This window comes from Pseudomonas sp. NFIX10 (genome assembly GCF_900111955.1).
GTDB lineage: Bacteria > Pseudomonadota > Gammaproteobacteria > Pseudomonadales > Pseudomonadaceae > Aquipseudomonas > Aquipseudomonas fluorescens_AA.
Window position 1 is genome coordinate 1 of sequence record NZ_FOKH01000018.1, and the last position, 57,111, is coordinate 57,111.

The 57,111-nt window shown below is 58.9% G+C and carries 52 protein-coding genes, 1 pseudogene and 1 riboswitch (1 of these 54 only partly in view); of the genes and pseudogenes, 28 read left to right on the forward strand and 25 right to left on the reverse strand.

Features of this window, described 5'->3' with window-relative positions; translation table 11 throughout:
• The coding region (locus BM321_RS17160; protein ID WP_139236204.1) for a transposase at positions 1-244 on the forward strand (244 nt) is incomplete at its 5' end.
• A 185-nt stretch (positions 245-429) separates the two neighbouring features.
• Here the strand turns inward: BM321_RS17160 and BM321_RS17165 are convergent.
• Positions 430-3,321, reverse strand: coding sequence for a ribonucleoside-diphosphate reductase subunit alpha (locus tag BM321_RS17165; protein ID WP_092443568.1), 2,892 nt, complete (start codon positions 3,319-3,321; stop codon positions 430-432).
• 854 nt (positions 3,322-4,175) lie between these two features.
• Between BM321_RS17165 and BM321_RS17170 the strand changes: the two genes are divergently transcribed.
• A complete protein-coding gene (locus BM321_RS17170; protein ID WP_092330507.1) occupies positions 4,176-4,898 on the forward strand; it encodes a response regulator in 723 nt (240 codons plus the stop codon).
• Positions 4,895-6,505: an ATP-binding protein gene (locus BM321_RS17175; protein ID WP_092443570.1), complete on the forward strand. Its 1,611-nt coding sequence runs from the start codon at positions 4,895-4,897 to the stop codon at positions 6,503-6,505. The genes BM321_RS17170 and BM321_RS17175 overlap by 4 nt, the downstream gene beginning before the upstream one ends.
• 115 nt (positions 6,506-6,620) lie before the next feature.
• On the opposite strand, the gene BM321_RS17180 is transcribed toward BM321_RS17175, so the two are convergent.
• Positions 6,621-7,346 carry a 4'-phosphopantetheinyl transferase family protein gene (locus tag BM321_RS17180; RefSeq protein ID WP_218190455.1) on the reverse strand — a complete coding sequence of 242 codons (726 nt, stop codon included), beginning with the start codon at positions 7,344-7,346 and terminating at the stop codon, positions 6,621-6,623.
• Between the two features lie 202 nt (positions 7,347-7,548).
• Positions 7,549-8,340, reverse strand: coding sequence for a dienelactone hydrolase family protein (locus BM321_RS17185; protein WP_092443574.1), 792 nt, complete (start codon positions 8,338-8,340; stop codon positions 7,549-7,551).
• A 144-nt stretch (positions 8,341-8,484) separates the two neighbouring features.
• On the opposite strand from BM321_RS17185, the gene BM321_RS17190 reads away from it, so the two are divergent.
• The 3 genes from BM321_RS17190 to BM321_RS17200 all read left to right on the forward strand — a co-directional run bounded on the left by BM321_RS17190 (position 8,485) and on the right by BM321_RS17200 (position 11,210).
• The gene (locus tag BM321_RS17190) at positions 8,485-9,084 is read left to right on the forward strand and encodes a hypothetical protein (protein ID WP_092330496.1); all 600 of its coding nucleotides are present in this window, start codon (positions 8,485-8,487) and stop codon (positions 9,082-9,084) included.
• A gap of 105 nt (positions 9,085-9,189) precedes the next feature.
• Positions 9,190-9,867, forward strand: coding sequence for a response regulator (locus tag BM321_RS17195; protein ID WP_092203994.1), 678 nt, complete (start codon positions 9,190-9,192; stop codon positions 9,865-9,867).
• Positions 9,864-11,210, forward strand: a complete 1,347-nt coding sequence (locus BM321_RS17200) for an ATP-binding protein (protein ID WP_092330494.1) — start codon at positions 9,864-9,866, stop codon at positions 11,208-11,210. Before BM321_RS17195 ends, BM321_RS17200 begins: the two co-directional genes overlap by 4 nt.
• 142 nt (positions 11,211-11,352) lie before the next feature.
• On the opposite strand, the gene BM321_RS17205 is transcribed toward BM321_RS17200, so the two are convergent.
• Positions 11,353-12,351: an AraC family transcriptional regulator gene (locus tag BM321_RS17205; protein ID WP_092443576.1), complete on the reverse strand. Its 999-nt coding sequence runs from the start codon at positions 12,349-12,351 to the stop codon at positions 11,353-11,355.
• A gap of 332 nt (positions 12,352-12,683) precedes the next feature.
• On the opposite strand from BM321_RS17205, the gene BM321_RS17210 reads away from it, so the two are divergent.
• Together BM321_RS17210 and BM321_RS17215 are read left to right on the forward strand one after the other, a co-directional pair.
• Positions 12,684-14,036 carry a dicarboxylate/amino acid:cation symporter gene (locus BM321_RS17210; protein ID WP_092330489.1) on the forward strand — a complete coding sequence of 451 codons (1,353 nt, stop codon included), beginning with the start codon at positions 12,684-12,686 and terminating at the stop codon, positions 14,034-14,036.
• 187 nt (positions 14,037-14,223) lie between these two features.
• Complete coding sequence (locus tag BM321_RS17215) at positions 14,224-15,405, forward strand: CaiB/BaiF CoA transferase family protein (RefSeq protein ID WP_092443578.1); 1,182 nt, start codon at positions 14,224-14,226, stop codon at positions 15,403-15,405.
• A 113-nt stretch (positions 15,406-15,518) separates the two neighbouring features.
• On the opposite strand, the gene BM321_RS17220 is transcribed toward BM321_RS17215, so the two are convergent.
• Positions 15,519-16,013: a SprT family zinc-dependent metalloprotease gene (locus tag BM321_RS17220; RefSeq protein WP_092204003.1), complete on the reverse strand. Its 495-nt coding sequence runs from the start codon at positions 16,011-16,013 to the stop codon at positions 15,519-15,521.
• A 148-nt stretch (positions 16,014-16,161) separates the two neighbouring features.
• A complete protein-coding gene (locus BM321_RS17225) occupies positions 16,162-16,764 on the reverse strand; it encodes a Yip1 family protein (protein ID WP_092204005.1) in 603 nt (200 codons plus the stop codon).
• Between the two features lie 295 nt (positions 16,765-17,059).
• Between BM321_RS17225 and ttcA the strand changes: the two genes are divergently transcribed.
• Positions 17,060-17,884: a tRNA 2-thiocytidine(32) synthetase TtcA gene (ttcA, locus tag BM321_RS17230; protein WP_003204698.1), complete on the forward strand. Its 825-nt coding sequence runs from the start codon at positions 17,060-17,062 to the stop codon at positions 17,882-17,884.
• An 81-nt stretch (positions 17,885-17,965) separates the two neighbouring features.
• Entirely contained in the window at positions 17,966-18,640 is a 675-nt protein-coding gene (locus tag BM321_RS17235) for a DNA-3-methyladenine glycosylase I (RefSeq protein ID WP_092330484.1), read from the forward strand.
• An 88-nt stretch (positions 18,641-18,728) separates the two neighbouring features.
• On the opposite strand, the gene BM321_RS17240 is transcribed toward BM321_RS17235, so the two are convergent.
• Genes BM321_RS17240 through arsC form a run of 3 tightly spaced genes read right to left on the reverse strand, consistent with a single transcriptional unit; the run spans position 18,729 to position 20,102 of the window.
• Positions 18,729-19,154: a DUF2069 domain-containing protein gene (locus BM321_RS17240; RefSeq protein WP_092443579.1), complete on the reverse strand. Its 426-nt coding sequence runs from the start codon at positions 19,152-19,154 to the stop codon at positions 18,729-18,731.
• Complete coding sequence (wrbA, locus tag BM321_RS17245; protein WP_092443580.1) at positions 19,147-19,752, reverse strand: NAD(P)H:quinone oxidoreductase; 606 nt, start codon at positions 19,750-19,752, stop codon at positions 19,147-19,149. Before wrbA ends, BM321_RS17240 begins: the two co-directional genes overlap by 8 nt.
• On the reverse strand, positions 19,749-20,102 hold the full coding sequence (gene arsC, locus BM321_RS17250; RefSeq protein ID WP_092330479.1) for an arsenate reductase (glutaredoxin): 354 nt from the start codon (positions 20,100-20,102) through the stop codon (positions 19,749-19,751). Before arsC ends, wrbA begins: the two co-directional genes overlap by 4 nt.
• Before the next feature lie 114 nt (positions 20,103-20,216).
• Here arsC and BM321_RS17255 point away from each other — a divergent pair, with 114 nt between their 5' ends.
• The gene (locus tag BM321_RS17255; RefSeq protein ID WP_060741056.1) at positions 20,217-20,684 is read left to right on the forward strand and encodes a TlpA disulfide reductase family protein; all 468 of its coding nucleotides are present in this window, start codon (positions 20,217-20,219) and stop codon (positions 20,682-20,684) included.
• A 135-nt stretch (positions 20,685-20,819) separates the two neighbouring features.
• On the opposite strand, the gene BM321_RS17260 is transcribed toward BM321_RS17255, so the two are convergent.
• From BM321_RS17260 to BM321_RS17300, 9 genes and pseudogenes are all read right to left on the reverse strand, one after another.
• Positions 20,820-21,224, reverse strand: coding sequence for an META domain-containing protein (locus BM321_RS17260; RefSeq protein ID WP_092204015.1), 405 nt, complete (start codon positions 21,222-21,224; stop codon positions 20,820-20,822).
• Positions 21,224-21,658, reverse strand: coding sequence for a hypothetical protein (locus BM321_RS17265; RefSeq protein WP_092257718.1), 435 nt, complete (start codon positions 21,656-21,658; stop codon positions 21,224-21,226). Before BM321_RS17265 ends, BM321_RS17260 begins: the two co-directional genes overlap by 1 nt.
• A gap of 196 nt (positions 21,659-21,854) precedes the next feature.
• Complete coding sequence (locus tag BM321_RS17270) at positions 21,855-22,844, reverse strand: 2-hydroxyacid dehydrogenase (protein WP_092443582.1); 990 nt, start codon at positions 22,842-22,844, stop codon at positions 21,855-21,857.
• 80 nt (positions 22,845-22,924) lie between these two features.
• Positions 22,925-25,675, reverse strand: a pseudogene (locus BM321_RS17275) (response regulator).
• 227 nt (positions 25,676-25,902) lie between these two features.
• Positions 25,903-26,712, reverse strand: coding sequence for an SbmA/BacA-like family transporter (locus BM321_RS17280; protein ID WP_175534944.1), 810 nt, complete (start codon positions 26,710-26,712; stop codon positions 25,903-25,905).
• On the reverse strand, positions 26,709-27,029 hold the full coding sequence (locus BM321_RS17285) for an SbmA/BacA-like family transporter (protein ID WP_092443584.1): 321 nt from the start codon (positions 27,027-27,029) through the stop codon (positions 26,709-26,711). The genes BM321_RS17280 and BM321_RS17285 overlap by 4 nt, the downstream gene beginning before the upstream one ends.
• Before the next feature lie 46 nt (positions 27,030-27,075).
• The gene (locus BM321_RS17290) at positions 27,076-28,488 is read right to left on the reverse strand and encodes a TolC family protein (protein ID WP_092443586.1); all 1,413 of its coding nucleotides are present in this window, start codon (positions 28,486-28,488) and stop codon (positions 27,076-27,078) included.
• A complete protein-coding gene (locus tag BM321_RS17295; protein WP_371856632.1) occupies positions 28,485-30,626 on the reverse strand; it encodes a peptidase domain-containing ABC transporter in 2,142 nt (713 codons plus the stop codon). The genes BM321_RS17290 and BM321_RS17295 overlap by 4 nt, the downstream gene beginning before the upstream one ends.
• Before the next feature lie 5 nt (positions 30,627-30,631).
• Positions 30,632-31,906, reverse strand: a complete 1,275-nt coding sequence (locus tag BM321_RS17300; RefSeq protein ID WP_256573445.1) for an HlyD family secretion protein — start codon at positions 31,904-31,906, stop codon at positions 30,632-30,634.
• Between the two features lie 219 nt (positions 31,907-32,125).
• Between BM321_RS17300 and BM321_RS17305 the strand changes: the two genes are divergently transcribed.
• The 4 genes from BM321_RS17305 to BM321_RS29970 all read left to right on the forward strand — a co-directional run bounded on the left by BM321_RS17305 (position 32,126) and on the right by BM321_RS29970 (position 36,096).
• On the forward strand, positions 32,126-32,587 hold the full coding sequence (locus tag BM321_RS17305; protein ID WP_092443590.1) for a hypothetical protein: 462 nt from the start codon (positions 32,126-32,128) through the stop codon (positions 32,585-32,587).
• Between the two features lie 447 nt (positions 32,588-33,034).
• Positions 33,035-34,741 (forward strand): hypothetical protein, encoded by a 1,707-nt coding sequence (locus tag BM321_RS29965; protein ID WP_139230508.1) that lies wholly within the window; start codon positions 33,035-33,037, stop codon positions 34,739-34,741.
• Positions 34,728-35,186: a toxin-activating lysine-acyltransferase gene (locus BM321_RS17310; RefSeq protein ID WP_092443592.1), complete on the forward strand. Its 459-nt coding sequence runs from the start codon at positions 34,728-34,730 to the stop codon at positions 35,184-35,186. Before BM321_RS29965 ends, BM321_RS17310 begins: the two co-directional genes overlap by 14 nt.
• A gap of 499 nt (positions 35,187-35,685) precedes the next feature.
• Entirely contained in the window at positions 35,686-36,096 is a 411-nt protein-coding gene (locus BM321_RS29970; protein WP_139230509.1) for a hypothetical protein, read from the forward strand.
• A gap of 244 nt (positions 36,097-36,340) precedes the next feature.
• On the opposite strand, the gene BM321_RS17315 is transcribed toward BM321_RS29970, so the two are convergent.
• Entirely contained in the window at positions 36,341-36,541 is a 201-nt protein-coding gene (locus BM321_RS17315) for a response regulator transcription factor (RefSeq protein WP_092443594.1), read from the reverse strand.
• A 1,078-nt stretch (positions 36,542-37,619) separates the two neighbouring features.
• Here BM321_RS17315 and cysM point away from each other — a divergent pair.
• The 5 genes from cysM (at position 37,620) to BM321_RS17340 (ending at position 43,768) form a co-directional block, all read left to right on the forward strand.
• Complete coding sequence (cysM, locus tag BM321_RS17320; protein ID WP_092443596.1) at positions 37,620-38,522, forward strand: cysteine synthase CysM; 903 nt, start codon at positions 37,620-37,622, stop codon at positions 38,520-38,522.
• On the forward strand, positions 38,522-39,892 hold the full coding sequence (gene rlmD / locus BM321_RS17325) for a 23S rRNA (uracil(1939)-C(5))-methyltransferase RlmD (RefSeq protein ID WP_092443598.1): 1,371 nt from the start codon (positions 38,522-38,524) through the stop codon (positions 39,890-39,892). Before cysM ends, rlmD begins: the two co-directional genes overlap by 1 nt.
• 101 nt (positions 39,893-39,993) lie before the next feature.
• A complete protein-coding gene (gene relA / locus BM321_RS17330) occupies positions 39,994-42,240 on the forward strand; it encodes a GTP diphosphokinase (protein ID WP_014339754.1) in 2,247 nt (748 codons plus the stop codon).
• Positions 42,241-42,368: 128 nt separating this feature from the next.
• Positions 42,369-43,202 carry a nucleoside triphosphate pyrophosphohydrolase gene (gene mazG / locus BM321_RS17335; RefSeq protein WP_092443600.1) on the forward strand — a complete coding sequence of 278 codons (834 nt, stop codon included), beginning with the start codon at positions 42,369-42,371 and terminating at the stop codon, positions 43,200-43,202.
• Positions 43,203-43,228: 26 nt separating this feature from the next.
• On the forward strand, positions 43,229-43,768 hold the full coding sequence (locus BM321_RS17340; RefSeq protein ID WP_053124301.1) for a DUF2058 domain-containing protein: 540 nt from the start codon (positions 43,229-43,231) through the stop codon (positions 43,766-43,768).
• A gap of 159 nt (positions 43,769-43,927) precedes the next feature.
• Here the strand turns inward: BM321_RS17340 and BM321_RS17345 are convergent, their stop codons facing one another.
• The 4 genes from BM321_RS17345 to purM form a co-directional block, all read right to left on the reverse strand.
• The gene (locus tag BM321_RS17345; protein WP_092257736.1) at positions 43,928-44,122 is read right to left on the reverse strand and encodes a hypothetical protein; all 195 of its coding nucleotides are present in this window, start codon (positions 44,120-44,122) and stop codon (positions 43,928-43,930) included.
• A 389-nt stretch (positions 44,123-44,511) separates the two neighbouring features.
• Positions 44,512-45,225: a DUF3108 domain-containing protein gene (locus tag BM321_RS17350; protein ID WP_060741064.1), complete on the reverse strand. Its 714-nt coding sequence runs from the start codon at positions 45,223-45,225 to the stop codon at positions 44,512-44,514.
• An 8-nt stretch (positions 45,226-45,233) separates the two neighbouring features.
• The gene (purN, locus tag BM321_RS17355) at positions 45,234-45,884 is read right to left on the reverse strand and encodes a phosphoribosylglycinamide formyltransferase (protein WP_092443602.1); all 651 of its coding nucleotides are present in this window, start codon (positions 45,882-45,884) and stop codon (positions 45,234-45,236) included.
• Positions 45,884-46,942, reverse strand: a complete 1,059-nt coding sequence (gene purM / locus BM321_RS17360; protein WP_092170007.1) for a phosphoribosylformylglycinamidine cyclo-ligase — start codon at positions 46,940-46,942, stop codon at positions 45,884-45,886. Before purM ends, purN begins: the two co-directional genes overlap by 1 nt.
• 365 nt (positions 46,943-47,307) lie before the next feature.
• Here purM and BM321_RS17365 point away from each other — a divergent pair, with 365 nt between their 5' ends.
• The 5 genes from BM321_RS17365 (at position 47,308) to BM321_RS17385 (ending at position 51,887) form a co-directional block, all read left to right on the forward strand.
• Entirely contained in the window at positions 47,308-48,366 is a 1,059-nt protein-coding gene (locus tag BM321_RS17365) for a DUF2066 domain-containing protein (protein WP_092443604.1), read from the forward strand.
• A gap of 32 nt (positions 48,367-48,398) precedes the next feature.
• The gene (locus tag BM321_RS17370) at positions 48,399-49,472 is read left to right on the forward strand and encodes an AI-2E family transporter (protein ID WP_092443606.1); all 1,074 of its coding nucleotides are present in this window, start codon (positions 48,399-48,401) and stop codon (positions 49,470-49,472) included.
• A 169-nt stretch (positions 49,473-49,641) separates the two neighbouring features.
• Positions 49,642-50,346, forward strand: a complete 705-nt coding sequence (hda, locus tag BM321_RS17375) for a DnaA regulatory inactivator Hda (protein ID WP_003178999.1) — start codon at positions 49,642-49,644, stop codon at positions 50,344-50,346.
• A gap of 212 nt (positions 50,347-50,558) precedes the next feature.
• Positions 50,559-51,185: a C40 family peptidase gene (locus BM321_RS17380; protein WP_072411813.1), complete on the forward strand. Its 627-nt coding sequence runs from the start codon at positions 50,559-50,561 to the stop codon at positions 51,183-51,185.
• A gap of 165 nt (positions 51,186-51,350) precedes the next feature.
• Positions 51,351-51,887, forward strand: a complete 537-nt coding sequence (locus BM321_RS17385; RefSeq protein ID WP_092443608.1) for a C40 family peptidase — start codon at positions 51,351-51,353, stop codon at positions 51,885-51,887.
• 151 nt (positions 51,888-52,038) lie between these two features.
• Here BM321_RS17385 and BM321_RS17395 read toward each other — a convergent pair whose 3' ends face one another.
• Positions 52,039-53,349: a PQQ-dependent sugar dehydrogenase gene (locus tag BM321_RS17395; protein ID WP_092443612.1), complete on the reverse strand. Its 1,311-nt coding sequence runs from the start codon at positions 53,347-53,349 to the stop codon at positions 52,039-52,041.
• 202 nt (positions 53,350-53,551) lie between these two features.
• Positions 53,552-54,136 (reverse strand): hypothetical protein, encoded by a 585-nt coding sequence (locus BM321_RS17400; RefSeq protein ID WP_092204047.1) that lies wholly within the window; start codon positions 54,134-54,136, stop codon positions 53,552-53,554.
• 154 nt (positions 54,137-54,290) lie between these two features.
• Positions 54,291-54,503, forward strand: a riboswitch (cobalamin riboswitch).
• Positions 54,504-54,583: 80 nt separating this feature from the next.
• Here BM321_RS17400 and cobO point away from each other — a divergent pair.
• The 3 genes in view from cobO to bluB are tightly spaced (each overlapping or abutting the next) and all read left to right on the forward strand, a layout consistent with a single transcriptional unit that may run on beyond the window.
• Positions 54,584-55,195 (forward strand): cob(I)yrinic acid a,c-diamide adenosyltransferase, encoded by a 612-nt coding sequence (cobO, locus tag BM321_RS17405; RefSeq protein ID WP_060741073.1) that lies wholly within the window; start codon positions 54,584-54,586, stop codon positions 55,193-55,195.
• Positions 55,192-56,586 carry a cobyrinic acid a,c-diamide synthase CobB gene (locus BM321_RS17410; RefSeq protein ID WP_092443614.1) on the forward strand — a complete coding sequence of 465 codons (1,395 nt, stop codon included), beginning with the start codon at positions 55,192-55,194 and terminating at the stop codon, positions 56,584-56,586. The genes cobO and BM321_RS17410 overlap by 4 nt, the downstream gene beginning before the upstream one ends.
• Positions 56,583-57,111, forward strand: the 5' portion of a protein-coding gene (gene bluB, locus BM321_RS17415; RefSeq protein ID WP_092330445.1) for a 5,6-dimethylbenzimidazole synthase. 122 nt of this gene lie beyond the right edge of the window; 529 of the gene's 651 nt are visible here — the first part of the coding sequence; its start codon is at positions 56,583-56,585; its stop codon lies beyond the right edge, outside the window. The genes BM321_RS17410 and bluB overlap by 4 nt, the downstream gene beginning before the upstream one ends.

The window sequence follows — 57,111 nt, forward strand, 5'->3', positions numbered from 1 at the left end:
GGACTCAGGGAAAAAGAAGGGACGCCGCTGCCTGTCTAAGCGAGGTGACCCAGAGGCCCGTCGATTGATGCATAACGCCGCGATGTCGGCGAGGCGCACAGCGGCATGGAAGGGTTTTTATGAGGCACTAAGGGCCCGGGGACTCAGCACAACCGAAGCATTAGTAGCACTGGCCCGCAAGCTTGCCCGAGTGGTATTCGCCCTGCTGAAGAATCAGAGCGAATACTTACCGAAAGGCATTTAGGGGGTAGCCCTGCACCATAGAATCTCCCACAGGGGCCTGTACACGCAGCTCAAAGGTGGGAGCGAGCTTGCTCGCGATGAGGCCAGGCCAGGCACTTTTCTCCACACAAAAGAAAACCCCCGATAAACCAGCGGTCTATCGGGGGCTTCTTTCAGCAGGCGCCTTTACGCGCCCACCCGCTCAGCTTATTGGCAAGCTTCGCAATCCGGCTCGTCGATCGCGCAGGCCTTTGGCACTGGAGCCGGACCTGCTGGAGCCGCCAGGACCGAATCGTCACCGTGGTTGCCGCCGCTGGAAACCGCGTTCAGCTTGCCGGTGTTGATGGTCGACTTCTCGGTGCTGGTGGCAGCCAGGGCACGGAGGTAGTAAGTGGTTTTCAGGCCACGGTACCAGGCCATGCGGTAGGTCACGTCCAGCTTCTTGCCCGAAGCGCCGGCGATGTACAGGTTCAGCGACTGAGCCTGGTCGATCCACTTCTGGCGACGGCTGGCGGCGTCGACGATCCACTTGGTGTCCACTTCGAACGCGGTGGCGTAGAGCGCTTTGAGCTCTTGCGGGATGCGTTCGATCTGCTGCACCGAACCGTCGTAGTACTTCAGGTCGTTGATCATGACCGAGTCCCACAGGCCGCGAGCCTTGAGGTCGCGAACCAGGTACGGGTTGATCACGGTGAATTCGCCCGACAGGTTCGATTTCACATACAGGTTCTGGTAGGTCGGTTCGATCGACTGCGACACGCCGGTGATGTTGGCGATGGTGGCGGTCGGTGCGATGGCCATGATGTTGGAGTTACGGATGCCTTTCTGCACACGGGCGCGAACCGGTGCCCAGTCCAGGGATTCGTTCAGGTCGACGTCGATGTACTTCTGGCCGCGCTGGGCGATCAGGATCTGTTGCGAGTCCAGCGGCAGGATGCCCTGGGACCACAGCGAACCCTGGAACGTCTCGTAGGCGCCACGCTCGTCGGCCAGGTCGCAGGAAGCCTGGATCGCGTAGTAGCTGACCGCTTCCATGGACTTGTCGGCGAACTCGACCGCGGCATCGGAACCGTACGGGATGTGCTGCAGGTACAGCGCGTCCTGGAAGCCCATGATGCCCAGGCCGACCGGACGGTGCTTGAAGTTGGAGTTCTTCGCTTGCGGCACCGAGTAGTAGTTGATGTCGATCACGTTGTCGAGCATGCGCACGGCGGTGTTCACGGTGCGTTGCAGCTTGGCGGTGTCCAGCTTGCCGTCGACGATGTGGTTCGGCAGGTTGATCGAGCCCAGGTTGCAGACCGCGATCTCGTCCTTGTTGGTGTTCAGGGTGATCTCGGTGCACAGGTTCGAGCTGTGGACCACGCCCACGTGCTGCTGCGGGCTGCGCAGGTTGCACGGGTCCTTGAAGGTCAGCCATGGGTGGCCGGTTTCGAACAGCATCGAGAGCATCTTGCGCCACAGGTCTTTGGCCTGGACGACTTTGAACAGCTTGATCTTGTTGTACTCGGTCAGGGCTTCGTAGTACTCGTAGCGCTCTTCGAAGGCCTTGCCGGTCAGGTCGTGCAGGTCCGGCACTTCGGATGGCGAGAACAGGGTCCACTTGCCGTCGTCGAAGACACGCTTCATGAACAGGTCGGGGATCCAGTTGGCGGTGTTCATGTCGTGGGTACGACGACGGTCATCACCGGTGTTCTTGCGCAGCTCGATGAACTCTTCGATGTCCATGTGCCAGGTTTCCAGGTAGGCACAGACTGCGCCCTTGCGCTTGCCGCCCTGGTTGACCGCAACGGCGGTGTCGTTGACCACTTTGAGGAACGGCACGACGCCCTGGGATTTGCCGTTGGTGCCCTTGATGTACGAGCCCAATGCGCGAACCGGGGTCCAGTCGTTGCCCAGGCCACCGGCGAATTTCGACAGCATGGCGTTGTCGTGGATGGCGCCGTAGATGCCCGACAGGTCGTCCGGAACGGTGGTCAGGTAGCAGCTCGACAGCTGTGGACGCAGGGTGCCGGCGTTGAACAGGGTCGGGGTCGATGCCATGTAGTCGAAGGACGACAACAGGTTGTAGAACTCGATCGCACGGTCTTCGCGCTGCTTCTCTTCGATGGCCAGGCCCATGGCCACGCGCATGAAGAAGATCTGCGGCAGTTCGAAACGGATACCGTCCTTGTGGATGAAGTAACGGTCGTACAGGGTTTGCAGGCCCAGGTAGGTGAACTGCTGGTCACGCTCGTGGTTGATCGCCTTGCCGAGTTTTTCCAGGTCGAATTCGGCCAGGACCGGGTTCAGCAATTCGAACTCGATACCCTTGGCGACATAAGCGGGCAACGCCTTGGCGTACACGTCGACCATTTCGTGGTGGGTCGCGCTCTCGGCCACTTCCAGGAAGCTCAGGCCTTCGGCACGCAGGGTGTCCATCAGCAGGCGGGCGGTCACGAAGGAGTAGTTCGGCTCGCGCTCCACCAGGGTCCGGGCGGTCATCACCAACGCGGTGTTGACGTCCTTGAGGGCGACGCCGTCATAGAGGTTCTTCAGGGTTTCGCGCTGGATCAGGTCGCCATCGACTTCTTCCAGGCCTTCGCAGGCCTCGGTGACGATGGTGTTCAGGCGGCCCATGTCCAGCGGCGCCAGGCTGCCGTCGGCGCGTGCGATGCGGATCGAAGGGTGGGCCTGGACCGGTGCGTCGGCCGGGGAGCGGGTGGCACGCTCCTTGGCGCGGGAGTCACGGTAGATCACGTAGTCGCGGGCCACTTTCTGCTCGCCGGCACGCATCAGGGCCAGTTCGACCTGGTCCTGGATTTCTTCGATGTGGATGGTGCCGCCCGAAGGCATGCGACGCTTGAAGGTCGCGGTGACCTGTTCGGTCAGGCGGGCCACGGTGTCATGGATTCGCGACGAAGCGGCAGCGGTGCCGCCTTCAACTGCGAGAAACGCTTTGGTGATGGCGACGGTGATCTTGTCGTCGGTGTAAGGAACGACAGTGCCGTTACGCTTGATCACACGCAGTTGGCCCGGCGCGGTGGCGGACAGATCCGGGCTCGAATCGGCGGCCAGCGGCACGGTGCCCTGCGGGTTCTCGCGAGTTGTGTCGGTGTGCATGGGTGTCTCCACGTTCTCTATGTTTGTTTGGGCACCATCACGGTGCCCACCGTTCCGTCCTAAAGCACTACAACCGACTGGCGCCGGGCATAACAACTTCGGGACAGTAGGAAGCAGGCGTTTAATGCCGCTTCCATCCGAAGTTCTCAGGTTGCGAGCGAGGCTCGAAACCGGATTGCCGGGGTGGCAGCAATTGACTGCAACACCCGTACCGTTTCGGTCGTTTTCGACCTGGAAACAGTTGCCATCCGCAGGGGCGGTCTGGGCTTGGGGAAATGCGATGTTTCAGTTGGACAGAAGCAAGAAAAGCGCTTGAATTCTCTGCCCGACTTGTGTTTGGTTTTTGGCCTGAAACCCTACATGTAGGGTTTTTTACGCGGCGTGCTACAAGATAATGCGTTTTCGGGGGGTATGCAACGTACTACCTGTGGATAAGCCTGTGCGTAATTTGTGTGCGAAACGTGGAACTGCTCTGTAGGCCGCGACCTAGCTGGAGTGGACCTTTTTTCACCGGTTTCGACGATCCGAAAACAGCCTGAAGGTTTTTTGCGGGCGCGGACCTTACCACATAAAAACCACCCGACCGAAACGCATTTGTCCGCTTGTTTTCTAGAGGGGCGACGTTTATACAATCGGCCGGTGTACTGGCATGTTTATCCTCTTTTGATATGACAAAAAGAGGGGGCTGTATTCGAATCTCTGGAGCGAGCACTGTTGTGGCGAGGGAGCTTGCTCCCGCTCGATTGCGCAGCAATCGCAAAAGCGGGGCCGCTTCGCAGCCCAGCGGGAGCAAGCTCCCTCGCCACAGGTGAGTGCTGATCCTTCCTTTATGTTCACAGCAAGACGAGGCCCCAGTGGAACAAGAAGCCTGGCAGGTATTGATCGTCGAGGATGACCAGCGTCTGGCCGAGCTGACCCGGGAATACCTCGAAAGCAACGGGTTGCGTGTCGCCATCGAAGGCGACGGTGCGGTGGCGGCGGCGCGGATCATTGCCGAGCAGCCGGACCTGGTGGTCCTCGACCTGATGCTGCCCGGCGAAGACGGCCTGAGCATCTGCCGCAAGGTGCGCGAGCACTACGACGGGCCGATCCTGATGCTCACCGCCCGCACCGACGACACCGACCAGATCCAGGGCCTGGACCTGGGTGCCGATGATTACGTCTGCAAGCCGGTTCGCCCGCGCTTGCTATTGGCGCGGATCCAGGCCCTGCTGCGACGCAGCGAGCCGGAGCCGAGCGTGGCGCACAAGCAGCGGCGCCTGCAATTCGGCCCGCTGGTGGTCGACGACGCCCTGCGCGAAGCCTGGTTGCAGGGCAATGGTATCGAGCTGACCAGCGCCGAATTCGACCTGCTGTGGCTGCTGGTGTCCAATGCCGGGCGCATCCTGTCCCGGGAAGAAATCTTCACCGCCCTGCGCGGCATCGGCTATGACGGCCAGGACCGCTCCATCGACGTGCGTATTTCGCGCATCCGGCCCAAGATCGGCGACGACCCGGACCATCCACGGCTGATCAAGACCATCCGCAGCAAAGGCTACCTGTTCGTTCCCGAAGCTTGCGCAGACTTGGCGCCGTGAATTCGATCTTCCTGCGTATTTATGGCGGCATGTGCGCGGCGCTGGTGCTGGTGGCGGTCCTTGGCGTGCTGGCCCTGCACCTGCTCAACCAGACTCGCGGCGAGCAATACCGCGAGCGCCTGGCCCACGGCACGTTTTCGTTGATGGCCGACAACCTGCGGCCCATGAACGACACCGAGCGCCACCGGGCACTGCTGGTGTGGGAGCGCCTGCTGGGCATTCCTCTGGCGTTGCAGACCTTCTCCCAGACCGATCTGGATCTCGGCCAGCGTACCCGTGTACTGCGCGGCCAGGCGTTGGTCGAGCGGACCGGGCCCCATGCGGCAAAAGTCTATCGGCTGGTCAATGAAACCGAGCAATTGATGTTGGTCGGGGAAGTCCAGCAGATCAGCGAGCAACTGGCCCGCGCGACCATTTACCTGTTGGCCGACGAACTGGTGCGTTACCCCGTGGCCGAGCAACCCAAGCGGTTGGCGCAACTGGAGCAGGAAAAAGGGTTTGGTTTCGACCTGCGACTCACGACCGCCGAGCAGGCCGACATGGACGAAGATCAGCGCCGTCGCGTGTCCGAGGGCGATACGGTGATGGCGCTGGGCAAGGGCGGCGATTCCATCCGGGTCTTCGCCGGCATGGTCGGCACCCCGTGGGTCCTGGAGATCGGCCCGCTGTACCAGATGAACCCTTATCCGCCGCAATGGCTGGTGCTGATCGCGGCGCTGGGGTTGAGCCTGATCGGGTTGATCGTCTACCTGTTGGTGCGTCAGCTGGAGCGGCGCTTGCGCGGCCTGGAGTCGGCCGCCACCCAGATCGCCCAGGGCAGCCTGGAAACCCGGGTGCCGGCCCGCGGTGCCGACTCGGTCGGGCGATTGGCGGCGGCGTTCAATGGCATGGCCGAACACTTGCAACAACTGTTGGCTATCCAGCGCGAGCTGGTGCGGGCGGTGTCCCACGAATTGCGCACCCCGGTGGCGCGCCTGCGGTTTGGCCTGGAAATGCTCGGCAGCGCCACCACCCCCCAGGCCCGGAACAAATACCTGGCGGGCATGGACCACGACATCGAAGACCTGGATCGGTTGGTGGACGAAATGCTCACCTACGCGCGGCTGGAACAGGGTTCGCCGGCGTTGAATTTTCAGCGGGTGGATCTGGATGCGCTGGTTAATCAGGTGATCGATGAGCTGGGGCCGTTGCGGGCCGGGATCACGGTCGAGCGCGGTCTATGCTTGTCGGCCGCCGATTGCGACGGCGCCTGGGTCGAGGCCGAGCCACGCTTTCTGCATCGGGCCTTGCAGAATCTGGTGGGCAATGCCATGCGTCACGCCCATTCCAAGGTCACGGTCAGCTACCAGGTGGGCCAGTTGCGCTGTCGGGTGGACGTGGAAGATGACGGGCCCGGTGTGCCGGAAGCGGCGTGGGAGCGGATTTTCAAACCCTTCCTGCGCCTGGACGACAGCCGCGCCCGCGCTTCGGGCGGTCATGGGCTGGGGCTGTCGATCGTGCGGCGGATCATCCACTGGCATGACGGTCGGGCGTTGATCGGCAAGAGCAAGAGCCTGGGTGGGGCGTGCTTCAGCTTGAGTTGGCCGAGGCATCAGGACAGGTCTTGAGAGCGGCGGTGCCTGTGCCGGCCTCATCGCGAGCAAGCTCGCTCCCACAGGTTGGACGCATTCCCATGTGGGAGCGAGCTTGCTCGCGATGAGGCCCTCCCAGACACCAAAAATCTCAGGCCCTGACCCCCACCAGGCTCAACAACTGCCCATCCTTCACCCCAAACTGCGCCTGCAGCTCACTGCCATGGCGCCATTCGGTCGACAGCTCCGTCAGCAAGCGCAGCCGCACCTGCCCGTCGTGTGTCCAGTCCAGCACTTCGGCATGCTCGAAATAAAAACGCTGCCTGACGATGGGGTACAGCGCCTTGAACAAGCTTTCCTTCACTGAAAAGGTCAGGGTCACCAGCAAGGCCTGGTCATCGCGTGTGAGCCGGGTCATGCGCTGCAACTCTGGCGGGGTGAGGATTTCACCGGCCAGGCGTTCGGCGCGCTCGGGGTCGAGCAGGTTCTCCACGTCCATGCCCAAGCCTTGCCAGTGGTCTTTTTTCGCGACGATGGCCGCTGCCAGGCCCGTGCTGTGGGTGATCGAGCCGCTGATATGAGCCGGCCACACCGGGGCGCGGTCTTCGCCGATGGCCGGCACGCAGGCCTGGCCGTCGAGCCGCTGCAACGCCGCCCGGGCGCAGATCCGTCCGGCCAGGAATTCTGCCTGGCGCTTGGCCACCGAGCGCTGGATGCTCGCCGGTGGTTCGATGGCGCTGTCGGGAAAGTCGGTGCCCGTCAGCAGCAACGGGTCGAAGCGGGTGCTCAGCAGCACCGTATCGGGCAGCGCGTCGGGCAATAGCCAGTGTTCATCCAGAGGCGAGCAACAGGCGGGCAGCGGGGGGAGTGTCTTCATGCCGGGCATTTTGCCGGGTTGGTGGGAGGCTGGGTAGTGGCGATGGGATTTTCCCTGTGGGGCCTGACCTGTAGGAGCTGCCGAAGGCTGCGATCTTTTGATCTTGATCTTTCGCTCCCGACTCAATTGGCAAGGGAAAGATCGCAGCCTCGTTGCACTCGTCAGCTCCTACAGATGTGCACAAGAAGTCTCTTCCAGGGCGTCAGCCAAAGATCTTCTTGAAGAACTTCTGCATGTCCGCCCACGACTTCTCGTCGGCTTCCTTGTTATAGCCAATGTCCGGCCCGCCATGTTCGCCGTGGCTCAAACGGTCGGCGTCAGGGTTGCTGAAGCCGTGCTTGGCACCTTCGAGGCTGACGAATTTATAGTCGGCACCAGCCTTGTCCATTTCGCTCTTGAAAGCGGTGACGTTGTCTTCGGTGACCATGCTGTCCAGCGCGCCGTGCTCGACCAGTATCTTGGCCTTGACGCTGCCCGGGGTGGCCGGGGTATTGGTCACCAGCGCGCCGTGGAAACTCACCACGCCGGCCAGCGGCACACCCTGGCGCGCCGCGTCCAGCACCACCTTGCCGCCGAAGCAGTAGCCGATGGCGGCCAGTTTGTCCGGATCGGTCTGGGGTTGTTTTTTCAGCAGGTCCAACCCCGCCTGGAAGCGTGCGCTGGCGGCCTTGCCGTCCTTGAGTGCCGCCTGCATGAAGGCCATGGCGTCCTTGGGGTGCTCGGTATTCTTGCCGTCGCCGTACATGTCGATGGCCAGGGCACTGTAGCCCAGGCCCGCGAGGTCACGGGCGCGACGCTTGACGTAATCATTCAGCCCCCACCATTCGTGAACCACCACCACACCCGGGCGCGGGCCTTTGACGGCGTCGTCATAAGCGTAGTAACCGATCAGCTGGGTGCCATCGGCGCTGGTGTAGGGGAGCTCCTGGGTCTGGATGGCGGCGTGGCCCACGCCGCTCATGGCCAGAAGTACAACAGCAAGCAGCCTGCGCATGACGGATCTCCTTATGAAAGTGGTCCGCACAGATTAGCCGATTCATTCAGCGCAGGTTCAGAGAACGTTCAAGGGGGGTTCAGGGAGCGCTGGTTAACGTGACAGCGACTTCACACACCACCCATGCTTCAAAGGAGTTCGATCATGACTCAGATGAAAAAACTGTTGCTGGCTTTCACCGTGCTGGGCGCCAGCGCCTTGGCCCACGCCGATGACAACTTCGCCAGCCTGACCCTCGGCCAGACCAGCGACAAGGTCAAGAAATCCGACGCCCTGGATGCCAACCTGAACCACCCGAATGCCGACGGCATCATCGGCAAGGACACCACGTATGGCCTGCGCCTGGGCAAGCAGAACGACCAGGGCCGCTACTACGCCACCTACGACAACGTCTCGGGCACCCACAACGGCATCAAATTGCGCCAGGAAAACCTGCTGGGCAGCTACGATGTATTCCTTCCGGTCACCAGCAGCACCAAACTGTTCGGTGGCGGCACGGCGGGCCTGACCAAGCTGACCCAGGACTCTCCCGGTTTCAGCCGCGACAGCGACATCGGCTACGCGGTAGGCCTGCAGGGCGGCGTGCTGCAACAAATTTCGCAAAACACCTCGGTTGAACTGGGTTACCGTTACCTGCGCAGCAACGCCAGCACCGAGATGAGCCCGCACGGTGGTGACAAGGTCGGTTCGCTGGACCTGACCAGCAGTGCCCAGACCTACCTGTCCGCCAACTACACGTTCTAAGCGGGCCAGGGTGAGTGTATCCAGCCGGATCGGTGGTAGACGATCCGGCGCCTTTCGTTGAGGTGCGCTGCGCGCGATTGTTTGATTTGCCTGGGGAGAGGCTCCATGAAGTTACTGGTCGTCGAAGACGAAGCGCTGTTGCGTCATCACCTGCAAACCCGTCTCACTGACAGCGGCCATGTGGTGCAGGCCGTGGCCAATGCCGAAGAGGCCTTGTACCAGGTCCGGGAATTCAACCACGACCTGGCGGTGATCGACCTCGGCCTGCCGGGTATCAGCGGGCTGGAGCTGATCCGCCGGCTGCGCTCACAGGACAAGACGTTTCCGATCCTGATCCTGACCGCCCGCGGCAACTGGCAGGACAAGGTCGAAGGCCTGGCCGCCGGTGCCGACGACTACGTGGTCAAGCCGTTTCAGTTCGAAGAGCTGGAGGCCCGGTTGAACGCCTTGTTGCGTCGCTCCAGCGGCTTCACCCAATCGACCATCGTCGCCGGGCCGTTGCTGCTGGACCTCAATCGCAAGCAGGCCGTCCTCGATGACGAGCCGCTGGCGCTGACCGCCTACGAATACCGCATCCTCGAATACCTCATGCGCCATCACCAGCAAGTGGTGGCCAAGGACCGCTTGATGGAGCAGCTCTATCCCGATGACGACGAGCGCGATCCCAATGTCATCGAAGTGCTGGTAGGGCGCCTGCGCCGCAAACTGGAAGCCCCCGCCGGCTTCAAGCCGATCGATACCGTGCGCGGCCTGGGTTACCTGTTCAACGAGCGCTGCCAGTGATTCGTTCGCTTCGGCTGCGGCTGATGCTGGCCGCGATGACCCTGGCGGTGCTGTTCATGCTGGCCTTGTTGCCGGCCATGCAAGGCGCGTTCAGCCTGGCGTTGCAGGAGTCCATCGAGCAACGCCTGGCCTCGGACGTGACCACGCTGATTTCCGCCGCCCGGGTGGAAAACAACCACTTGAAGATGCCGGCGCAGTTGCCCGATGAGCGCTTCAACCTCGCCGATGCCCGCCTGCTGGGCTACATCTATGATCGTGAGGGTCGATTGGTCTGGCGGTCCAAGGCCACCCAGGAAGAGAACATCAACTACACGCCGCGCTATGACGGCCAGGGCAACCAGTTCGCCCGCATTCGCGAGAACGACGGCCAGGAGTTCTTTGTCTATGACGTCGAGATCAAGTTGCTCGGCGGCCAGAACGCGGCGTTCAGCATCGTCACCTTGCAACCGGTGCGCGACTACGAAGTGACCTTGCAGGGGCTGCGGGACAATCTCTACCTGGGCTTTGGCGCCGCCCTGGCGGTGCTGCTGGCGCTGTTGTGGATCGGCCTGACCTGGGGCCTGCGGGCGCTGCGACGCCTGAGTCAGGAACTGGACGAAATCGAAAGCGGGGCGCGGGAAAGCCTCAGTACCGAGCACCCTCGGGAACTGTTGCGCCTGACCGGCTCCCTCAATCGCTTGCTCCATAGCGAACGGGAGCAGCGCAGCCGTTACCGTGATTCCCTCGATGACCTGGCCCACAGCCTGAAGACCCCGCTGGCGGTGTTGCAGGGGGTCAGCGAAGACATGGCCCGGCGCCCCGAGGACCGTGGCCAGGCCTGGGTGCTGCAAACCCAGATCGAGCGCATGAGCCAGCAGATCGGCTACCAATTGCAGCGCGCCAGCCTGCGCAAAAGCGGGTTGGTGCGCCATCAGGTGCGCTTGCACCCGGTGCTGCAAAGCCTGTGCGACACCTTGGACAAGGTCTATCGCGACAAACGGGTCAATGTGAGTTTCGATCTGCCGGAGCACTGCCAGGTGCCGATCGAGCAGGGCGCCTTGCTGGAGATGCTCGGCAACTTGCTGGAGAACGCCTATCGACTGTGCCTGGGCGAGGTGCGTGTCAGCGTGCACCAGACCCTCGGCGGCACGGAGTTGAGCGTCGAGGACGACGGACCGGGCGTGCCGCCGGATCAACGTGCGCGGATCCTTCAACGGGGCGAACGGCTGGACCGTCAGCATCCGGGCCAGGGCATTGGCCTGGCGGTGGTCAAGGACATTATCGAAAGCTACGGCGCCCGGTTGACCCTGGGGGATTCAGAGCTGGGTGGGGCGGCGTTCCGGATTCATTTTCCGGTGGTTTGACTGGGAAGTTTTCGGTGTGTTTGCGGGCCTCATCGCGAGCAAGCTCGCTCCCACATTGGATTTTCGGCGCTCACAAATCCCTGTGGGAGCGAGCTTGCTCGCGATGAGGCCCGTCAGCACGCCACAAAAACCAATCAAGAAATCAGTTCTCCAACTCCCTGTAGGCCCCCGGCGTCAGCCCCGTCCACTTCTTGAACGCCCGGTGAAACGCCGACGGTTCGGAGAAGCCCAACTGCTCGGCAATCTGCTGCAACGACAAATCCGCACGCCCCAGGTGGTAGATGGCGATATCCCGCCGCAACTGATCCTTGAGTTCCTGGAAGCTGGTGCCTTCCTCCCGCAGATGCCGGCGCAAGGTCTGCGGGCTGATGTGCAAGTGGGCGGCGACGGTATCCAGGTCGGGCCAGCGTGCCGTGTCGCGGCTGAGCAGGCGGCGCAGTTGGCTGCTCAGGCTATGGCCATCGTCCGGGCGCGACAGAAGGTCGGCGGGGGAGTGTTCGAGGAAATGCTTGAGGGTGCGTTCGTCCTGCAACAGCGGCATCTCCAGGTAGCGGCTGTGGAACAGCAGGCTGCTGCCGGGCGCGTCGAACACCAGGGGGTAGGGGAACAATAAGTCGTATTCGGCCCCGTGGGCGGGCTTGGCATAGCCGAAAGTCACCTGCTCGAGGCCGATCCGCTGGCCGATCAGCCAACTGGCGAGGCGATGCCAGACCACCAGCAGGCTTTCAGTCAAGAAGTGGTCGGGGTCCCACAACGTCGAGTCGTCCAGCACCAGCCGCACCCGTTCGCCTTCGGTTTCCAGCGTCAGGCGCGGGGCGTCGGGGAACAGGCTGTAGAACAGCAAGCCGCGCTGAAGGGCCTTGCCCAGGGTCCGACAGTGGATCAACGCATGACACATCATGGCGAATGTCCCGGGCTTGCTCGGCGCCCGGCCGAATCCCAGGTATTCGTCCTCCATCGCCAGCCACAACGCTTGCAACAGGCGGGCGAACTGTTCCGGCGCGATGCGCGCGCGCGGTTCATCCAGCAGTTCAGGGCTGATGCTCAATTGTTGCAACAAGGGAAAGTAGTCGAAGCCTTGCCGATGTGCGCCGCCCAGAGCTGCGCGGGCGAAGTGGCTGGCGATCGTGCGTTGGCGCATGGCAGAAATCCGTCCGTTAAGCGGGCAAATGGTAGCAGGGGCTTGAGGCTGAACAAGGCGGATATCCGCCAAATCCCGGAGCGCGGGATGGTCTGCTGGCGGAAATCCGCCACTTATACACAGCGTTTAATCGGGTGTGGAAACGGCAAGCCCGTCTGCTATACCGGGTGTAGGACATTTCGCAAAAATGGCACGCGCTTTGCGATGCGTTGGGTAGGTCTGCCCCGTGCAGCCGACAAAAACAAATCCCTCCAGCGCAGGAGGGTTCGCAATTGAGGTGCCGTGGACGACAGGTGGAAGTCGTCATACGGGACTCTTGAGGAAGGTTTGCCATGACGACTCGTCAGCCACTGTACAAATCCCTGTATTTCCAAGTGATCGTAGCCATTGCCATCGGCATTTTGCTCGGCCACTTCTACCCGCAGACCGGTGTTGCCCTCAAGCCATTCGGCGACGGGTTCATCAAACTGATTAAAATGGTCATCGCCCCCATCATCTTTTGTACCGTCGTCAGTGGTATCGGCGGCATGCAGAACATGAAATCGGTGGGCAAGACCGGCGGCTACGCGCTGCTGTACTTCGAAATCGTCTCCACCATCGCCCTGTTGATCGGCCTGGTCGTGGTCAACGTCGTGCAACCGGGTAATGGCATGCACATCGACGTGTCGACCCTGGACACCAGCAAGATCGCCGGTTTCATCTCGGCCGGTAAAGACCAGAGCATCGTCGCCTTCATCCTCAACGTGATCCCGAACACCATCGTCGGCGCGTTCGCCAACGGCGACATCCTGCAAGTGCTGATGTTCTCAGTGCTCTTCGGCTTCGCCCTGCATCGCCTGGGTGCCTACGGCAAGCCGGTGCTGGACTTCATCGATCGCTTCGCCCACGTCATGTTCATCATCATCAACATGATCATGAAGCTGGCTCCACTGGGTGCGTTCGGTGCCATGGCCTTCACCATCGGTGCCTACGGTGTCGGTTCGCTGGTGCAACTGGGCCAGTTGATGATCTGCTTCTACATCACCTGCGTGGTGTTCGTGCTGGTGGTGCTGGGCGCCATCTGCCGCGCCCACGGCTTCAGCGTGATCAAGCTGATCCGCTACATCCGTGAAGAACTGCTGATCGTGCTGGGTACTTCCTCCTCGGAATCGGCCCTGCCACGCATGCTGATCAAGATGGAGCGCCTGGGCGCCAAGAAATCTGTCGTAGGCCTGGTGATCCCGACGGGCTACTCGTTCAACCTCGACGGTACTTCGATCTACCTGACCATGGCGGCGGTGTTCATTGCCCAGGCCACCGACACCCAGATGGACCTGACTCACCAGATCACCCTGCTGCTGGTGCTGTTGCTGTCGTCCAAAGGCGCGGCCGGCGTGACCGGTAGCGGCTTCATCGTACTGGCGGCCACCCTGTCGGCCGTAGGTCACCTGCCGGTGGCCGGCCTGGCGCTGATCCTGGGCATCGACCGCTTCATGTCCGAAGCCCGCGCCCTGACCAACCTGGTGGGCAACGCTGTCGCCACCATCGTGGTTGCCAAGTGGGTCAAGGAGCTGGACGTAGATCAACTGCAGACCGAGCTGGCTTCCGGTGGTCGCGGTATCTCCGACGTTCGTGAAGATGACGAGCAGATCGCGGCGGCGCAAATTGCAGCGGCTGAGTCCTCTGCTCCAGGCGTTGTGAAGTAATCTTCAGGCTGCAATGAAAAACCCGCTTCGGCGGGTTTTTCATTGGAAGAACTCTTCAGTCGAGGAGGCTTCTGTGGCGAGGGAGCTCTCACGCTGAGCGCAATGGTCATCCAGACTGGCACCTGTGGTAATTGCCCCACCGCCAGTCCCTGCCTAGTCTTTAGCTGTCACCCCTCGGAGATCACCCATGCAAGGCCCACTGGCATCGCTCAAGGTTCTGGACTTCTCGACCCTGCTGCCAGGCCCGTTCGCCTCGCTGTTGCTGGCGGACATGGGGGCCGAGGTGTTGCGCATCGAGTCGCCGACCCGTCAGGACTTGCTGCGGGTATTGCCGCCCCATGACCAGGGCGTATCGGCCAGCCACGCCTACCTCAACCGTAACAAGCGCAGCCTCGCCCTGGACCTCAAGCAGCCGCAAGCGCTGGAGGTGATCACGCAGTTGCTGGGGGACTACGACATCCTGCTGGAACAGTTCCGCCCCGGCGTGATGGAGCGGCTGGGCCTGGGGTACGAAGCCTTGAAAGCCATCAATCCGCGGCTGATCTACGTGTCGATCACCGGCTACGGCCAGACCGGCCCTTATAAGGACCGCGCCGGCCACGACATCAATTACCTGGCCCTGGCAGGGCTGGCCAGCCACACCGGCCGTGCCGACAGCGGGCCGTTGCCGCTGGGCATTCAGGCGGCGGATATCGCCGGTGGTTCATTGCACGGGGTGATCGGACTGTTGGCAGCGGTCATCGCCCGTCAGCAGACCGGTCAGGGCCAGCACCTGGACGTGAGCATGACCGACTGCGTGTTCAGCCTCAATGCCATGGCCGGTGCCGGTTACCTGGCCTGCGGTGTGGAGCCGGGTTGGGAAAGCCAGATGCTCAATGGTGGCAGTTTCTACGACTATTACCGCACTCGCGATGGTCGCTGGATGTCGGTGGGCAGCCTGGAACCGGCTTTCATGCAGGCGCTGTGCGAGGCCCTGGGCCATCCGGAACTGGCGGCCCAGGGGCTGTCGCCCAAGCCTGAGCAGCAGCGGGCCCTGAAGCAGGCCTTGCAAACCGAGTTCGAGAAGCATGATTTTGCCGAACTGTGCGGTTTGTTTGCCGGGATCGATGCCTGTGTCGAGCCGGTGCTGAGCCTGGAAGAAGCCCTCGGGCATCCACAGTTACAGGCCAGGCAGGTGGTGACCCAAGTGCCCCGAGGTGATGGCTCGAGCCAGGCGCAGATGGCCTGTCCGCTGAGGTTTTCAGCAGGGCTACCCGAACCTCGACATATTGGCGTGGGGCTGGGGGCGGATACGGATCAGGTGTTGGGGGAGTTGGGGTTTAGTGTTGAACGGATAGCTGAATTGCGTCGCAGCGGGGTGGTTTTGTAGCGTCTGTCAGGTAGCCATCGCGAGCAAGCTCGCTCCCACACTGGATCTTCGCCGCTCATCCCCTGTGGGAGCGAGCTTGCTCGCGATGGGGCCAGCCCAAACACCACAAAAATTTACTCCACCCGCGTTTCCCCACTGAACACCAAGGTATTGCGACAGCTGCGGCACAAATACCGCCGCCCCTGGCGCACCAGGCTGTGGCGTTGGGCCGAGAATGGGAAGTCGCTGCCATCGCAAGGGCACTTGTAGATGTAGCGGGTCACACTGCGGCGTTTGATTTCGTAGGTGTGGCAACGGTTGGGCGGCAGTTCGTACACGCCGCGCATGATCAGTTGCCATTCTTCGCCATGGGGCTGGATGCGGTCGCCAAACAGTTGGTGGGCAATCAGGTGCGCGACTTCGTGGGCGACGGTCTGCTTGAGGAAGTCTTCGGCGTTTTCCCGGTACAACTGTGGATTGAAGCGCAGCAGGTTTTCATGCAGATGCGCGACACCGGCCTTCTGGCCACGCAATTTGAAGCTGACCACCGGGCGTTTGAAAGGACGTTTGAAAAAGGATTCGGCTTGTTGGTAACACTCTTCGACGCGGGTATTGAGTTGCTCGAGCATGCTTAACGGGTCTCCAGAAGCCCGAGTATGCCGCAAGCGTCGGCCGTTGCGAATCGCCCAGGCGCCCAGTGGTCGTCTCGAACACAGGAAGGCCGCCTTGCGGCGGCCTGTGTCGGCAGATCCTGCTTTTTTATTGGCGGGCATTACTTCAATTGGTATAGACCGGGCCGACGCCCAGCCCCCAGACGATCACCGTGAACGCCATGATGGCCACCAGCACCACCAGGCCGACCGCGAGTACCGAACTGGAAAACAGAAAACCTTCGTCCTGGGGAATGTTCATGAACGTTGGCAGGCCTACATACAACAGGTAGACGGTGTAGCAGATTGCCGCCGTGCCGACGATCATTCCCAGCCACATGTGCGGGTAGAGCGCCGCCAGGCCGCCGATGAACAGCGGTGTCGCGGTGTAGGTGGCGAACGCGACGCAACGGGCCAGGCTCGGATTGGCGTCGTAGGTGCGGGCCATCCAGTGGATAAAGGCACCCATTACCGCCACGCCGCCCAACATGGCCAGGTACGACATGATGGTCATCCACAGCGCGCTTTCCTGCGTGAGCATGACCGGTGGACGATTGCCGATGACCCATCCCACCTGTGTGGTGCCGATGAACGCCGATACCGCGGGAATGGCCGCCAGGATCAGTGTGTGGGTAAGGTACATATGGCTGATGCTTTCCTCCTGATCGCCACGGATGTCTTTCCATTCTTGATCAGGGTGGGTAAAGAGCCCCACGACATGATGGATCATAGTCAGTCACTCCTTTGTTATTGCCATCGCCCCCCAACGGAGCGCCTACACGGGCCAAGGTGGCCAAGTAAGTAAAGGTCTGAAATATGTGTGCGACCTTATGTCGCAGTATAGAAAGGAGTTACTCCGAGGGGGATGGGGGGCTTAGAGCAAATCGCGCTGTAACGGAACGGGTTAATCGCGCCTTGATCTGTGGGCACAACCCTGTTGGCGGACAAATCCCCTGTGGCGATGCCACAGCCGGGTTTTTTGCGTAAAATGCCGGCCTTTCGTCACACCTCACGGATTTCGCGTCATGGGCACTCTTACGGTCAACCAGAACAAACTGCAAAAGCGCCTGCGCCGCCAGGCCGGTGAGGCGGTCGCCGATTTCAACATGATCGAGGACGGCGACAAGGTCATGGTCTGCCTGTCCGGCGGCAAGGACAGCTACACCTTGCTCGATGTGCTGATGCACTTGCAGAAGGTTGCGCCCATCAAGTTCGACATCGTCGCGGTGAACATGGACCAGAAGCAGCCCGGCTTCCCCGAGCATGTGCTGCCGGCCTACCTCGAGTCGCTGGGCGTGGAATACCACATCGTCGAGAAAGACACCTATTCGGTGGTCAAGGAACTGATTCCCGAAGGCAAGACCACCTGTTCGCTGTGCTCGCGCCTGCGGCGCGGAACGCTCTACACCTTCGCCGACGAGATCGGTGCGACCAAGATGGCCCTGGGTCACCATCGCGACGACATCGTCGAGACGTTCTTCCTGAACATGTTCTACAACGGTTCGCTCAAGGCCATGCCACCCAAGCTGCGGGCCGACGACGGGCGCAACGTGGTGATCCGCCCGCTGGCCTATTGCAGCGAGAAAGACATCCAGGCCTATTCGGATTTCAAGCAGTTCCCGATCATCCCCTGCAACCTGTGCGGCTCCCAGGAAAACCTGCAACGCCAGGTGGTCAAGGAGATGCTCCAGGAGTGGGAGCGCAAGACCCCGGGCCGTACCGAGAGCATTTTCCGTGGCCTGCAGAACGTCATCCCGTCGCAACTGGCGGACCGCAACCTGTTCGACTTCACCAACCTGCGCATCGACGAAAACGCCACGCCGCGGTTCGTCAACGTGGTGAACCTCTGACGGCGCCAACCGCTCTATTCACGGCGCCAGTGGCTATAAGGGCCACTGGCGCCGTTTTCATTTCCGACCCCAGGAGAGGGCATGCGCGATTACAAGTGGCTGCACGAGTATTGTCTGAACCGCTTCGGTTCGGCGGCTGAACTGGAAGCCCACCTGCCGGTTCCCAAGACCCCGGCGCAACTGCGCAAGATCGGCGACGACCGCTACCTCTCGACCATGGCGCTGCGGGTGTTCCGCGCCGGGCTCAAGCACAGCCTGGTGGATGCCAAGTGGCCGGCGTTCGAAGAGGTGTTCTTCAAGTTCGACCCGGAGAAAGTCGTGCTGATGAGCGCCGAGCACCTGGAGCGCTTGATGCAGGACGCGCGGATCATCCGCCACCTGGGCAAGCTCAAGAGCGTGCCGCGCAACGCGCAACTGATATTGGACGTGGCCCATGAAAAGGGCAGCTTTGGCGCACTGGTGGCCGACTGGCCGGTGACCGACATCGTCGGCCTGTGGACCTACCTGAAAAAGCACGGCCATCAACTGGGTGGCCTGTCGGCGCCGCGCTTCTTGCGGATGATGGGCAAGGACACCTTCGTGCCCAGTTATGACGTGGTGGCCGCGCTCAATGCCCAGGACATCATCGACAAAGTCCCCACCAGCCAGCGGGACCTGGCGACGGTGCAGAATGCCTTCAACCAGTGGCATGAAGAGAGCGGGGGAAGGCCCATGAGCCAGATATCGATGATGCTGGCGTATACCGTGAATCATTGAGACCGCGTTGCGGCCATCGCGAGCAAGCTCGCTCCCACAGGGCTCGATGGCACCCTGTGGGAGCGAGCTTGCTCGCGATAGCGATGTATCAGGCGACGGAAATCTCGCCTTCCCCTGCCAACCGCCGGTTCAACTGGAACCGCCAGCGCACATACAGCAGGGCCGAGCAGAACACCGCCACGCTCGCCGCCATTTCCAGCACGCCGAACCATTGCCGGTTCGGGTCATAGGCCGCCAGTGCGCCTTTGATGAAATACAGGTTCACCACGAAGCACATCCACGAATGCCCGCGGGCGCTGCCGCTGAGCATGCCGGGCGCGAGTATCAGCAGCGGCACCAGTTCGATCAGCAGAATCACCCAGGGCCGCGCGCCGTGCAGGTCGGCGATCAGCAGGTAGTAGGCGCTGAGCAACCCCACGAGGCCGAAAAAGCACAGCAGGCTGAGGACGCGAGCCAGGCGTACGCGCGGTTCGAGCCATTGGATGGGCGGCAGGATCTTCGGCTTCTTAGCCACGGCCGTTCTCCAGCAGCAGGGCGGTTTTCGCCAGGCGCAAACCCAAGGCGCGGCACAGGGCGACTTCATGTTCGTTCAAGCCGCTTTTACCGTCGGCCCCGGCATGATGGCTCGGACCGTAGGGCGTGCCGCCGCCCTGGGTGTCGATCAGGGCCGATTCGCTGTAGGGCAGGCCGGTGATCAGCATGCCGTGGTGCAACAGCGGCAGCATCATCGACAGCAGGGTGGTTTCCTGGCCGCCGTGCAGGCTCGCGGTGGAGGTGAACACCCCGGCCGGTTTGCCCACCAGCGCGCCGGTCAGCCACAGGTTGCTGGTGCCGTCGAGAAAGTACTTGAGTGGCGCAGCCATGTTGCCGAACCGAGTCGGGCTGCCCAAGGCCAGGCCGGCACAATGTTTCAGGTCATCGAGGCTGGCGTAGAGCGGGCCTTGCTCAGGGATGTCCGGGGCAACCGCTTCGCACTCGGCGGAAATCGCCGGCACCGTACGCAACCTGGCTTCCAGCCCGGCCTGTTCGACACCCCGGGCGATTTGCCGGGCCATCTCGTTGGTGGAGCCGCTGCGGCTGTAATACAGCACCAGGATGTACGGCGTGGTCACGGCAGGATCTCCAGAATCTTCTCCGGCGGCCGGCCGATCACGGCCTTTTCACCGGCTTCCAGAATCGGCCGTTCCATGAGTTTCGGGTGGGCGGCGATGGCCGCGATCAACTGGGCCTGGCTCAGGCTTTCGTCGGCCAGGTTCAGCGCTTTGTATTCATCCTCGCCGGTGCGCAGCAATTGCCGGGCGGTGATGCCCAGCTTGCCCAGCAGGCGTTCCAGTTGCGCGGCGTCGAGCGGGGTTTCCAGGTAGCGGACCACGGTGGGCGTCAGGCCGCGGGCCTCCAGCAGTTCCAGCGCACCGCGGGATTTCGAGCAGCGCGGGTTGTGATAAAGCGTCAGATCGGTCATGAGCGGGTCGCATCTTGCGTAAGGTGGCGGCTATTCTACTGTGCCGCGAAGTCCCTAGCACCTTAGAGAGGCGACGGGTCGCAGCAGCGTTCACATTCAGACAAGGATTGGCACATGACAAGGCGATTGATGGCGGCACTGACATTCATGGGTATCCTGTTGCTCGCCGGTTGCGGAAACGACTACGGAGTGGACCAGAACGGCCAGGCCATCGACTCGCAGCGGCTGGACAAGCAATGGCTGGTGCTCAACTACTGGGCGGAATGGTGTGCGCCGTGCCGCACCGAAATCCCGGAATTCAATGCCTTGGCCGAACAGCTCAAGGGGCGCAACGTCGGTGTGTTCGGGGTCAACTTCGACCAGGTGCAAGGCGAAGAACTCAAGAGCGCCAGCGACAAGATGGGGATTCGCTTCACGGTGCTGGCCCGGGATCCGGCGGAGATCTTCGACCTGCCTCGCAGTGAAGGCTTGCCGGTGACTTACATCATCGATAACCGGGGCAAGGTGCGCGAGCAGTTGCTGGGGGAGCAGACGGCGGCGGGGGTAATGGCCAAGCTTGAGGCGTTGCAGGCGTTCAAATAGCCCCCCTGAACTGATCGTTCCCACGCTCCGCGTGGGAATGCAGCCCAGGACGCTCTGCGTCCCCAAAGCGGAACGCGGAGCGTCCCCCGAGGCATTCCCACGCGGAGCATGGGAACGATCAAGTGGCAGCGGAACTCAGCCTTCTTCCAGCCACCACCGCAGCGGCTTGCCCTGGGCCGGCCAGAAGCGCAGTTGGTCGATGGGCGAGATGTCCCAGCGTTCGACCTTCTCCAGGGCCTGCAAGAAGCGCGTCTCCTGCTCCATCAGCGCCGGGGCGCAGAGCTTGCGGGTGCTGCCGATCTTGCCGAAGCTCAGACGATGGCCTTCCAGGGTGTAGGGCGCGAACCAGTGGTTGCAGCCACCGTTGCCGTAGGCCCGACCGTCATCCCCAAGGGTGATGGTCAGGTGGCTGTAGTCCATCAATGGCCGTTCGCCGATCCATTCGAGGATATAGCTGCGGTTGTGTTGCAACTGCACAGGTTCCGCGGCACACCCCATCAGGCTCATGCCGATCGACGCGGACAGGGCCAAACGTTTCATCAGGCGGCTTCCTGGCATGTCGGGCACAGGTGTTTTTCACCCACGGTGGTCCAGCCCAGCTCGGCGATCCGTGCGCTGGCGGCCGGTTTCTCGGCCTTGACGCCGAGTTTGGCATCGACGGCGAATTCGAAGCTCAGAGCCTTGGCGCAACCGTCGCAGTTGACCTGCCAGGTATGGATCGCCAGTTCGCCGAACACCGGACCGGTGGTCATGGCCGTCCATTGGCCCATGGGTTTGAGTAGGTGCCGCACGGTGTCCACGGTCAGGCGCATGGACAAATCCTTGCTGCCCTTGAGCGTGACGAGCAGTACATCGTTGGCCTGGATCGAACCGCCATTGCCGGTGACCTGGTAGCGGCCCGGCGCCAGGGCGCGGACTTCGGTCAGGGTGTGCTGCGGGTTCATCAGGGTGTAGCGAAAATCGTGTTCGGCCATGGGTCCTCCAAATAGGCGCGACATGCTAGCACGGGGCATGGCTTGGGATGGTCAACCACGAATCTTGCCGACGAAACTCCACCTCCTGTGGGAGCGAGCTTGCTCGCGATGGCGGCAAATCAGTCAGTATTGATGTTGACTGACAGACCGCTATCGCGAGCAAGCTCGCTCCCACAGGGGGTGTGTTGGTTCAGGTTTAGCGGTCCACCAAGTTTTTCGGCGTGCCGGCCGCCCAGGCCGCGATATTATCCAGGGTGGTCATGGCAATCGCCGCCAAGGCTTCATGGGTGAGGAAGGCCTGGTGGGCGGTGATCACCACGTTGGGGAAGGTCAGCAGGCGTGCCAGCACATCGTCTTGCAAGGGCTGGTCGGAGCGGTCCTTGAAGAACAGTTCGGCCTCTTCTTCATAGACATCCAACCCCAAATAGCCCAGTTGACCGCTCTTCAGCGCCTCGATCAGGGCTGGTGTATCCACCAGGCCACCGCGTCCGGTGTTGATCAACATGGCGCCGCGTTGCATCGACGCCAGGGATTGGGCGTTGATCAGGTGGCGGCTCTGTTCGTTCAACGGGCAGTGCAGGCTGATGATCTGCGCTTGCGCCAGCAGTTCATCCAAGGGCAGGTAGCGCGCGCCCAAGGCTTGCACCTGAGGATTGGGGTACGGGTCGTAAGCCAGTAGCTGACAGCCGAAACCGGCCATGATCCGCGCGAACGTCGCGCCGATTTGCCCGGTGCCGATCACCCCGACGGTCTTGCCCACCAGGTCGAACCCGGTCAACCCATGGAGGCTGAAATTGCCGTCCCGGGTGCGGTTGTAGGCGCGGTGCAGGCAGCGATTGAGGGCCATGATCAACGCCACGGCATGTTCGGCCACGGCGTGGGGCGAGTAGGCCGGTACCCGGACGATGCTCAAGCCCAGGCGCTTGGCGGCGGGCAGGTCGACATGGTTGTAGCCGGCCGAGCGCAGGGCGATCAGCCGCGTGCCGCCCGCGGCCAGCCGTTCCAGCACCGGGGCGCTCAGGTCATCGTTGATGAACGCGCAGACCACTTCATGCCGTTCGGCCAGGGCCACGGTGTCCAGGTTCAGGCGGGCGGGCTGGAACTGCAGTTCGAGGCCGGCGGGCACCGGGGCCTGGATGAAACTGTCACGGTCGTAGGTCTGGCTGCTGAAAAGAATCGCGCGCATGGTGGCCTCCTGGCAGAAAAAACAGTCGGGTTAGGAGCATGGATTTTCAGCGATTCCGGTTTCCAGGGTATTGCCCTGGATCAGGCGCTGATACGCGCCTCGCTGGCCAGGCGATTGATCGCACGCTCCAGGTCTTCCAGGGCCGCAGCGGCTTTCGGGTCCTGTTGCTTGAGCAGGGTTTCGCTGCGCTGGCAGGCCGCTCGCAATTGCGGTACGCCGCAGTAGCGGGTGGCGCCGTGCAGGCGGTGGACCCGTTCGATCAGGGCGTTGTGATCGTTGGCCTCGCTGGCCTGGCGGATCGCTTCGCGGTCGGCTTCCAGGGATGCGAGCAGCATCGCCAGCATGTCCGCTGCCAGATCGGCCTTGCCAGCGGCCAGGCGCAAGCCTTCTTCATGATCGAGCACCAGCAGTTCGCTACCACCCTGGGCATCGCTGTTGCGCTCCGGCGACTGGTTGCGCAGGGCCAGGCCGGTCCATTTGAGCACCACCTGGGCCAGTTGCCGTTCGCTGATGGGCTTGGTCAGGTAGTCGTCCATGCCGCTTTGCAGCAGGGCGCGTTTTTCGTTGGCCATGGCGTGGGCGGTGAGGGCGACGATGGGCAGCGGCGTGCAGTGCCGCTCGCTTTCCCACTGGCGGATCGCCTCAGTACTCTGGCGACCGTCCATGCCGGGCATCTGCACGTCCATCAACACCAGGTCGAAGGTTTCCTTCTGCACGGCCTTGACCGCCGCGTAGCCGCTTTCCACCGCCAGCACCTTGGCGCCCATGTCTTCGAGCAGGGTCTGCACCAGCAGCAGGTTGGCCGGGTTGTCGTCCACGCACAGCACTTTCGGGGCACGGCTGGAAACCGGCTCACTGGGTTCGCTGCGGGGCGGGCGCGGGTTGACCAGGTCGGACAGCGCGCGGCGCAACTTGCGGGTGCAAGCCGGCTTGGCCTGCAACTGACTGTGGGGGTTGGGCACCGAGAGGTGGTACAGGGTCTGTTCGGTGGTGGGGCACAGCACGAGCACTTTGCAGCCCAAGTGCTCGAGGTCCCAGATGTGCTGGTTGAGGCGCTCCGGCGGCATGTCGTTGCTGGTGATGCCCAGCACGGCCAGATCGATCGCCTGGTCGGTCTGGTGGGCGACGGTGATGCCGTTGGTCAGGCTCTCCAGGGTATTGAACGGCGTCACTTGCAGGCCGCAGTCTTCGAGCTGGTGCTGCAAGGCTTGGCGGGCCAGTTCGTGGTTTTCCAGCACCGCTACGCGCCGGCCCAGCAACGGCGGGCCCGGCAGGTCTTCGGCATCGTCACGGGTCTTGGGCAGGCGCAGGCTGATCCAGAACTCCGAGCCTTCGCCCGGTGTGCTGTCGACGCCGATCTCGCCGCCCATCTGCTCCACCAGGCGCTTGGAGATCACCAGGCCCAGGCCGGTGCCCCCCGGTTGCCGGGACAGTGAGTTGTCGGCCTGGCTGAATGCCTGGAACAGCGCCCGCACGTCCTGGTTGGACAGGCCGATACCGGTGTCCTGGATGCTGATGCGCAACTGCACGCTGTCTTCGTGCTAGTCTTCGAGCATGGCCCGGGCGACGATGGTGCCCTCGCGGGTGAACTTGATCGCGTTGCTCACCAGGTTGGTGAGGATCTGCTTGAGGCGCAGCGGATCGCCCACCAGCGACAGCGGTGTGTCCCGGTAGACCAGGCTCACCAGTTCCAACTGCTTGGCATGGGCGGCCGGGGCGAGGATGGTCAGGGTGTCTTGCAGCAGGTCCCGCAGGTTGAACGGAATGCTGTCGAGCACCAGCTTGCCAGCCTCGATCTTCGAAAAGTCGAGGATCTCATTGATGATCCCCAGCAGGCTGTCGGCGGATTTCTCGATGGTGCCCAGGTAATCGAGCTGGCGCGGGGTCAGTTCGCTTTTTTGCAACAGGTGGGTAAAGCCGAGGATGCCGTTGAGCGGTGTGCGGATTTCGTGGCTCATGTTCGCCAGGAACTCGGACTTGATCCGGCTCGCTTCCAGGGCTTCCTTGCGGGCCAGGTCCAGCTCGATGTTCTGGATCTCGATGGTTTCCAGGTTCTGGCGCACGTCTTCGGTGGCCTGGTCGATGCTGTGCTGCAATTCTTCCTGGGCGTTCTGCAGGGTACTGGCCATGCGATTGATGCCCGAGGCCAATTCATCCAGCTCCTGGCTGCCCAACGGTGGCAGGCGGGTTTCCAGGTGACCGTCCTTGAGTTGCGCCACGGCTTGCTTGATCTGGCTCAGCGGGCGGTTGATCGTGCGGCCCATGCGCAGGGCCAGCAACGCGGTCAGGCACAGGCCGGCGGCGATCAGCAGCAGGCTGGCGAACAGACTGCGATAGCCGCGCAGCAACATGCCGCTGTGGGACAACTCCAGCTCGACCCAGCCCAGCAGGCGGTCGGCTTCTTCGGGAATCAGTTCGCCCGCCAGGTTGCGGTGCTTGCCAAATACCGGCAGCAGGTAGCGCGTGGCGTCGTTGCCGGTGCGTTGCAGCAGCTGTGCACTGTTGCCCTCCGGGGCCCGGTTGAGCATGGTCGGGCCGGCGTGGGCCAACGGCGCGCGGTCGGGGGCGAGGAAAGTCACGGCGCGTACGTCCGTTTGCTCCAGGGACTGGGTGGCGATGCGCTCCAGCAGATCGGTGTCCTGGCGGCTCATGGCCGGGGCGACCAGCGGGGCCAGTTGCTCGGCGATCATCTCGCCACGTTGCAGCAACTGGGCGTGCAGGTCCGATTGCTGCATCCAGGTGAAATAACCGCCCAGGACCAGCGCCATCAGGCTGGTCGGCAACAGGGTCAGCAACAGCACGCGGCCTTTGATTCCCAGTTTCTTGAGCACACTTGTCTCCTGCATCCAGCGGTCTGATTGAGCTGTGCGCGCATCCGGCACGCAATACCTGCGCAGTGTAGCGATTTGCGGGCGGGTGATCTTCGTAAATTCATGTCTGTCGTGCATCCCTCCGGCCGGGGCTGGTCGTGCGCGACCTGCAATCCCGCCGATAGACCTGTGTCAGGGGGAGGACGGCTGTGGGTGCAGAGTGGCAGGAAGGGGGGGGCGGTTGAACTTTAGGTGGGTGGCTCAGGAGCACGAAAAGATGCACAGCCATGCTGTGGATACTTCGGCTCCTGCGCAGGTGCGTTCCTCATTGCCTCATTGAAAGCGATCAGGCGATCTGTCGTTGCTTTCCAGTCTGCGATCCTGCGGTAGGCGTTGATGAACCAGCTTAGGTTTTCACTTAAGTTTCCAAAAGCCGAATTAATCTGCATTAATTCGCCAAAGGTTATATGGCCTGCAAAGAAACGTGGTGCAGCCAATAAGCTGCTAAGGATCAAGGCGAGTTGACCGTACGTTTCGGTGAACAATGATAGGCGCATCTTTGTTCTTATTATTTTGCGCATGTTGGTCAGGCAGGCTTCAAGTCTTTGATTAATTCTGCTTTTTTTAGGTTCATATGTCAGGCGTGAGGGGGAGGTTCTGAATTTCTCCCGGAGTCTAATTAGGAGGTAGCGTAGATCGGCTTCTAATCGTTGTTGATCGTTGCTTAAGGAAATTAATTTGAAACCGATCTTTTGACTGATAAGAGTCCCGATGAGCGCATAGATAATGGCAGCTAGGAACATGTAGCAAGGTATTGTGAGTCCCATGAGTACAGCATCACCGGATGCGCTGATTAATACTATGCTGAAGGATATTATGCTGGCAAAGGTAAAGGTTAGCCCGCAAGCCAGGTCGATGGTTTCAAAGGTGAATTTATTAATGTCCTCTGCTATACGTTGGTCTGGATTATCTACCGCGTTTCCAGTTTGATCGGCTTGGGCAGGATTTAATGTCCAAAGGAGAAGGTAATGATTGGTTAACCATCTTCGCCATCTCAAAGCCAGAATGTCAACCAGATAGCTATCAAGACCGACCTGAAGACAGAAAAAATGACGATTCCAATGAATGTTAATATTAGTAGGTGAAATTTTTTTATGTCGCCTTCCTGTATTGCGTCGTAGAAGTACCTATACCATTCATTGATGATCAACGCTGTAGCAACGGCCAGAAGTGATAAAAATATAAGCGCTGCCGCTGTAGTCCATGCAAATACTCGTTCCTCATTCTGCCAATACGGTAACAAAATGGAAAAAGTATTCTTGATGAAGCTTTCGTGGCGTTGCAAAGGTTTGGAGTCTAAAGGGGCACGGTCCATGCTAATCTCATTATGAGGTTCCTTGTTTGTGATTTGCTGTGCTGGGTTAGCGTAATCTCCAAAAGCCAAGCAGTCCGAGGTTTTCAGAAAGTCTTAGTCGTGTGTTATGCCAAGTAATCAAAGCGTTGATATGTTGATCTTCAGCACCTGCGTAGGTATTTAAAGCATTCAATAATTCAATCATGCTACCGACCCCGGATCGATAGCGACCTTGTACTACCTCAAGGGATTGCTGTGACTGTGTGATCAATTTATTGGTATGGTCCAGTCGCTGAAATTCAGTGCCTAGGGTTTGATAGTTTTCCCAGAGCTCAAGCGATAATCTCTGTTGTTCCTCCAAAAGCTCCTCTTTGTTTGCCTCAAGGAGGGCAAGATCGCTACGTATTTGATACTTTCGGCTGAAGCCGTCGAACAGAGGAATGTTTAATTGCAAGCCAACAGCTCTATCCCGATCGCGCCTGTCACCGTTAAGCATTTGGGATTGATCAATTCGGGTATGGGAAATATCCGCCGTTAGTGAAAGGGTCGGTTTTCCAGCTGCGCGACTCTCATCGAGCTTCGCCTCAGTGGCTTTGATCCTGGCTCTAACGGCTATCAAGGCGGGGTGATCTTGTTGGGCTTGTTGAAATAGCTCGTCAATTGTCTTGATGAATCGCGCATTTGGTAACGAGGTCAGATTACCCTCCAATTCGAATGGCGTCTCAGGCGAGAATCCCATGCGCAGCGCAAGCATCCCGGTGGCATTGCGGAGCGCTCCCTTATCGCGAATCTGATTCAGACTGGCTTGGGAATAGGCTGCTTTCGCTTGCAATAAATCAGAAAGCGCTGCGGCTCCAGATCGATATCTGGCTTCTGCTGCATCGAGATTTTCGGCTGCAAACGACGTAACTTTTGATGAAATGATCAAGCTGCGCTGAGCGGCGAGGGCTCCATAATAAAGCTCTGCTGCGGAAGCGAAAGATTTTTGCAGTATGGCGTCTTGATTGGCGTTAGCAGCCACTAAGAGTTGCATGGATCTTCGTAGCTCAGCTTCCCTCAGCCCAAAATCGAACAGTACCCAGCTGAAATGCAATCTATTGGAAATCTGCCGTTGGTTTCCTTCGCTGGAAAGGTCACTGCGTTGCTCATAATCGGTAACCGTCCGCCCCGTAGACATGCCGGTGCTGCCGGTGAGCTTCGGAAAATATGAAGAACGACTGACGCCGACTTGAGCTGATCGTGCTTTTGCATGAGCCCAGGCCGAGCGTGTTTTCGGGTCGTTGCAAAGTATTCGTTCTATGGTCTCCTGTAGAGACAATTTTGTTGGACGACTTCCAAAGGCGCACGGCTGATCTGTATAGGAGCTTGTCTCTGAAAAGACTGATGTCACGTGATTAGGTGCAATAAGCTCAGCACCTGTAACTGATAACGTTATGCCCCCGAAAAATATGGAAAGTGCACAGGCGGAATAGCCCCTCATTTAATCGAATCCATATTCGCGTGGCAGGGCGACGGTTTTAATCTACCAGATTCCAATATGAAAACCCGGTCCGCCGACACGATTGTCTCAGGGCGATGCGCGACAATTACTCGAGTTATCTGGAGTGAACGGATGGAATTATTGACCAATTGCTCACATTGCAAGTCAAGATGGCTGGTGGCTTCATCAAGGAATAAAATTCTAGCTCTTTTATAAAGCGCACGAGCCAAGAGTACGCGTTGTTTCTGTCCGCCCGAGAGCACCGTCCCCATGTCCCCAACCAATGTGCCGTATCCCATAGGCATCGATTGGATACTATTATGAATCGCGGCCATTTCTGCACATCGCATTATCCAGGACATGTCAGCATTCTGTTCGAAAAAAGAAATATTCTCCGCCAGTGACCCGGCAAACAAGACATCATCCTGCATCACCGTGCCAACCATGTCACGGAGCGTACTCACGCCCATGTCTTTTACTTCAACTCCGCCAATTTTTATTTGCCCTTCGTTGGGAGCGAGAATCCCTAGCATTAGGTTGATCAACGTACTTTTTCCGGCGCCTGATGCTCCGGTGATCGCTATCGACTCTCCCTCGGCTATCGATAAATTCAATTTATCAATAATGTAAGGCTCTTGGTCGGAGTAGCGGTACATCAAGTCTCTTATTTCAATATTTGCGCTGCGTTTGTGGAGAACGGCTAAATCAGTTTCTCCGTGGCTATTTTCCGGCGGCTGAAGAACAATATCGGCTAAGCGCTCACCGTGGAGCTGGAGCATATGCAATTCAAAAAAATGGTCTATCAGGTTTGATACCCTATTGACGAATTGTGTCTTATAGGCGGTGAAGGCCATTAATACACCAACACTGAAATGTCCACTCATTACCATTCCAGCGCCAAGCCATACCGGCAACAGATTTTCAATGCCGAAAAGTAAACCGTTCAGTTGTGTGTAAAGAAGTTGCATTTTTTGGGATCGAATATCTGCATTGATTTGCTGAATTAACAAGCCTAACCACGTGGAGCGTCGTTCATCGGGGCGCCGGAAGAGTTTGATCGCCCGAACACCTCTGACGGTTTCCAAAAAGTGGCTCTCCTGACGCGCAGCGTGGATTATCTGTTCTTCCGTTGCCCGGCGGAAAGGGGCGTACCAGACGCAGCGGCCTAATATATAAAGTGCCAAGGTAATGACGGAAATGGAAGCCAACGTAGGACTGTACATGAACATCAGTGCTAACGTAGCAATACTCATAAGGCCATCAAGAACACTGGAGAAAAATGCAGCGGTAAGTGTCTGTTGGATATGGTTAACTGCGCCAAAACGCGATACGACATCCGCCAGGTGGCGTCTTTCAAAAAAATGAATGGGCAATCTCAATAAATGGGTGAATACATTGGCGCGCCATTGCACGCTAATCATTGTGTTCATGTGGATCAATACCCATGCGCGAATGGCCGCTACCCCCTGTTGCATAAGCATTAATAACCCAAAACCTAATACAAGTGTTTTCAGTAATTCGTTATCTTCACTGACAAGCACATTATCGATCGTCCACTGGAGAAGAAACGGGCTGACAAGAGAAAATATTTCCAGCGCGAACGCCAGTAAAAGTACTTGGAATAGCGATCGATACAGCCCTGTCGTTTTTCCAAGCATCTTGGAAAGTCTGATGCTAGGCTTTTTTGTTTTTTCTTCAAAATCAAATTCTGGCCATAATTCCAGAGCTATTCCGGTAAAAAAATTATTGGCCTCGGTAAATGATATGTGCCGAATGCCCTGGGCTGGATCATGTAGCACAAGGTGACTTTTGCGTACGGACTTCAAGACTACGAAGTGATTGAAGTTCCAGTGCAGAATGCAGGGTAGTTTAAGTTGTATAAGGTCTCTCATGTCGAGCCTGATGGCGCGTGTCCCGAGTTTTAATTGGTCCGCTATTTGAATTATCTGCTTTAATGTCATGCCTTTTAATGAGGTTTGGAATCTATTTCGAAGTTCATACAGGTTTGATCGATGTCCATGATAGCCAAGTATCATTGCTAAACAGGCCAGGCCGCATTCAGTGGCTTCGGTTTGCAGCAATAATGGAAGCCGGCGTCTCCACTGAAGCGCGACTACATTCATATAATTTATCTGCATGGGGCCTAGAACCTGCCCGTTAGGCTATAAAGAGGCTCTAATACCCATTCATAAAGATGACGAGTCTCTTGCATTATGTCCGCTTCAAGTAACATGCCCGTTTGCAATGGCCGTTGTTCGCCATACGCCAGAACATGCTGTTGGACCAGATCGATGCGTATTCGATAATAGCGTTCGCCGTCCAGACCAACGCCGGGTATTTCTCCGACGGCGTTTGCAAGCTCCCCGGCAGAAACCGAGGCCTTGGAGATGGATTTGACTGTACCGTTGTGCTGCCCGAATTTTTGATAGGGATAGCTTTGATAGCGAATACGTACTTCATCGCCGACCCGGATGAAACCGATGGATTTACTTGGAGAATAAAGTTCGGCCTGCAATAGCGAGTTGGTTGGAACGATGCTTAAAAGCGGTCTAGTGGTGTCTGTGGTCTGTCCGGGCTCCGCAAAAATGGCAGTCACGACACCTGCTTGAGGAGCCTTGATAATCAATATTCGCCGCGCCTCACTCTCAATGAACTCTCGATCAATTTCCGATAGCGTTCTATGCACGATGGCGAGTTGATTTTCATGTCGAGAGGATAGGCCAGAAAGCTCGTTGCGGCGCTCGGTTATCTGTTGTCGCAGCGCGGAGCGGTCACGTTCAAGGGTATTTAATTTCTGTCGATGATTGAGTAGCTCTGCCTGGCGCTGCTGTAGCTGATCCATGGCTATATATCCCTTTTCCATTAATCCCGAATAGCGACTGGTGGCATTTAAAGCCAAGGCAACCAGCTGTTTTTGACTGGAAATTTGTCCGGCTAGAATATCCAACTCATTCTCTAGGCTGCTTAAGTGGCTGGTAAGGCTTTTTCTTTCATCAGCTTGCAGTGTTTTTATTTTTTTGAGCTCGTCAATCAAGGACAGTTTCCTTTCCTTGAGGTTATTACTGATGCTTTCCTGAATCGGATCGGAATTTTCGCCATAGTGCTCACTGGATAATGTGAGCAAGTGCGCGCCCGCGTTAACGTATTGCCCCTCATGGATAAAGCTTTCAAGCACTCGTCCTTGCTGTGGTGCATAAACTTTAATCTGTCCCGAGGAGGGCAGTAACTGCCCAGCTATGGTGCTTCGCTTGGTATAGCTCCCCCATATGAAAAAAATAATCACGATTGACGCGAGGAGTGTGGCGAAGGCTGTGAGGAAGGTGAACGAGAGTGGGCGAATCAGCACGATGCTGCCTAACCATTGCACCTGCTGGGCTTCTAGAGCTTCTGTTCTGAATAGCGATGTGTCTTGGGTCAATGTGAGCATTCCTTGCTGACAATAATTGCATTCCGGAGCCCTTTGGGAAGGCATGCCGCATCGCGGCGAGGCAGGGAAGATCCCATGGATACCCGTTTGGGTCATCCCTACATGTGTAGGGTACAAATCATCGAATTTCGTCGTTATCGTTGATTCATGTGTGCTGTTTGGAATGGCGTTGTTTGGGTGTTTTAAAAGTTTCGCAGCGAGGACGAAAGTATGGCCGAAAATGTTCTGAAAAAGCTAAAGCTTAGTGAGCAGCTGTCAGGGGATCCTTTCAAGATCTTTATTTTGGTTGAAAAAAATATAGTGTTCTCCTTACTGATAGCTGTGACATTTATTTTTATGGAAAAGTTTTCATTGAGAAATGGCTTTTCAGGTTGGGAGGCTGTGGGCGGAACCATTGGATACTTGGCGGTAACTGCCAAAAAAATGTACTGTGATGAGGCGTTTTCTGAATTAAGAGTGAGAGCTGATATACAGCCAGGCTTGTTGCGGGAGGCAATGCTATCCATAGGTTATTCAGAGAAGTATGATGGTGTGTATCTATCGAATGGTAGGAATGCCAGCTTTTTTTTTGATTGCAAATCCGAAGTTGTCACCTGCGCCATCCAAAGGGATGGGGCAATTTTCACAGGGCCATACGACCGATTGGTGAAATTATCACGTGCTATACAGTGAACGTTTCTAATAGTGGCTTAGTATCTGCAGGCGATACTGCAATGGTCGTCATAGAATAGCTCCCCATTCTTTGGATTAAATGGCCGTTATTGTGATGGCCTCCAGCGTATGTTTATGAATGGTGCGTTTTTAGATGTTTAATGGCTTTCGCCGTATTTCCTAACGAAAGTCAGTGCTCTAAATTGTCCCTTAGTTTCAGTCTAGTTCGGTGCTGCCTAACCACCTAACGCGCTGGGCTCCTTACAAACTGTTGCCTCAACGTTAGCTTTCATGCTGATTTGCATTTCTGAGCCCTTGGGCAAGGCATGCCGCATCGCGGCGAGGCAGTAGAGATTCCCATAGATCTCCTTTTAAGTCACCCCTACAAGTGTAGGGTACAAATCGTCGAATCTGGTCGCTATCGTTGAACCTTATGAGCTGTTCGGAACGGCGAAGGTTGAACAAGCTATGAAAAAACTATCGGATCTGCATGAGGTCTTCGTGAGTTTTAATGCGGAGAAAATTGAAGGCACTTCTATTGTTTTCTTTAATAAAGACTTGAAGATTAATCTGGCTGAGGAAGAGATTCTTTCTAAGTACAGTTATATCGTGGGGGGAAGAGGTATTGCTGGAGCAGAAAGAAATGAAAAAATTTTCTATGCTGAGAGGTATGGCGGAGATGGGATTTATAAAAACGGAGGCGGGGGGCGCTGTGGTTTTGACGGGGTATATCAACTAAAAGGAATCGGGCCTAATGAATTAGTTGGCCATGATTCCGATGAGGCGCATGGAAACGGTTTCTTATCTGTTGATGCAGCAATCTATGAATCGATATGGGCGGAAATAATAAACATAGCTCTTCCATACGGAGCGGTGAGGACTATAGCTGTTATCGATGCAGGATGTAAATTTAGTCAAGAAGGACAAACGTATTCACGTGCTCTACTAGTCAGAGAGCCAACTGTACGTCCCGCACATTTTATGAGAGCCATTTACTTTAAAGAGAAATTTACCGGTTCATTATCTAGTGATGCAAGGCGCGTACAAGCCGCTGTGCAGAAGCTTGTCGATTTTCTTCCTATCTGTTCATGTGAGCTTTCCACATTATCTGATCGTATACGTATACGTATAGGTTTAATCGAGCTGGCGAGACGTTATGCTCGACAATTTTCAGCTGCAAGGGCGAAGAAAATTATTCACTACAATGTTAGCGCCTCAAATATTTCTCTGAATGGCGCATGGATGGATCTAAGCGGGGCAAGAGTTTTTTCAAATTTAATTGGATGTGACAAGCTAGATTTATCTGAGTTTTTGACAGAGTATGAGCCGGCCCTGAGAAGTCTTTATGATATCTGCCATTACTTAAAGAAGTATGAAGTTATCGATGTTGAATTTCAGGGTGATATATTTCAGTCTGCAATTAATGAGTTTTGGGGTGAATACCAGAAGTGTTTGCGTTTTTATAATGCCGTACAGGTGGGGTTTCCTGGTTTTTTTCTGACTAAGGTAGCGGGTAGTCGTGTGTTTTTAGAGTTTTCATCTTGTCTCCAGCGACTATTAGATCTAGGTTGCTATGAGTTGGTTGATCGGACGCAAGAGCTAGGATGGAAAGGTTATGAGTATGAAATGGCTCATGTATATATTCATGCGCTTAAGATGAAAATATTTAATGGTGCGTTGGATGCGTTTTTTGCATCTGGTACAAATGTATCATTAGTAAATGAATTTTTTTGCGTGTACGGGAGGCTTTTTGATCTTGTTGTTGAGTGTGCTGAAAGGGAGGGCATAGATCGCAAATGTTTCACAGTCGCGATGGCAATTAATGTTACTAGGTTAAATAGACGGCCTTATATGATTTCAGGTCTGAAAGAATGTTTGTCAAAAATCGAAAGGTGCGTTGGGCTAGGTGGTGACCCACCGTTCAACAGTTTTGAAAGAGCCGTGAAGCACTGGTCAACCCTTGTTTTTAGCTGTGGCGCTGATTTGAAAATTCCCTTTTGGGTTGGCGAAAAGATGAGGGTTTTTTACGATATTGCTTCTGGTGTATTTGTGGTTAAAAGATGTGAGGGCGACATATTTATAAAGTCTCTATGTAAGCTCTGGGATGAGATAGAGGTAGGTGATGTGATGTCTTTTTATAAAAATGTATGGAGTATTCTGAATGAAGAGTTTTGATGTGTTTGTTGCTCCACGATGTTGCAAGTTTGAAGGCAAAGCTAAGAAAATTGGATATGCTTGTCTGATAGCGTTCATGTGTAATCGGTATTCTCTGTATCAGATAATAACGTTAGGGCTTTGGGTAGTGCCCGCTATTGATCATGATCAAATTATTTTTTTCTTCGATAAAACCAGTACTCCACTAGGATATGTGAGCTGGGCGTATTTGGCTCCGGATAGTGAAGCGCGCTTGCTGCATGACACTGATTTTTTATTGCATGCCAGTGAGTGGAATGAGGGAGGTAATGCCTGGATAATAGATTTTTGTTTTCCTAAGGGGGGCGTAAAAGAAGCTGTGATATGGTTAAAAAATTTCTTTCGCAAAGAGGGAGTTGATAAAGTTCATTGGGTGCGGCGAAATAAGGACTATGCGGTTAAGCAGACTTTCATTTATAGGTTTTGACGATTTTTCTTCACTAGGTTGTATCGGAAGGCAATCGATTGTTCACGATATTTTTATGGGTAATTATCAAGAAAGGAGGTGGTAGCAATGCGGCCATTAACAGTAGCGGAGATTAATCTTATTTCTGGCGGTGTAGGTCCTGTTGGAGGAGTTGTAGGGGCAGTAGCAGGAGGAATTATTGGGGCATATGGCGGCGCTGTAGGTGCGATGGCTACGGCGGCGGCGGATGGATCAACTTCCACACATAGTGGTAGAAATAGCATTATTGCTGGTGCTCTTTCTGGTGGGGCTGTAGGCGCGGTAGGTGGCGCGTTGATTGGTTCGGGGGCTGGATTGGTTGGTGCCGTCGGTTCGGCGGGCCTCGGTGCGGCAAGCTATTCAGGAATTATGGGGATTATGGCATAGAGTGAAACTTAGGTGATGGGCACGGTTTATTTTTACTGAAAATAAGCCGTGTTTAGGTTTGGTCTTTGTTTTTGTGTTTTCTTAGGGGGCTCCGTTGAATAATAAAATTGTTTTAAATTGCTGTAATTATCCCCTGTTTTTGGTGGGGGGAGTCGTGATTATTAATGTTTCATTTTTCTTTGGTGCCCATTTGTGGGCAGTGCTGGCTCTTGTGTTTGTTTGGTTTTCTATTGTTATGTTTTTCTGCTTTAAGGGGGTTGAGGTGCTTTGGTTGGATAAGGGTGATATATGTTTTCGACGAAAGTTTAAAGTGGTGGCATTTGCACGGAGTGTTACTGAAGTTAGTGTGAATAACTGTTTGTTTAAACCCATTGAGGTCGTGGTGGCGGTGCCTGGGCGAAAGGAGGTTGTTTTGTTGCCCAGATTTATACCGGAGGAGCAACGTGAGTATGTAGTTGAAAGAATTAAGAAATTTTGCTTTGAGCATGATATAACTTATGTTTAATTTTGTCAGGTCTGAATGTGGTGGTGTCGAATCCTTTATTTGAGGTGGCGAAGGCGGGTTATGTTGGATGTCTGGAGCTTTCGTGTTTGTGCTGGATTGATGTTTATGTAGGGTGGATTATTTTTGTGCTATTGGTATGTGTCGGAAGCTGTGCTGGGTTTAACCCCGGTGTTGGCTTTGAAAGTATTGAGGTCGGTGTTGGATAAGCTGTTCGGGCTATAAGGGGCTATAGCGTGTAACGCCTTTAAGTTTTATTGAGTTTTTCCGAAATTAGTTTTCCTCTGGAATTTGCCCCTTTCTTTCTTAAAATTGAGGAGACGTATTCTCGCACAGTGAAATCGCTGATGCCGAGCACTAAAGCTATTTTTTTGTTTGTTTCACCTGATAGAAGTAATTGCAGGACTTCATGTTCTCGCTTTGTTAGGTCTTTGTTGTTCTTCTTCAATTGACTGTCCTTGATTAAAGTTGAGGGGTGAATTGCTTGGTAATAATATTATCGGTGTGTCTGATAATTCGCTAGTTCATGAGTGTCTCGATGAATCGCAGGAAAGATCCGATAAAAAATCGTATTCCTACAGATTTTTATGTGGCGCGAGGAAAGAACTTCCCTTGTGGGGTAATAAGTACTACAGAAAGTGACAGATCTTTCGGTTAGATGGAGCGAATATGGAGGAAGCGAACGATAAAGCCTTGGCGCAGTGACAGGCCCGGACGCCCAGCTAGCCATTGATTACAGCCAGAATGCCGGTAACCAAATCGCGCTTTTCAATCAGGCGAGGAAGTTGAGGAAGGTGCTTTTATCGGGAGGGCGCTCCAGTCTTAACCCCTCGAACCCGCCTGATCCTGTTCCACTTCCCGATGTAGGTCACGTGTCCGCTCACCCTCCCCAGTCGCCAGCCACACTTCACTGACACTCAGCAAACGTGCCAATGGCTTCACCCGCAGCCGAGGTATACCCCGTGCGCTCCAGTTCGTCAGGCATTGAGGGCTGATACCTAGCACCTCGGCAAAGGCCGAGTGAGATATGCCGTACTCTTCCAATAGGTTGCGCAAGCGTTGCCCGCAAGTCCGCCGAGCGCTGGGCTGTGGATGTTTTTGTTTCGCGTCGGCCATCGTTATTGCTTACCTACCAAATACGTTTAGCCGTACAACCGTAAAGAACACGGTGCAAAGCCAGATACCTTTGACTGCTTGGTCATCAAATGAAAGGAATGAACCCACAAATAGGCAGGAGGAGTGCTTACAGACGGTACTTACAACAGATATACACGGTTTGAGCTCTCAGATATGTAGGAAAAGGACTGCGTGCAATACAAAGGACTGCGTGCAATACAGAGTCGACAACATGGGCTTGAGCATCATGCTCACGAGCGCGGACCGAGAAGACGAGCTACACACAGCAGCGTACTCGACTTCCTCCGTGCTTATTCCCATAAGCCATAACCACCACACTTTGCGTGATATGGCCGCGCCAGGTTTGCCGGTATGATAGGCGCCCCCGCAGTCCGGATTGCGAATACGCCATGACTTTGCAGTACCCCACTATCGCCGATTGCGTCGGCAACACCCCGCTGGTCCGCTTGCAGCGCTTGCCTGGCGAGACCACTAATACGCTTTTGCTCAAGCTCGAAGGGAATAACCCGGCGGGTTCGGTCAAGGACCGGCCGGCGCTGTCGATGATCACCCGTGGCGAGTTGCGCGGGCAAATCCGGCCTGGCGATACCCTGATCGAGGCGACTTCCGGCAACACCGGTATTGCCTTGGCGATGGCGGCGGCGATCAAGGGCTACAAGATGATCCTGATCATGCCCGACAACTCCAGTGCCGAGCGCAAGGCGGCGATGACGGCCTATGGCGCCGAGTTGATCCTGGTGACCCAGGAGCAGGGCATGGAAGGTGCCCGGGACCTGGCCGAGCGCATGCAGGCCGAGGGGCGTGGCAAGGTGCTGGATCAGTTCGCTAACGGCGACAATCCCGAGGCCCACTACACCACCACCGGCCCTGAGATCTGGCGCCAGACCGACGGCACCATCACCCATTTCGTCAGCTCGATGGGCACCACGGGTACCATCATGGGTACCTCGCGCTATCTGAAAGAACAGAACCCGAACGTGCAGATCATCGGCCTGCAACCGATGGAAGGCTCGGCCATTCCCGGCATCCGCCGCTGGCCCGCAGAGTATCTGCCGAAGATCTACCAGGCCGACCGCGTGGACCGCATCATCGACATGGCCCAGAGCGAAGCCGAGGACGTGACCCGTCGCCTGGCCCGTGAGGAGGGCATCTTCTGCGGCGTGTCGTCGGGCGGTGCCGTGGCGGGGATGCTGCGTCTGTCGAAGGAAGTGGAAAATGCGGTGATCGTGGCGATCATCTGCGACCGTGGCGACCGTTACCTGTCGACCGGCATTTTCGACGCGCCCAACTGATGGCCAAGCATGAAAGAGGCTTGCGCTTCCAGCCCAGCGGCGGAAGCCGGGCCCCACAAGTGCCCACCGGTAAAAAGCAGCGCCTGACCATCGAACGCCTGGCCAACGATGGCCGGGGCATTGCGTTCGTCGATGGGCGGACCTGGTTTGTCATCGGCGCCCTGGCCGGCGAAGAGGTCGAGGCGCGGGTGCTCGGTGCCCACGGCAAAGTGGTCGAGGCACGGACCGAGCGGGTGTTCCTCTCCAGTGACCTGCGTCGCGCAGCGCCGTGTATCCATGCCGGTCGTTGCGGCGGTTGCAGCGTCCAACATTTGCCCCATGACGAACAACTCGCCCTGAAACAGCGCATGCTCGCCGAGCAGCTGTCGCGGGTGGCCGGGGTCGAGCCGGATGAATGGGCCGCGCCATTAAGTGGGCCTGAGTTCGGTTATCGGCGTCGCGCCCGCGTGGCGGTGCGCTGGGATCAGAAGGCGAAAAAACTCGAAGTGGGTTTCCGTGCTGTCGGCAGCCAGGACATCGTCGCCATTGGCGATTGTCCGGTGCTGGTACAGCCCTTGCAGTCGATCATGAGTCGCCTGCCGGAGATGCTTCGACGCCTGGGCAAACCCCAGGCCCTGGGCCATGTGGAATTGTTCGCCGGCTCGTCCCTTGCGGTATTGCTGCGCCACATGGCGCCGCTGTCGGAGGCCGACCTGACCATTCTCAAGGATTTCTGCGCGTTTCATGAGGCCCAGTTGTGGTTGCACGGTGAAGGTGAGCCGCAACCGGTCGAACCCGGACAGGCCCTGGGCTTTCGCCTGGATGCCTGGGACCTTGAGCTGGCGTACCGGCCCGGGGATTTCATCCAGGTGAACGCCGGGGTCAACGAGGCGATGATCGCCCAGGCCCTGCAATGGCTGGCGCCGCGTTCCGAGGAGCGGGTGCTGGACCTGTTCTGCGGCCTGGGCAATTTTGCCTTACCGCTGGCCAAAAGCGTGCGCCAAGTGGTGGCCGTGGAAGGCGTGCAAACCATGGTGGACCGTGCGGCGGCCAATGCCGTCAGCAACAATTTGAATAACACTGCCTTTTTTCAGGCCGATTTATCCCAGCCTCTGGCTGATGCCGAATGGATCGGTGAAGGCTTTTCTGCGGTACTCTTGGACCCACCCCGTGACGGTGCTTTCGAGGTGGTGCGCAAGCTGTCGTCCCTGGGGGCCAAACGGTTGGTTTATGTATCGTGCAACCCGGCAACTTTGGCCCGGGATACGGTCGAACTGATCAAGCAGGGCTACCGGTTAAAACGTGCCGGGATTCTCGATATGTTTCCTCAAACGGCGCATGTCGAGGCCATGGCGTTATTTGAAGCGAGCCAGGATGGCTTGTCCGACTGACCCGTTCGTGCCAACCCGCCACAGCCCTGGGCGGAAACACGGGCAGCGAAGGTCAGCGAAGTTGACGCATTGAATCTGCGTCGTAGGGAAGGTAAGCAAAGATGGTACAGGTGAGAGCACACCAGCCGATCAACACCGACGGCAGTATCAATCTCGAGGCTTGGCTCGATCATGCGGTCAGCGTCGACATGGCACTGGATCGCGAAGCCTTGAAGGCCGCCTGCGAGTTCGCTCGCGAGGCGGAGCAGCAACATAACGCGGCGAAGAACCTGTGGTCCGAAGGCACCTCGAGTTTCCAGACGGGCCTGGAGATCGCCGAAATTCTCGCTGACCTCAAGCTCGACCAGGACTCCCTGGTGGCGGCGGTGCTGTACCGCGGCGTGCGCGAAGGGCAGATCCAGCTACCGGTGGTCAGCCAGCGCTTCGGCACCGTGGTGGCCAAGCTGATCGACGGCGTGCTGCGCATGGCCGCTATCAGCGCCAGCCTCAGCCCGCGCCAATCCATGGTGTTGGGCACCCAGGGCCAGGTGGAAAACCTGCGCAAGATGCTGGTGGCGATGGTCGACGATGTGCGCGTCGCGCTGATCAAGCTGGCCGAGCGCACCTGCGCGATCCGCGCCGTGAAGTCCGCCGATGACGAAAAGCGCAATCGCGTCGCCCGGGAGGTGTTCGACATCTATGCCCCCCTGGCCCATCGTCTTGGCATCGGTCACATCAAGTGGGAGCTGGAGGACCTGTCCTTCCGCTACCTGGAGCCCGACCAATACAAGCAGATCGCCAAGCTGTTGCATGAGCGGCGCCTGGATCGCGAGCGCTTCATCACCGATGTGATGACCCAGTTGCGTGAAGAGTTGCAGGCCACCGGCGTGGAAGCCGACATCAGTGGCCGGGCCAAGCACATCTACTCGATCTGGCGAAAAATGCAGCGCAAGGGCCTGGAATTCAGCCAGATCTACGACGTTCGCGCCGTTCGTGTGCTGGTCCCGGAAATGCGCGACTGCTACACCGCGCTGGGGATCGTCCACACCTTGTGGCGGCACATTCCGAAGGAGTTCGACGACTACATCGCCAACCCCAAGGAGAACGGCTATCGCTCGTTGCACACCGCGGTGATCGGCCCCGAGGGCAAGGTGCTGGAAGTGCAGATCCGCACCCATGCCATGCACGAGGAAGCCGAGCTGGGGGTCTGTGCCCACTGGAAATACAAGGGCACCGACGTCAAGTCCGGGTCCAACCACTACGAAGAGAAAATTTCCTGGCTGCGCCAGGTGCTCGAGTGGCATGAGGAACTGGGTGACATCGGCGGCCTGGCCGAACAGCTGCGCGTCGACATCGAACCGGACCGGGTCTATATCTTCACCCCCGACGGCCACGCGATCGATCTGCCCAAGGGCGCGACACCGCTGGACTTCGCCTACCGGGTCCACACCGAGATCGGCCACAATTGCCGTGGTGCCAAGATCAACGGGCGGATCGTGCCGCTCAACTACAGCCTGCAGACCGGTGAGCAGGTCGAAATCATCACCAGCAAGCACGGTACGCCGAGCCGCGACTGGCTGAACCCGAACCTGGGCTACATCACCACATCCCGGGCGCGGGCGAAAATCGTCCACTGGTTCAAGCTGCAGGCCCGCGACCAGAACGTCGCCGCCGGCAAGACCCTGCTCGAGCGTGAACTCGGGCGCCTGGGGCTGCCGCAGGTGGACTTCGACAAGCTGGCCGAAAAAGCCAACATGAAAACCGCCGAGGACATGTTTGCCGCCCTCGGTGCCGGCGATCTGCGCCTGGCGCAGTTGGTCAACCTGGCCCAGCAACTGGTGGAGCCGGAGCGTGGCAACGAGCAACTGGAGCTGATCCCGCGCAAGGCCACCGGCTACAAACCGGGCAAGCGCGGCGATATCCAGATCCAGGGCGTGGGCAACCTGATGACCCAGATGGCCGGCTGCTGCCAGCCATTGCCGGGGGATGCGATCGTCGGCTACATCACCCAGGGCCGCGGCGTGAGCATTCATCGTCAGGACTGTGCCTCGGTGCTGCAACTGGCCGGTCGCGAGCCGGAGCGGATTATCCAGGTCAGTTGGGGGCCGGTGCCGGTGCTCACCTACCCGGTGGACATCGTCATCCGCGCCTACGACCGCTCCGGTCTGCTGCGTGACGTGTCCCAGGTATTGCTGAACGAGCGGATCAACGTGCTGGCGGTCAATACCCGTTCGAACAAGGAAGACAACACCGCGTTGATGTCCCTGACCATCGAGATTCCGGGGCTTGATGCGCTGGGGCGGTTGCTGGGGCGGATCTCCCAGTTGCCGAACATCATCGAGACCCGGCGTAACCGGACGCCAGGTTAAGCGCAGTCCAAAAATGTGGGAGCGAGCTCGCTCGCGATAGCGGTTTGTCGGCAACAAAAGTGTTGACTGATCCGCCGCCATCGCGAGCAAGCTCGCTCCCACAGGGCTTTTTGTGATGGGATGGATTGATGTACAGCCTCGAAGACCTGCTCCACCTGATGAACCGTCTGCGGGACCCGCAGTACGGCTGCCCGTGGGACATCAAGCAAACCTACGCCACCATCGTTCCTCATACGCTTGAAGAAGCCTACGAGGTGGCCGATGCGATCGAACGCGGCGATTTCGATCACCTGCAGGGCGAGTTGGGCGACCTGTTGTTCCAGGTGGTGTACTACAGCCAGTTGGCCCGGGAAGAAAACCGCTTCGAATTCGCCGGCGTGGTCGACAGCATCACCCGCAAGCTGATCCGCCGCCATCCCCATGTGTTTCCTACCGGTGACCTGTATGCGCCCATGGATATCCCGCGCTTGAGCGAAGAGCAGGTCAAGCGGCGCTGGGAAGAGATCAAGGCTGAGGAACGGGCCGAGAAAGCCTCGGCGCCCGAGCAATTGTCGCTGCTCGACGATGTACCGGGGGCGCTGCCGGCGTTGTCCCGCTCGGCGAAGCTGCAAAAGCGTGCCGGCCAGGTCGGTTTCGACTGGCCAGGTCCTTTGCCGGTGCTCGACAAAGTCCGCGAGGAACTGGACGAAGTGCTTGAAGCCATGGCCGACAACGATCCGGTGGCCATCAGCGACGAGATCGGCGATCTGCTGTTCAGCGTGGTCAACCTGGCTCGCCACCTCAAGGTCGACCCGGAAACCGCGCTGCGCGACGCCAACGGGAAGTTCGAGCGGCGGTTCCGATTTATCGAACAGGCATTGCGCGACACCCACCGTCCCATGGAAGATTGCACCCTCGAAGAGTTGGACGCCTTGTGGGGCGAAGCCAAACGTCAGGAAAAGAATTTGCCCAGCTGTGGCTGAGGCCGTTGCCTAAGTGAGTAAGCACCATGAGCCTTTCCCTTCGCGACCAGTTGCTCAAAGCAGGGCTGGTCAACCAAAAGCAGGCCAAGCAGGTCGGCAAAGAGAAACAGAAGCAGCAGCGCCTGGCCCACAAAGGCCAGATCGAACTGGATGATTCCCAGCAGCGCGCCGCCCAGGAAGCCATGGCCGAAAAGGTCAAGCGCGACCAGGAACTCAACCGGCAGCAGCAGGAAAAGGTCGAGCAGAAGGCCCGGGCCGCGCAGATCAAGCAATTGATCGAGGTCTCGCGCCTGCCGAAGCTGACCACTGAGGATTATTACAACTTCGTCGACGACAAGAAGGTCAAGCGCATCTCGGTCAATACGCTGATGCGCAACAAGTTGAGCAGTGGCTCCCTGGCGATCGTCCACCACGCCGGCGGTTACGAAGTGATCCCGCGCGAGGCAGCCCTGAAGATCCAGGAGCGCGACCCCAAGCGCATCGTCCAGCTCAACACCCAGACCGAAGAAGTGGATGCCGATGATCCGTACGCGGCGTATCAGATTCCTGATGATTTGATGTGGTGAGAGCGGCGCAATGTCGTTGAGCTGAAACACAAAACCTGTGGGAGTGAGCTTGTGTGGGAGCCGAGCTTGCTCGCGATGGCGGTATATCAGCCAGGTAATGTACTGACTGACACCCCGCCATCGCGAGCAAGCTCGGCTCCCACAGGGGCTGTGGTGTTCTTACGATCCCGCCGCCTCACGCGAGCGCAGTCGTTCCTCGCGCTCCAGCTCAGCCTTGTAGCTGTGGGCGTCCGTTTCGGAGTGGAACATGCCCACCAGCAGATCCTGTTGATGCACGTCCCAGATCCGGATACCGGCGGCAATGCCTTCATGGGACATATGGGCGTCGTCGCGTTCAGTTACTTTCACAGTCATCTTGCAAGCTCCAATCTCTGTTATCTGCAGCAAGGCGTGTGCAGGACTTTGTTATAGATTTGGATAGCGTGCTAAGTAAATGCCCCGGTTCGTTAAGAAGTTTTCATGGAAAGTGCAACAATCCTGCAGGCCAGGTGGTGCGCGGCATTCGGTCGCAGGTGTTGTTCATGAAGAAGATTTCATGTTGAAGGAGGCATTCTCCATGAACACACATCCTGTGGGAGCGAGCTTGCTCGCGATGGCGATAGATCAGCGACAAACATGGCGACCGACACGCTGCTATCGCGAGCAAGCTCGCTCCCACATAGCCCACCAGGGCATCTAGGCATTTCATGAAGTTTGGGCAAAAAGAAGCCCCGCAGGTGCGGGGCTTCTTGAATCAGTGTGGATCAGCTGCCTTTCACAGCCTTGCCGTTGACCGTGCCGTCCTGGAGCATGATGTTGTACTCCTTGCCGTCGGTCTCGACCTGTTGCAGGCGCACCAGCAGGTAATCCCAGTCCTTGGCGAACCAGAGCACGGTGATGCGCTTGCTTTGTGTCGGGTCGCGCACGCGCTCGACCTTGATCGCATCGATCTGTCCGGCCTTGGTGTCGACCTTCTCCGAGCCCAGGACACGGAAGTCATAGGTATCGACTTCGCCATCATCCACGACCTGATAGCTCATGCTTTTCTTGCCAGCCGCCACGTCATGCTGCAGGGCCAACTGGTAAGTGGACTTATCGACCATGCCACGGTTGAGCGGCAGCTTGACCGCGTCACCGCGATCGGTGCCGGTGACCATCTTGGTGTTCCAGTCGAAGTCCAGGTCGGCCTTCTTGGCCTTGCCCAGGCCACCCCGTTCGAAGTGGTAGGACTGTGGCAGCAGGGTGTCCTTGTCCAGGGTCAGGGTGCTTTCTTCGGTCAGGCTGGCGATCATCATCGAAGCCTTGAAGCTCAGCTTCCAGGTGCCGTTGGCCTCCTTGGTCAGGTTGCGCTCGGCGGTGCCGCTCATGGGCAACTGTTTCCAGTCGGCGGTGTAGCTGGCGGAGAACGGTTGAAGTTCTGCGGCCTGTGCCAGGGGCAAGGCAAGCAGAGCGCAAGCGAAGAGCAGGGCGCGACGCATAAAATCTCCTAGTATCGAATCAAATGGCCGCTGGCGGCGAGTAACTGGCCGTCCAGTGAGGCTCCGCGATCGTCGAGGGTCAGCCGTCCTTCGGCAAACCAACGCACGGCCATCGGGTAGATCTGGTGCTCGCGGGCGTGAACCCGTTGCGCCAGGCTGTGCGGCGTGTCGTGCAACTCTACCGGTATTACTGCCTGTACGACCAGTGGTCCGCCATCGAGTTCCTCGGTGACAAAGTGCACGGAGCAGCCGTGCTCCGTGTCTCCGGCCTCCAGCGCGCGCTGGTGAGTATGTAACCCTTTGTATTTGGGCAGCAGCGAGGGATGGATATTGAACAGGCGGCCCTGGTAGTGACGCACGAAGCCCGCGCTGAGGATGCGCATGAAGCCTGCGAGCACGACCAGTTGCGGATTGAAGGTGTCGATCTGTTCGATCAGCGCGGCGTCGAAGGCTTCACGGCCCTCGAACGCCTTGTGATCCAGGACGCGGGTGTCGATGCCCGCGTCCCTGGCACGTTGCAGGCCGTAGGCATCGGCGCGGTTGGAAATCACCGCACGGATACGGACCGGGCTGTCGCCGGTCCGCGTGCTGTCGATCAAGGCCTGCAAGTTACTGCCGGTGCCGGACAGCAGCACCACCACGTCACAGGTTGCGGACATCAGTGTGCCTTAAGGTTTTTCAGCTCGACCTGCGCGGCGCCTTCGGCCGCGGTGGCGATCTGGCCGATGACCCAAGGCTGTTCGCCGGCTTCACGCAGGACATTCAGGGCGGTCTCGACGTGCTCCTGGGCCACGCAGATGACCATGCCCACGCCGCAGTTCAGCACGCGGTGCATTTCGGTTTCATCGACATTGCCTTTCTCTTGCAGCCAGTCGAACACCGCCGGGCGGGTCCAGCTCGCCACGTCGACCACGGCCTGGGCGCCTTTTGGCAGCACGCGCGGGATGTTGTCCAGCAGGCCACCACCGGTGATGTGGGCCATGGCCTTGACGGCACCGGTGTCCTTGATCAGCTTGAGCAGCGGCTTGACGTAGATGCGGGTCGGGGCCATCAGCAGGTCGGCCAGTGGCTTGCCGTCGAGCTGGGTGTTTTCAATGTCGGCACCCGAGACTTCGATGATCTTGCGGATCAGCGAGTAGCCGTTGGAATGCGGGCCGGAGGACGGCAGGGCGAGCAGGGCATCGCCGGCAGCGACTTTCGAGCCGTCGATGATTTCGGCTTTCTCCACGACGCCGACGCAGAAGCCGGCCAAGTCGTAGTCTTCGCCTTCGTACATGCCTGGCATTTCGGCGGTTTCGCCGCCGACCAGGGAGCAGCCGGCCAGTTCGCAGCCGGCGCCGATGCCGGTCACGACCTGGGCAGCGGTGTCGACGTTCAGTTTGCCAGTGGCGTAGTAGTCAAGGAAGAACAGTGGCTCGGCACCGCACACCACCAGGTCGTTCACGCACATGGCCACTAGGTCGATGCCGATGCTGTCGTGCTTGTTCAGGTTCAGGGCCAGGCGCAGCTTGGTGCCGACGCCATCGGTGCCCGAGACCAGGACCGGTTGCTTGTAGCCGGCCGGGATCTCGCAGAGGGCGCCGAAACCGCCCAGGCCGCCCATGACTTCCGGGCGCGCAGTGCGCTTGGCGACGCTCTTGATGCGTTCGACCAATGCTTCACCGGCGTCGATGTCTACACCGGCGTCCTTGTAGCTCAGGGAGGGTTGCTTGCTCATGATCCAGGCCTTTAGGGGGGATTTCTGGGTAACGACCGACCGCCAGGGCCATTGAATAACCGTTGTACGAATTATTCCGGGGGCCCGGCCGTTGCCGGTCTGCGAAGGCGCGCGATTTTATCAGGCTTGAGGGGCAGCGGCCATCCTCGCGCCGACGGGCAGGGACATATCCGCGGAAAAAAACCGATATTTCTTATATTGGTACTGCGCAACGCCTCTGTATAAGGTGTAGCGGTAACCGGTTATGGTGATGACCGTGCGAAACTTCCACCTGGCGTGTGAATGTTTTGCCGGGTGCTGTGGTCTCAGCCATGCTCAATCTTCTTCACACGGCCTGTTCCAGCCGTTATGTCCGGGAATCTTCCATGCGTTTGTTCAAATTCTTGTCCGTGGGCTGCTTGTCGCTGATCAGTCTGGCGAGCCATGCCGAAACCGTCAGTGGCCTCTATCAAGTGCTCGAACCGGTCACCAACCAGACGCCGGAGGAGCGCAACCAGGCGACGTTGCGCGCCCTGGATACGCTGGTGCTGCGCCTGACCGGCGATGCCAAGGCGGCCCAGAGTCCCGGCTTGGCGGCCATCCGCCAGGATCCGCAACAGATCATTCTTCAATATGGCTACGACGCCGGCCCGCCCGAAAGCCTCAAAGTGGATTTCGACCCGGCGAGCACCGACCGGGCATTGCGCTCGGCAGGCTTGTCGCTCTGGAGCGCGAACCGGCCATCGATCCTGGGCTGGTGGCTGAACGATTCGGCCGAGGGCTCCAGCCTGGTGGGCGATGGCCAAGCCAGCGCCACGTCGCTGCGGCGTGCCGCGCAGCATCGGGGCCTGGCTTTGCACCTGCCGCTGGCGGATCTGAGCGAGCAGATCGTCGCCACTGCGCCGAACTTGGAAGGCACCGACCCGGCGCCTTTGCGCGATGCCTCGGAACGCTACGCGGCGGACGCCTTGCTGGCGGTCCATGCGAAGGAAGAAGGCGGCCAGTGGCACGGTACCTGGCGCCTGTGGCTGGGGGACCAGCGTGAGCAGGGTACTGCCCAGGGCGCCGATCCTGCGGCCTTGGCCGATGCGGTCATGCTCGCGGTGAGCCAGCGCCTGGCGCCGCGCTTCGTCGCCAAGCCGGGAGTGGCCACGGAACAACTGCTGGAAGTGCAGGGCATGAACCTGGAGCGCTACGCGGCGCTGGGGCGTTTGCTCGAACCATTCGCAGGGCAGTTGCAGCGGGTCGAAGGTGACCGGATCGTCTATCGGGTCAACGGCAGCGCCGAACAATTGAAGGCGCAGTTGGCCCTGGCAAAACTGCAGGAGGTTCCAGCCGGTGAGGCCATCGCGCCAGTGCCGGTCGCGCCGCCCGCCGCCGATGGCTCGGCCCCGGTTGCAGCACCTGCGCCAGCACCGGCCGCCAATTTGCGGTTCCGCTGGTAGGTTGTCTTTCTTTATATAGCTAGGAGTGGTTCATGGGCGATACGCGGCGTTGGTTCTGGTTGGGTGGGGTTGCCCTGCTGTTCGCCCTTATCTATTTGCTGCATCCGATCCTCACACCGTTCCTGGTTGCGCTGCTGTTGGCCTATCTGTTCGACCCTGTCGTGGATCGCCTGGAAAAACTCGGCCTGTCGCGGACCTGGGGCGTGGTGACGGTGTTTGCGCTGTTCACACTGATTGTGAGCGCCCTGTTACTGGTGCTGATACCGATGCTCGCCAAGCAACTGGTGCGCCTGTACGAATTGGCGCCGCAGATGCTCGATTGGTTGCAGCACAGCGCGATGCCGTGGGTGCAGTCGAAATTGGGCTTGGCCGACGGTTTCTGGAAGTTCGACAAGGTCAAGGCCGCCATCAGCGAGCACATGGGCCAGACGACTGACATCGTTGGCGTGGTGTTGAGCCAGGCTACGGCCTCGGGCCTGGCGTTGATCGGCTGGCTGGCGAACCTGGTGCTGATCCCGGTGGTGGCTTTCTATCTGCTGCGGGACTGGGATCTGATGATGGCCAAGATCCGCATTCTGCTGCCGCGTCAGCGCGAAGAACGCATCATGACCCTGACCGGCGAATGCCATGAAGTGTTGGGGGCGTTCGTGCGGGGGCAGTTGCTGGTGATGGTTGCCCTGGGCTTCATCTACGCGGCCGGCTTGATGCTGGTGGGGCTGGAGCTGGGGCTGTTGATCGGCTTGATCGCCGGGCTGGCGGCCATCGTGCCGTACATGGGCTTTGTGATTGGGATCGGCGCGGCGTTGATCGCCGGGTTGTTCCAGTTCGGCGGCGACTTGTACCCGATGGTCGGCATCGTGGCGGTGTTCATGGTCGGGCAGGCCTTGGAGGGCATGGTGCTGACGCCGCTGTTGGTGGGCGACCGCATTGGCCTGCATCCCGTGGCGGTGATCTTCGCGATCCTGGCCGGCGGCGAGTTGTTCGGTTTCACCGGCATCCTGCTGGCGCTGCCGGTGGCGGCGGTGATCATGGTGCTGGTGCGGCATATGCACGATCTGTACAAGGATTCGGACATTTACAGCGGCGCTGAAGACCCTGATCTGTAGGGCGAATGACCGGCGGGGTGTCAGGGAAACTGACGCTCCGCGCCCTTGCCGCTGCAAACCTTTGATTTTGCTCGTGGTCCGGCGCATTGTGCGGTCCGTGTCACGGGTATAAACTTTGCGAACTTTACACAGAGGCCACTAACGGTTCCCTTGGAACTGTTCAGTCAGCATGAAACCGATTCAGCTGCCCCTAGGTGTGCGTCTGCGTGATGACGCCACCTTCATCAACTACTACCCAGGCGCCAATGCCGCTGCACTCGGCTATGTCGAGCGGCTTTGCGAAGCCGACGCCGGCTGGACCGAAAGCCTGATCTACCTGTGGGGCAAGGACGGGGTAGGGCGCACGCACCTGTTGCAGGCCGCGTGCCTGCGGTTCGAGCAATTGGGCGAACCTGCCGTTTACCTGCCGTTGGCCGAGTTGCTCGATCGCGGCGTTGAAATCCTCGACAACCTTGAACAGTACGAACTGGTCTGCCTGGACGATCTCCAGGCCGTGGCCGGCAAGGCTGACTGGGAAGAGGCGCTGTTTCATCTGTTCAACCGGCTGCGCGACAGCGGTCGGCGTTTGCTGATCGCCGCCTCGACGTCGCCTCGGGAGCTGCCGGTGAAACTGGCGGATCTCAAATCCCGTCTCACCCTGGCGCTGATTTTCCAGATGCGCCCGTTGTCCGACGAAGACAAACTCCGAGCCTTGCAGCTGCGTGCTTCCCGCCGTGGCCTGCACCTGACCGACGAAGTCGGGCATTTCATCCTCACCCGTGGCACCCGCAGCATGAGCGCATTGTTCGAGCTGCTCGAGCGCCTCGACCAAGCCTCGCTCCAGGCCCAGCGCAAGCTGACTATTCCTTTTTTGAAAGAAACCTTGGGCTGGTAGAACCGTTGTAAGTAGTGGCTCATGGCCTGTTCTGGACACGGCGAAACCCGCGGTCCTGCTGGGTTGCAGGCTGCGTGACGTTCAAAATGGGCTTAAGCGCTTAGATGTAAACGTAAAACCGAGAAGTCACATTTGCATCGATTGAATTTGCAAATGAGGTTGATAGAAGGCATAGTCTCGCCATCTTTACTACTTCAGCCACGGTCGTGCCCATGCTAAATCGCTTCGCACCCCTCGTGCCTCTCGCACTCGTTACCCTGTTGTTCGGTTGCGCTGCCCACTCTCCAGTGTCCCAGCAAGCGCCACAACCACAGGTCCAGAATTCCGTTACCGCCCAGTCTTCCTCCGTTGCGTTCCAGGAAGAAATGGCCTCCGACAAAGAGCTCGCAGCCTTCGCCGGCAGCAAGCCTTATCAGCTTCCAGTACTGGCTGACAGCATCCTGGAACGTGGCATGTCGTTGATCGGTACCCGCTACCGTTTTGGCGGTACTTCCGAAGCCGGCTTCGATTGCAGCGGTTTCATCGGTTATCTGTTCCGCGAAGAGGCTGGCATGAACCTGCCGCGCTCCACTCGCGAAATGATCAACGTGAACGCCCCACTGGTCGCGCGCAATCAGCTGGAGCCCGGTGACCTGCTGTTCTTCAGCACCAACGGTCGTCGCGGTCGTGTCAGCCATGCCGGTATCTACCTGGGCGACAACCAGTTCATCCATTCCAGCAGCCGCCGCAGCGGTGGCGTGCGCATCGACAGCCTGGGCGACAGCTACTGGAGCAAGACCTTCATCGAAGCCAAGCGCGCCCTCGCCATGGCACCGACTGTGGTCACTGCTCGCAAGTAAGCACACAGTTTGTAAGGCAAACTTAAAGTCTTACTTGAAGTTTGCCATATAGCCGCTAGAATCCTTGATCATTGATTGATGGCAATCCGCCTGCGCACTACGCAGGCGGATTTGTTTTCATGCCCACGGCAGAAAAGCCGCATCCAGATCAGGATTGTTCTGCATATGTCGACGTCGGCCCGCCTCGCGCTCATCTTCCTCGCCGCACTGCTCAGTGCGTGCGCCAGCCGTACCCCGCCGCCAGCGCCTGTGGTGCGGGCCCCGGTGGTCTTTGCCCCCTCGCAATCCTTTTCCCCGGCCGCCGAAGATGTCCTGTTCCGGGCGTTGGGCCTGGTGGGGACGCCGTACCGCTGGGGCGGCAATACACCGGATTCGGGCTTCGATTGCAGTGGCTTGATCGGTTATGTGTACCGCGACGCCGCCGGTATTTCCCTGCCGCGCTCCACGCGCGAGATGATCGGCATGCGCGCCCCGGATGTCGGCAAGAATGCCTTGCAGACCGGCGATTTGATTTTCTTCGCCACCAACGGCGGCTCTCAGGTCAGCCATGCCGGGATCTATGTCGGCGAGGGGCGCTTCGTCCACGCGCCGGCCACGGGCGGCACGGTCAAGCTCGACAGCCTGTCCAAGGCCTATTGGCAGAAGGCTTATCTGGGTGCCAAGCGTGTGTTGCAGTCGGAACACCTGGCGCGTAATCCCTGACCCTCGATTTTTGTGCCGCTGGAAAGCTTTTGTGGCGAGGGAGCTTGCTCCCGCTCGGTTGCGCAGCAACCGTCAGAACCCAAGGGCTGCTTCGCAGCCCAGCGGGAGCAAGCTCCCTCGCCACAGGGTTCTACAAGTCTTCAGTGGTGGGTTATTGACCCGATACCCGCCAGATCTTGTTCCCCACATCATCAGCCACCAACAACCCACCCTGTTTATCGATCACCACGCCCACTGGCCGGCCCTGGGCTTTTTCGTCGGCGTTCAGGAAGCCGGTCAGCACATCCACCGGTTGCCCCACGGGTTTGCCGCCGTTGAACGGTACGAAAATCACTTTATAGCCACTGTGGGGCTTACGGTTCCAAGAGCCGTGCTGACCGACGAAAGCCCCTTCGGTAAACGGTGCAGGCAGGGTGCTGCCTTCGGCGAAGGTCAGGCCCAGTGAGGCGGTGTGGGGGCCGACGGCGTAGTCCGGGGCGATGGCCTTGGCCACCAGGGCCGGGTTCTGTGGTTCGACCCGAGTATCGACGTGCTGTCCGTAGTAACTGTAGGGCCAGCCATAGAATGCGCCGTCCTTGACCGAGGTGATGTAGTCCGGCACCAGGTCGCTACCGATCTCATCCCGTTCGTTCACCGCCGTCCACAGGGCCCCGCTGCGGGGTTCCCAGGCCAGGCCGTTGGGGTTGCGCAGGCCTGAGGCGAAGATCCGGTGATTGCCGCTGGCCCGGTCCACTTCCCAAATGGCGGCGCGACCTTCTTCGGCCTCCATGCCATTTTCCGCGACGTTGCTGTTCGAACCAGTGGTGACGTACAGCTTGCTGCCGTCACGGCTGGCGATCACGTTCTTGGTCCAGTGATGGTTGAGGGTGCCGCCCGGCAGGTCGACGACCTTGGTCGGCTGCGCCTTGATCTGTGTGTCACCGTCCTTGTAGGGGAAGCGGATCAGTCGGTCGGTGTCGGCTACGTACAGGTCATTGCCCACCAGGGCCATGCCGAACGGCGAATTGAGGTTTTCCAGGAACACCGTACGGGTTTCGGCGATGCCATCGTGGTTGGCGTCACGTAATAGCGTGATGCGGTTGGGGCTGGGCACGCCGGCACCGGCGCGGCCCATGACCTTTTTCATCACCCAGCCGCGGATGCCCTTGCTATCGTCAGGCTTGGGCGGGGCGTTGGTTTCGGCCACCAGCACATCGCCATTGGGTAGCACGTAAAGCCAACGCGGATGGTCCAGGCCTTCGGCGAACGCGCCTACTTGCAGGCCCTGGGCCGGGGTTGGCTTGGCGCCTTGCGGCCAGCCGACGGCTTCGGCGATGTTGACGGTGGGGATCAGGGTCTTGTTCGGCTCAGGCAGTTTCGGTGCCGGGCCGGTGCCGTCGGACACTTGAAGGGTGGACGACTCGCCGCAGGCGGCAAGCCCTGCGGCGAGGGCGACAATCAGGAGATGAGGTGGCTTGAGCATGCTGGCTTCCCTATGAATGCATGTAGTTATTCATAGAGAAGCGTAGACGCGTGATGGTTCAACTGCGGGTGGGCCAGTCTGCCAGGCCAAACCTTGTGGGAGCGGGCTTGCTCGCGAATGCGGCGTGCCAGTTGACTAATATGTCATTTGGTACACCGCATTCGCGAGCAAGCCCGCTCCCACAGTTTTTGCGTGGAATGATTCAGCCATGGGCCTGTTTGAACAGCACGGCAATGCCTGGATGGTATTGGCCGGCCTCGTTGCGCAACTTGCGATAGGCATAGGGGAAGTACCAGGCCACGGCGCAGGTGTTTTCCTTCTGCAAGTCGTCGATCATGTCCTGCAGTTCTTCGGGCGTGGCGCTCTGCTGGGCCTTTTGCGGCGAGACGAACAGGCAGCCCAGCTTCAGGTCGCTGGCGTAGCTGATGCGCTTGGCATCGCTGGTGGCTTCCAACAGCGGTTGGGTCAGGTTCAGGTTGTTGACCTTGGGCCAGCGTTGGGTGGCCTGGATGAAGGCCCGCTCATCGGTGCTGGCGATGAACAGGTCGGCGCTGACGTTGCGTTCGCCTTCTTCATTCTGCTTGCGGGTCGGCGCGTTCTGCAGCGTAACCATCTCGGCCATCCAGGCGGCGGCCGACAGCAAGCTGAGATTGGCTCGTTCATCGAACCAGTAGGGGGTGTCGTTATCGCCGCGCACCGCGTTGTAGCGGTCGATACAATCAAACCAACGTTCCAGCACCGGGCGCAGGAATTCCAGTTTTGGATTGCTGATGAGCATGCCTTGCATGTTTTGCCCTCTTGTTCTTTTGATATCGGGTAGTAATGTCGCTTTGATATCATTTGCCGCAGGGTCACACAAGATTGACGTCATTTTATTGATCGGTGCCAATGAGCACCCCCGACAGGCGGCTTTAATTGACGCTCCACCCCCAACCCTCTAACCTTCGCCGCTTGTTTCAGGTGCTCTGTGGCCGTTTGGCCGACAGAGTGAAACAGGGAAGCCGGTGAGTGCACACGAACCCGGCGCTGCCCCCGCAACGGTAAATGAGTCAACGCTGTGCCTAAGCCACTGTGTCGCACGACATGGGAAGGCGCGCAGCCCGGCGCCACGCCGCTCATGAGCCCGGAGACCGGCCTGATTCATCCAACGGCATCACGGTGGGCGATGCCAGGCTTGCTGCCGTCTTTTTTTGTGCCCCGCCCGCCGTTATCCAATCCCAACGGAGAGCTCCCCATGACCGACACCCCTGATCGCGACGAACGCCACCTGGCGCGCATGCAGCGCAAGAAAGCCGTGATCGACGAGCGCATCGCCAACTCGCCGAATGAATGCGGCTTGCTGTTGGTGCTGACCGGTAACGGCAAGGGCAAGAGCAGCTCGGCGTTCGGCATGCTGGCACGGTCCATGGGCCATGGCATGCAATGCGGTGTGGTGCAGTTCATCAAGGGGCGCAACAGCACCGGCGAAGAGCTGTTCTTTCGCCGCTTCCCGGAGCAGGTGCGTTTTCATGTTATGGGTGAAGGCTTCACCTGGGAAACCCAGGACCGCCAGCGCGACATCGCCGCCGCCGAAGCCGCCTGGGCCGTATCCCGTCAGTTGCTCAGCGATCCGTCCATTGGCCTGGTGGTGCTCGACGAATTGAATATCGCCCTCAAGCACGGCTACCTCGACCTCGATCAGGTGCTCAGCGATCTGCAGGCGCGTCCGCCGATGCAGCATGTGGTGGTGACCGGTCGCGGCGCCAAGCCGGAGATGATCGAGCTGGCCGACACCGTGACTGAAATGGGCATGATCAAGCACGCGTTCCAGGCGGGCATCAAGGCGCAGAAGGGCGTCGAACTGTGAGTGACCCTTGCCTGGCAAGCCGCCACTGTCCGGCGGTGCTGATCGCCGCCCCGGCTTCGGGACAAGGCAAGACCACCGTCACTGCGGCGCTGGCCCGGTTGCATCGCAACCAGGGACGCAAGGTGCGCGTCTTCAAGTGCGGCCCGGACTTCCTCGATCCGATGATCCTGGAGCGGGCCAGCGGCGCGCCGGTCTATCAATTGGACATGTGGATGGTCGGCGAGCAGGAAAGTCGCCGGCTGTTGTGGGAAGCCGCCGCTGAAGCGGACCTGATCCTGATCGAAGGGGTGATGGGGCTGTTCGACGGCACCCCGTCCAGCGCCGATCTGGCACGGCATTTTGGCGTACCGGTGCTGGCGGTGATCGACGGCACGGCCATGGCCCAGACCTTCGGTGCCTTGGCCCTGGGCCTGGCCCGTTATCAACCGGACCTGCCCTTCGCCGGGGTCTTGGCCAACCGGGTCGGCACCTTGCGTCACGCGCAATTGCTCGAAGGCAGCCTGACCGAAGGCCTGCGTTGGTACGGCGCGCTGTCCCGGGAAACCGGCATCGAATTGCCCAGCCGCCATCTCGGGTTGGTCCAAGCCAGTGAATTGAACGATCTCGACCTGCGCCTCGACGCGGCGGCCGATGCCTTGGCCGGTAGTTGCGAAGTGGCGCTGCCGCCTGCGGTGGAATTCGCCGCGCCGCAGGTGATTGCCGTTGAGCCGTGGCTCGCCGGGGTGCGCATCGCCGTGGCCCGTGACGAAGCGTTCGCCTTCACCTATGGCGCAAGCCTTGATCTGCTGCGGGCCATGGGCGCGCAGTTGAGCTTTTTTTCACCGATCCATGACACCGAACTGCCCGAGGCGGACAGTCTTTATCTGCCTGGCGGTTATCCGGAGCTGCACCACGTTGCGCTGGCCCGGAACACGCCGATGCTGGCCGCGATCCGTGCCCACCACGCCGCCGACAAACCGTTACTCGCCGAATGCGGCGGCATGTTGTATCTGCTCGATTCATTGACCGATGTCGACGGCGTGCGTGCCGAACTGCTGGGTTTGCTGGCCGGCGATGCGCAGATGCAAAAGCGCCTGGCGGCCCTGGCGCTGCAGTCGGTGGATTTGCCGGAAGGCAACTTGCGTGGGCACACCTATCATCATTCCCTGACCAGCACCGAGGTTGAACCGATTGCTCGTGGCCATAGCCCCAATGGCGGGCGAGGGGCGGAGGCGGTTTTCCGGCAAGGGCGGATGACGGCTTCCTATGTGCACTTTTATTTTCCGTCCAATCCCAGGGCGATTGCCGCGCTGTTTGCGCCTGACCTTGAGGCCGCCTTCGCGAGCAAGCCCGCTCCCACATTTGATCACCTGAACCCTGTGGGAGCGAGCCTGCTCGCGAAAAGGCCATGACCGACAACGCTTTCTCCCAGACCGAACGCGACGCTATCTACCGCGCCATCGCCGAACGCCGTGACATGCGCCACTTCAGCGGCGGCACGGTCGAACCGGCCCTGCTGCGCCGTCTGCTGGAAGCCGCGCACCAGGCCCCGAGCGTCGGCCTGATGCAACCGTGGCGATTCATCCGCATCAGCGACCGCGCCTTGCGTGGGCAGATCCGCCAACTGGTGGAGCAGGAACGCATTCGCACCGCCGAGGCCTTGGGCGAGCGCAGCGATGAGTTCATGACGCTCAAGGTCGAAGGCATCGACGCCTGTGCCGAAGTGCTGGTGGCGGCGTTGATGGAGGATCGCGAGCGGCACATCTTCGGTCGCCGGACCTTGCCGGAAATGGACTTGGCCTCGCTGTCCTGCGCCATCCAGAACCTGTGGCTGGCCTCCCGTGCCGAAGGGCTGGGGATGGGCTGGGTGTCATTGTTCGAACCTCAGGCCCTGGCCGACCTGCTGGGCCTGCCCGCCGGGGCCAAGCCGCTGGCGA

Bases quoted from the DNA above. Each gene is read 5' to 3' on its own strand.
- BM321_RS17270 (WP_092443582.1), bottom strand. From the start codon at position 22,844: ATGCGCGCGATTCTTTTCAGCAGCCAGACCTACGACCGTGACAGTTTC.
- BM321_RS17305 (WP_092443590.1), top strand. From the start codon at position 32,126: ATGGCCGAAAATGTTCTGAAAAAGCTAAAGCTTAGTGAGCAGCTGTCA.
- BM321_RS17340 (WP_053124301.1), top strand. From the start codon at position 43,229: ATGAGCCTTTCCCTTCGCGACCAGTTGCTCAAAGCAGGGCTGGTCAAC.
- BM321_RS17265 (WP_092257718.1), bottom strand. From the start codon at position 21,658: ATGGCCGAACACGATTTTCGCTACACCCTGATGAACCCGCAGCACACC.
- rlmD (WP_092443598.1), top strand. From the start codon at position 38,522: ATGGCCAAGCATGAAAGAGGCTTGCGCTTCCAGCCCAGCGGCGGAAGC.
- BM321_RS17370 (WP_092443606.1), top strand. From the start codon at position 48,399: ATGGGCGATACGCGGCGTTGGTTCTGGTTGGGTGGGGTTGCCCTGCTG.
- cobO (WP_060741073.1), top strand. From the start codon at position 54,584: ATGACCGACACCCCTGATCGCGACGAACGCCACCTGGCGCGCATGCAG.
- ttcA (WP_003204698.1), top strand. From the start codon at position 17,060: ATGGGCACTCTTACGGTCAACCAGAACAAACTGCAAAAGCGCCTGCGC.
- BM321_RS17165 (WP_092443568.1), bottom strand. From the start codon at position 3,321: ATGCACACCGACACAACTCGCGAGAACCCGCAGGGCACCGTGCCGCTG.
- BM321_RS17285 (WP_092443584.1), bottom strand. From the start codon at position 27,029: ATGGACCGTGCCCCTTTAGACTCCAAACCTTTGCAACGCCACGAAAGC.
- BM321_RS17180 (WP_218190455.1), bottom strand. From the start codon at position 7,346: ATGAAGACACTCCCCCCGCTGCCCGCCTGTTGCTCGCCTCTGGATGAA.
- BM321_RS17400 (WP_092204047.1), bottom strand. From the start codon at position 54,136: ATGCAAGGCATGCTCATCAGCAATCCAAAACTGGAATTCCTGCGCCCG.
- BM321_RS17345 (WP_092257736.1), bottom strand. From the start codon at position 44,122: ATGACTGTGAAAGTAACTGAACGCGACGACGCCCATATGTCCCATGAA.
- BM321_RS29965 (WP_139230508.1), top strand. From the start codon at position 33,035: ATGAAAAAACTATCGGATCTGCATGAGGTCTTCGTGAGTTTTAATGCG.
- BM321_RS17205 (WP_092443576.1), bottom strand. From the start codon at position 12,351: ATGCGCCAACGCACGATCGCCAGCCACTTCGCCCGCGCAGCTCTGGGC.
- BM321_RS17235 (WP_092330484.1), top strand. From the start codon at position 17,966: ATGCGCGATTACAAGTGGCTGCACGAGTATTGTCTGAACCGCTTCGGT.
- BM321_RS17260 (WP_092204015.1), bottom strand. From the start codon at position 21,224: ATGAAACGTTTGGCCCTGTCCGCGTCGATCGGCATGAGCCTGATGGGG.
- BM321_RS17220 (WP_092204003.1), bottom strand. From the start codon at position 16,013: ATGCTCGAGCAACTCAATACCCGCGTCGAAGAGTGTTACCAACAAGCC.
- BM321_RS17195 (WP_092203994.1), top strand. From the start codon at position 9,190: ATGAAGTTACTGGTCGTCGAAGACGAAGCGCTGTTGCGTCATCACCTG.
- BM321_RS17290 (WP_092443586.1), bottom strand. From the start codon at position 28,488: ATGAGGGGCTATTCCGCCTGTGCACTTTCCATATTTTTCGGGGGCATA.
- arsC (WP_092330479.1), bottom strand. From the start codon at position 20,102: ATGACCGATCTGACGCTTTATCACAACCCGCGCTGCTCGAAATCCCGC.
- BM321_RS17190 (WP_092330496.1), top strand. From the start codon at position 8,485: ATGACTCAGATGAAAAAACTGTTGCTGGCTTTCACCGTGCTGGGCGCC.
- BM321_RS17185 (WP_092443574.1), bottom strand. From the start codon at position 8,340: ATGCGCAGGCTGCTTGCTGTTGTACTTCTGGCCATGAGCGGCGTGGGC.
- cysM (WP_092443596.1), top strand. From the start codon at position 37,620: ATGACTTTGCAGTACCCCACTATCGCCGATTGCGTCGGCAACACCCCG.
- BM321_RS17225 (WP_092204005.1), bottom strand. From the start codon at position 16,764: ATGATCCATCATGTCGTGGGGCTCTTTACCCACCCTGATCAAGAATGG.
- BM321_RS17310 (WP_092443592.1), top strand. From the start codon at position 34,728: ATGAAGAGTTTTGATGTGTTTGTTGCTCCACGATGTTGCAAGTTTGAA.
- purN (WP_092443602.1), bottom strand. From the start codon at position 45,884: ATGTCCGCAACCTGTGACGTGGTGGTGCTGCTGTCCGGCACCGGCAGT.
- relA (WP_014339754.1), top strand. From the start codon at position 39,994: ATGGTACAGGTGAGAGCACACCAGCCGATCAACACCGACGGCAGTATC.
- hda (WP_003178999.1), top strand. From the start codon at position 49,642: ATGAAACCGATTCAGCTGCCCCTAGGTGTGCGTCTGCGTGATGACGCC.
- purM (WP_092170007.1), bottom strand. From the start codon at position 46,942: ATGAGCAAGCAACCCTCCCTGAGCTACAAGGACGCCGGTGTAGACATC.
- BM321_RS17215 (WP_092443578.1), top strand. From the start codon at position 14,224: ATGCAAGGCCCACTGGCATCGCTCAAGGTTCTGGACTTCTCGACCCTG.
- BM321_RS17380 (WP_072411813.1), top strand. From the start codon at position 50,559: ATGCTAAATCGCTTCGCACCCCTCGTGCCTCTCGCACTCGTTACCCTG.
- BM321_RS17395 (WP_092443612.1), bottom strand. From the start codon at position 53,349: ATGCTCAAGCCACCTCATCTCCTGATTGTCGCCCTCGCCGCAGGGCTT.
- BM321_RS17210 (WP_092330489.1), top strand. From the start codon at position 12,684: ATGACGACTCGTCAGCCACTGTACAAATCCCTGTATTTCCAAGTGATC.
- mazG (WP_092443600.1), top strand. From the start codon at position 42,369: ATGTACAGCCTCGAAGACCTGCTCCACCTGATGAACCGTCTGCGGGAC.
- BM321_RS17295 (WP_371856632.1), bottom strand. From the start codon at position 30,626: ATGCAGATAAATTATATGAATGTAGTCGCGCTTCAGTGGAGACGCCGG.
- BM321_RS17350 (WP_060741064.1), bottom strand. From the start codon at position 45,225: ATGCGTCGCGCCCTGCTCTTCGCTTGCGCTCTGCTTGCCTTGCCCCTG.
- BM321_RS17255 (WP_060741056.1), top strand. From the start codon at position 20,217: ATGACAAGGCGATTGATGGCGGCACTGACATTCATGGGTATCCTGTTG.
- BM321_RS17385 (WP_092443608.1), top strand. From the start codon at position 51,351: ATGTCGACGTCGGCCCGCCTCGCGCTCATCTTCCTCGCCGCACTGCTC.
- BM321_RS17365 (WP_092443604.1), top strand. From the start codon at position 47,308: ATGCGTTTGTTCAAATTCTTGTCCGTGGGCTGCTTGTCGCTGATCAGT.